This is a genomic window from Frondihabitans sucicola (genome assembly GCF_030296615.1).
Taxonomy (GTDB): Bacteria; Actinomycetota; Actinomycetes; order Actinomycetales; family Microbacteriaceae; genus Frondihabitans; species Frondihabitans sucicola.
Map to the genome: position 1 here is coordinate 450,585 of NZ_AP027732.1, position 55,204 is coordinate 505,788.

Annotated in this window: 58 protein-coding genes, 1 tRNA gene and 5 pseudogenes (2 of these 64 only partly in view); 28 read left to right on the forward strand and 36 right to left on the reverse strand. The window is 66.5% G+C overall.

The window, feature by feature from the left end; genetic code table 11:
- The 3 genes and pseudogenes from crtI to QUE79_RS02345 all read right to left on the reverse strand — a co-directional run.
- A pseudogene (gene crtI, locus QUE79_RS02335) lies at positions 1-180 on the reverse strand (phytoene desaturase family protein) (it extends 1,517 nt beyond the left edge of the window).
- On the reverse strand, positions 177-1,055 hold the full coding sequence (locus tag QUE79_RS02340) for a phytoene/squalene synthase family protein (protein WP_286345248.1): 879 nt from the start codon (positions 1,053-1,055) through the stop codon (positions 177-179). Before QUE79_RS02340 ends, crtI begins: the two are co-directional and overlap by 4 nt.
- On the reverse strand, positions 1,052-2,155 hold the full coding sequence (locus tag QUE79_RS02345; RefSeq protein ID WP_286345249.1) for a polyprenyl synthetase family protein: 1,104 nt from the start codon (positions 2,153-2,155) through the stop codon (positions 1,052-1,054). The genes QUE79_RS02340 and QUE79_RS02345 overlap by 4 nt, the downstream gene beginning before the upstream one ends.
- Before the next feature lie 19 nt (positions 2,156-2,174).
- Between QUE79_RS02345 and idi the strand changes: the two genes are divergently transcribed.
- Entirely contained in the window at positions 2,175-2,750 is a 576-nt protein-coding gene (gene idi / locus QUE79_RS02350) for an isopentenyl-diphosphate Delta-isomerase (protein WP_286345250.1), read from the forward strand.
- Between the two features lie 163 nt (positions 2,751-2,913).
- On the opposite strand, the gene dcd is transcribed toward idi, so the two are convergent.
- The gene (gene dcd, locus QUE79_RS02355; RefSeq protein WP_286345251.1) at positions 2,914-3,516 is read right to left on the reverse strand and encodes a dCTP deaminase; all 603 of its coding nucleotides are present in this window, start codon (positions 3,514-3,516) and stop codon (positions 2,914-2,916) included.
- A gap of 111 nt (positions 3,517-3,627) precedes the next feature.
- On the opposite strand from dcd, the gene QUE79_RS02360 reads away from it, so the two are divergent.
- Positions 3,628-4,701 (forward strand): NAD(P)H-quinone oxidoreductase, encoded by a 1,074-nt coding sequence (locus QUE79_RS02360; protein WP_286345252.1) that lies wholly within the window; start codon positions 3,628-3,630, stop codon positions 4,699-4,701.
- Here the strand turns inward: QUE79_RS02360 and QUE79_RS02365 are convergent.
- The 6 genes from QUE79_RS02365 to QUE79_RS02390 are packed head-to-tail and all read right to left on the reverse strand — an operon-like array spanning position 4,698 to position 7,095.
- The gene (locus QUE79_RS02365) at positions 4,698-4,922 is read right to left on the reverse strand and encodes a hypothetical protein (protein ID WP_286345253.1); all 225 of its coding nucleotides are present in this window, start codon (positions 4,920-4,922) and stop codon (positions 4,698-4,700) included. The two genes, QUE79_RS02360 and QUE79_RS02365, sit on opposite strands and share 4 nt — an antisense overlap.
- Positions 4,889-5,311, reverse strand: coding sequence for a hypothetical protein (locus QUE79_RS02370; RefSeq protein ID WP_286345254.1), 423 nt, complete (start codon positions 5,309-5,311; stop codon positions 4,889-4,891). The genes QUE79_RS02365 and QUE79_RS02370 overlap by 34 nt, the downstream gene beginning before the upstream one ends.
- On the reverse strand, positions 5,308-5,940 hold the full coding sequence (locus QUE79_RS02375) for a hypothetical protein (protein WP_286345255.1): 633 nt from the start codon (positions 5,938-5,940) through the stop codon (positions 5,308-5,310). Before QUE79_RS02375 ends, QUE79_RS02370 begins: the two co-directional genes overlap by 4 nt.
- Positions 5,937-6,419, reverse strand: coding sequence for a hypothetical protein (locus QUE79_RS02380; protein ID WP_286345256.1), 483 nt, complete (start codon positions 6,417-6,419; stop codon positions 5,937-5,939). The genes QUE79_RS02375 and QUE79_RS02380 overlap by 4 nt, the downstream gene beginning before the upstream one ends.
- The gene (locus QUE79_RS02385; RefSeq protein WP_286345257.1) at positions 6,416-6,607 is read right to left on the reverse strand and encodes a DUF2273 domain-containing protein; all 192 of its coding nucleotides are present in this window, start codon (positions 6,605-6,607) and stop codon (positions 6,416-6,418) included. The genes QUE79_RS02380 and QUE79_RS02385 overlap by 4 nt, the downstream gene beginning before the upstream one ends.
- Positions 6,604-7,095 (reverse strand): Asp23/Gls24 family envelope stress response protein, encoded by a 492-nt coding sequence (locus QUE79_RS02390; RefSeq protein ID WP_286345258.1) that lies wholly within the window; start codon positions 7,093-7,095, stop codon positions 6,604-6,606. Before QUE79_RS02390 ends, QUE79_RS02385 begins: the two co-directional genes overlap by 4 nt.
- A 161-nt stretch (positions 7,096-7,256) precedes the next feature.
- On the opposite strand from QUE79_RS02390, the gene QUE79_RS02395 reads away from it, so the two are divergent.
- From QUE79_RS02395 to QUE79_RS02405, 3 genes are read left to right on the forward strand one after another with little or no spacing between them, the layout of a single operon-like run.
- Positions 7,257-7,880, forward strand: a complete 624-nt coding sequence (locus QUE79_RS02395) for an RNA polymerase sigma factor (protein WP_286345259.1) — start codon at positions 7,257-7,259, stop codon at positions 7,878-7,880.
- Complete coding sequence (locus QUE79_RS02400; RefSeq protein ID WP_286345260.1) at positions 7,877-8,440, forward strand: Asp23/Gls24 family envelope stress response protein; 564 nt, start codon at positions 7,877-7,879, stop codon at positions 8,438-8,440. The genes QUE79_RS02395 and QUE79_RS02400 overlap by 4 nt, the downstream gene beginning before the upstream one ends.
- Entirely contained in the window at positions 8,437-8,793 is a 357-nt protein-coding gene (locus QUE79_RS02405; RefSeq protein WP_286345261.1) for a hypothetical protein, read from the forward strand. The genes QUE79_RS02400 and QUE79_RS02405 overlap by 4 nt, the downstream gene beginning before the upstream one ends.
- A gap of 628 nt (positions 8,794-9,421) precedes the next feature.
- On the opposite strand, the gene QUE79_RS02410 is transcribed toward QUE79_RS02405, so the two are convergent.
- On the reverse strand, positions 9,422-9,937 hold the full coding sequence (locus QUE79_RS02410) for an NADPH-dependent FMN reductase (protein WP_286345262.1): 516 nt from the start codon (positions 9,935-9,937) through the stop codon (positions 9,422-9,424).
- 294 nt (positions 9,938-10,231) lie between these two features.
- Here QUE79_RS02410 and QUE79_RS02415 point away from each other — a divergent pair.
- Positions 10,232-10,302, forward strand: a tRNA-Gly gene (locus tag QUE79_RS02415).
- 369 nt (positions 10,303-10,671) lie between these two features.
- On the opposite strand, the gene QUE79_RS02420 is transcribed toward QUE79_RS02415, so the two are convergent.
- On the reverse strand, positions 10,672-10,866 hold the full coding sequence (locus QUE79_RS02420) for a hypothetical protein (RefSeq protein ID WP_286345263.1): 195 nt from the start codon (positions 10,864-10,866) through the stop codon (positions 10,672-10,674).
- Between the two features lie 627 nt (positions 10,867-11,493).
- Between QUE79_RS02420 and QUE79_RS02425 the strand changes: the two genes are divergently transcribed.
- Both QUE79_RS02425 and QUE79_RS02430 read left to right on the forward strand, forming a co-directional pair.
- Positions 11,494-15,567 carry a DEAD/DEAH box helicase family protein gene (locus tag QUE79_RS02425; protein WP_286345264.1) on the forward strand — a complete coding sequence of 1,358 codons (4,074 nt, stop codon included), beginning with the start codon at positions 11,494-11,496 and terminating at the stop codon, positions 15,565-15,567.
- A 1-nt stretch (position 15,568) separates the two neighbouring features.
- Positions 15,569-16,624 carry an Eco57I restriction-modification methylase domain-containing protein gene (locus QUE79_RS02430; protein ID WP_286345265.1) on the forward strand — a complete coding sequence of 352 codons (1,056 nt, stop codon included), beginning with the start codon at positions 15,569-15,571 and terminating at the stop codon, positions 16,622-16,624.
- An 886-nt stretch (positions 16,625-17,510) separates the two neighbouring features.
- Here the strand turns inward: QUE79_RS02430 and QUE79_RS02435 are convergent.
- From QUE79_RS02435 to QUE79_RS02445, 3 genes are all read right to left on the reverse strand, one after another.
- A complete protein-coding gene (locus QUE79_RS02435; protein ID WP_286345266.1) occupies positions 17,511-20,021 on the reverse strand; it encodes an AAA family ATPase in 2,511 nt (836 codons plus the stop codon).
- Positions 20,018-20,182: a hypothetical protein gene (locus QUE79_RS02440; RefSeq protein ID WP_286345267.1), complete on the reverse strand. Its 165-nt coding sequence runs from the start codon at positions 20,180-20,182 to the stop codon at positions 20,018-20,020. The genes QUE79_RS02435 and QUE79_RS02440 overlap by 4 nt, the downstream gene beginning before the upstream one ends.
- Before the next feature lie 244 nt (positions 20,183-20,426).
- The gene (locus QUE79_RS02445) at positions 20,427-22,280 is read right to left on the reverse strand and encodes a DUF262 domain-containing protein (protein ID WP_286345268.1); all 1,854 of its coding nucleotides are present in this window, start codon (positions 22,278-22,280) and stop codon (positions 20,427-20,429) included.
- Positions 22,281-22,444: 164 nt separating this feature from the next.
- Here QUE79_RS02445 and QUE79_RS02450 point away from each other — a divergent pair, with 164 nt between their 5' ends.
- From QUE79_RS02450 to QUE79_RS02490, 11 genes and pseudogenes are all read left to right on the forward strand, one after another.
- Positions 22,445-23,389, forward strand: coding sequence for an EcsC family protein (locus QUE79_RS02450; protein ID WP_286345269.1), 945 nt, complete (start codon positions 22,445-22,447; stop codon positions 23,387-23,389).
- 101 nt (positions 23,390-23,490) lie between these two features.
- Positions 23,491-23,859: a hypothetical protein gene (locus QUE79_RS02455; RefSeq protein WP_286345270.1), complete on the forward strand. Its 369-nt coding sequence runs from the start codon at positions 23,491-23,493 to the stop codon at positions 23,857-23,859.
- 315 nt (positions 23,860-24,174) lie between these two features.
- Positions 24,175-25,269 carry a hypothetical protein gene (locus QUE79_RS02460; protein WP_286345271.1) on the forward strand — a complete coding sequence of 365 codons (1,095 nt, stop codon included), beginning with the start codon at positions 24,175-24,177 and terminating at the stop codon, positions 25,267-25,269.
- 306 nt (positions 25,270-25,575) lie between these two features.
- Positions 25,576-26,739, forward strand: a complete 1,164-nt coding sequence (locus QUE79_RS02465; RefSeq protein ID WP_286345272.1) for a TRAFAC clade GTPase domain-containing protein — start codon at positions 25,576-25,578, stop codon at positions 26,737-26,739.
- 2 nt (positions 26,740-26,741) lie between these two features.
- Positions 26,742-27,113 (forward strand): hypothetical protein, encoded by a 372-nt coding sequence (locus QUE79_RS02470; protein WP_286345273.1) that lies wholly within the window; start codon positions 26,742-26,744, stop codon positions 27,111-27,113.
- A gap of 8 nt (positions 27,114-27,121) precedes the next feature.
- A complete protein-coding gene (locus QUE79_RS02475) occupies positions 27,122-27,424 on the forward strand; it encodes a hypothetical protein (RefSeq protein WP_286345274.1) in 303 nt (100 codons plus the stop codon).
- Between the two features lie 125 nt (positions 27,425-27,549).
- Positions 27,550-27,966 carry a helix-turn-helix transcriptional regulator gene (locus QUE79_RS02480; RefSeq protein ID WP_286345275.1) on the forward strand — a complete coding sequence of 139 codons (417 nt, stop codon included), beginning with the start codon at positions 27,550-27,552 and terminating at the stop codon, positions 27,964-27,966.
- Between the two features lie 48 nt (positions 27,967-28,014).
- Positions 28,015-28,158 (forward strand): annotated as a pseudogene (locus tag QUE79_RS25080) (VOC family protein); the annotation flags it as partial.
- Positions 28,137-28,454 carry a VOC family protein gene (locus QUE79_RS02485; RefSeq protein ID WP_286345276.1) on the forward strand — a complete coding sequence of 106 codons (318 nt, stop codon included), beginning with the start codon at positions 28,137-28,139 and terminating at the stop codon, positions 28,452-28,454. The pseudogene QUE79_RS25080 and the gene QUE79_RS02485, both read left to right, overlap by 22 nt.
- Positions 28,451-28,561: pseudogene (locus QUE79_RS25085) on the forward strand (VOC family protein); the annotation flags it as partial. The gene QUE79_RS02485 and the pseudogene QUE79_RS25085, both read left to right, overlap by 4 nt.
- A 74-nt stretch (positions 28,562-28,635) precedes the next feature.
- A complete protein-coding gene (locus QUE79_RS02490; protein WP_286345277.1) occupies positions 28,636-28,827 on the forward strand; it encodes a VOC family protein in 192 nt (63 codons plus the stop codon).
- Positions 28,828-28,923: 96 nt separating this feature from the next.
- Here QUE79_RS02490 and QUE79_RS02495 read toward each other — a convergent pair whose 3' ends face one another.
- Positions 28,924-29,526, reverse strand: coding sequence for a hypothetical protein (locus tag QUE79_RS02495; protein ID WP_286345278.1), 603 nt, complete (start codon positions 29,524-29,526; stop codon positions 28,924-28,926).
- 224 nt (positions 29,527-29,750) lie between these two features.
- A complete protein-coding gene (locus QUE79_RS02500; RefSeq protein ID WP_286345279.1) occupies positions 29,751-30,329 on the reverse strand; it encodes a helix-turn-helix domain-containing protein in 579 nt (192 codons plus the stop codon).
- Positions 30,330-30,690: 361 nt separating this feature from the next.
- Here QUE79_RS02500 and QUE79_RS02505 point away from each other — a divergent pair, with 361 nt between their 5' ends.
- Positions 30,691-30,984, forward strand: a complete 294-nt coding sequence (locus QUE79_RS02505) for a dienelactone hydrolase family protein (protein ID WP_286345280.1) — start codon at positions 30,691-30,693, stop codon at positions 30,982-30,984.
- 80 nt (positions 30,985-31,064) lie between these two features.
- On the opposite strand, the gene QUE79_RS02510 is transcribed toward QUE79_RS02505, so the two are convergent.
- Positions 31,065-31,910: an aminoglycoside adenylyltransferase domain-containing protein gene (locus QUE79_RS02510; RefSeq protein ID WP_286345281.1), complete on the reverse strand. Its 846-nt coding sequence runs from the start codon at positions 31,908-31,910 to the stop codon at positions 31,065-31,067.
- A 78-nt stretch (positions 31,911-31,988) separates the two neighbouring features.
- On the opposite strand from QUE79_RS02510, the gene QUE79_RS02515 reads away from it, so the two are divergent.
- From QUE79_RS02515 to QUE79_RS02525, 3 genes are all read left to right on the forward strand, one after another.
- Positions 31,989-33,671, forward strand: a complete 1,683-nt coding sequence (locus QUE79_RS02515) for an APC family permease (RefSeq protein WP_286345282.1) — start codon at positions 31,989-31,991, stop codon at positions 33,669-33,671.
- A 94-nt stretch (positions 33,672-33,765) separates the two neighbouring features.
- Positions 33,766-34,503: a phosphotransferase gene (locus QUE79_RS02520; RefSeq protein ID WP_286345283.1), complete on the forward strand. Its 738-nt coding sequence runs from the start codon at positions 33,766-33,768 to the stop codon at positions 34,501-34,503.
- Between the two features lie 125 nt (positions 34,504-34,628).
- Positions 34,629-35,972 (forward strand): M23 family metallopeptidase, encoded by a 1,344-nt coding sequence (locus QUE79_RS02525; protein WP_286345284.1) that lies wholly within the window; start codon positions 34,629-34,631, stop codon positions 35,970-35,972.
- Positions 35,973-36,007: 35 nt separating this feature from the next.
- On the opposite strand, the gene QUE79_RS02530 is transcribed toward QUE79_RS02525, so the two are convergent.
- The 6 genes from QUE79_RS02530 to QUE79_RS02555 all read right to left on the reverse strand — a co-directional run bounded on the left by QUE79_RS02530 (position 36,008) and on the right by QUE79_RS02555 (position 39,561).
- Positions 36,008-36,718: an ASCH domain-containing protein gene (locus QUE79_RS02530; protein ID WP_286345285.1), complete on the reverse strand. Its 711-nt coding sequence runs from the start codon at positions 36,716-36,718 to the stop codon at positions 36,008-36,010.
- Between the two features lie 63 nt (positions 36,719-36,781).
- Complete coding sequence (locus tag QUE79_RS02535) at positions 36,782-37,555, reverse strand: GH25 family lysozyme (protein WP_286345286.1); 774 nt, start codon at positions 37,553-37,555, stop codon at positions 36,782-36,784.
- A 260-nt stretch (positions 37,556-37,815) separates the two neighbouring features.
- The gene (locus QUE79_RS02540) at positions 37,816-38,412 is read right to left on the reverse strand and encodes a dihydrofolate reductase family protein (protein ID WP_286345287.1); all 597 of its coding nucleotides are present in this window, start codon (positions 38,410-38,412) and stop codon (positions 37,816-37,818) included.
- 94 nt (positions 38,413-38,506) lie between these two features.
- Positions 38,507-38,929, reverse strand: a complete 423-nt coding sequence (gene arfB, locus QUE79_RS02545; protein WP_286345288.1) for an alternative ribosome rescue aminoacyl-tRNA hydrolase ArfB — start codon at positions 38,927-38,929, stop codon at positions 38,507-38,509.
- A gap of 46 nt (positions 38,930-38,975) precedes the next feature.
- Positions 38,976-39,380, reverse strand: coding sequence for a hypothetical protein (locus QUE79_RS02550; protein ID WP_286345289.1), 405 nt, complete (start codon positions 39,378-39,380; stop codon positions 38,976-38,978).
- Entirely contained in the window at positions 39,364-39,561 is a 198-nt protein-coding gene (locus QUE79_RS02555) for a helix-turn-helix transcriptional regulator (RefSeq protein ID WP_286345290.1), read from the reverse strand. Before QUE79_RS02555 ends, QUE79_RS02550 begins: the two co-directional genes overlap by 17 nt.
- 254 nt (positions 39,562-39,815) lie before the next feature.
- Between QUE79_RS02555 and QUE79_RS02560 the strand changes: the two genes are divergently transcribed.
- Complete coding sequence (locus QUE79_RS02560) at positions 39,816-40,988, forward strand: fatty acid desaturase family protein (protein WP_286345291.1); 1,173 nt, start codon at positions 39,816-39,818, stop codon at positions 40,986-40,988.
- Between the two features lie 21 nt (positions 40,989-41,009).
- On the opposite strand, the gene QUE79_RS02565 is transcribed toward QUE79_RS02560, so the two are convergent.
- The 3 genes from QUE79_RS02565 to QUE79_RS02575 form a co-directional block, all read right to left on the reverse strand.
- Positions 41,010-41,987, reverse strand: coding sequence for a zinc-binding dehydrogenase (locus QUE79_RS02565; RefSeq protein WP_286345292.1), 978 nt, complete (start codon positions 41,985-41,987; stop codon positions 41,010-41,012).
- A gap of 139 nt (positions 41,988-42,126) precedes the next feature.
- On the reverse strand, positions 42,127-42,855 hold the full coding sequence (locus QUE79_RS02570; protein ID WP_286345293.1) for a helix-turn-helix transcriptional regulator: 729 nt from the start codon (positions 42,853-42,855) through the stop codon (positions 42,127-42,129).
- A 297-nt stretch (positions 42,856-43,152) separates the two neighbouring features.
- Positions 43,153-43,509 (reverse strand): hypothetical protein, encoded by a 357-nt coding sequence (locus tag QUE79_RS02575; RefSeq protein WP_286345294.1) that lies wholly within the window; start codon positions 43,507-43,509, stop codon positions 43,153-43,155.
- A gap of 304 nt (positions 43,510-43,813) precedes the next feature.
- Here QUE79_RS02575 and QUE79_RS02580 point away from each other — a divergent pair, with 304 nt between their 5' ends.
- The gene (locus tag QUE79_RS02580; protein ID WP_286345295.1) at positions 43,814-44,092 is read left to right on the forward strand and encodes a hypothetical protein; all 279 of its coding nucleotides are present in this window, start codon (positions 43,814-43,816) and stop codon (positions 44,090-44,092) included.
- A gap of 87 nt (positions 44,093-44,179) precedes the next feature.
- Here the strand turns inward: QUE79_RS02580 and QUE79_RS02585 are convergent, their stop codons facing one another.
- The gene (locus QUE79_RS02585; protein ID WP_286345296.1) at positions 44,180-44,398 is read right to left on the reverse strand and encodes a hypervirulence associated TUDOR domain-containing protein; all 219 of its coding nucleotides are present in this window, start codon (positions 44,396-44,398) and stop codon (positions 44,180-44,182) included.
- 1 nt (position 44,399) lies between these two features.
- On the reverse strand, positions 44,400-44,738 hold the full coding sequence (locus QUE79_RS02590; protein WP_286345297.1) for a hypothetical protein: 339 nt from the start codon (positions 44,736-44,738) through the stop codon (positions 44,400-44,402).
- A 39-nt stretch (positions 44,739-44,777) separates the two neighbouring features.
- On the opposite strand from QUE79_RS02590, the pseudogene QUE79_RS02595 reads away from it, so the two are divergent.
- Together QUE79_RS02595 and QUE79_RS02600 are read left to right on the forward strand one after the other, a co-directional pair.
- Positions 44,778-47,224, forward strand: a pseudogene (locus QUE79_RS02595) (phosphoketolase family protein).
- A gap of 224 nt (positions 47,225-47,448) precedes the next feature.
- Positions 47,449-47,676, forward strand: coding sequence for a hypothetical protein (locus tag QUE79_RS02600; RefSeq protein WP_286345298.1), 228 nt, complete (start codon positions 47,449-47,451; stop codon positions 47,674-47,676).
- A gap of 9 nt (positions 47,677-47,685) precedes the next feature.
- Here QUE79_RS02600 and QUE79_RS02605 read toward each other — a convergent pair whose 3' ends face one another.
- The gene (locus QUE79_RS02605) at positions 47,686-47,841 is read right to left on the reverse strand and encodes a hypothetical protein (protein ID WP_286345299.1); all 156 of its coding nucleotides are present in this window, start codon (positions 47,839-47,841) and stop codon (positions 47,686-47,688) included.
- A 628-nt stretch (positions 47,842-48,469) separates the two neighbouring features.
- Positions 48,470-49,899: pseudogene (locus QUE79_RS02610) on the reverse strand (MFS transporter).
- 80 nt (positions 49,900-49,979) lie between these two features.
- Between QUE79_RS02610 and QUE79_RS02620 the strand changes: the two are divergent.
- The gene (locus QUE79_RS02620; protein WP_286345302.1) at positions 49,980-50,861 is read left to right on the forward strand and encodes a LysR family transcriptional regulator; all 882 of its coding nucleotides are present in this window, start codon (positions 49,980-49,982) and stop codon (positions 50,859-50,861) included.
- Between the two features lie 201 nt (positions 50,862-51,062).
- Here the strand turns inward: QUE79_RS02620 and QUE79_RS02625 are convergent, their stop codons facing one another.
- The 5 genes in view from QUE79_RS02625 to QUE79_RS02645 are tightly spaced (at most 57 nt apart) and all read right to left on the reverse strand, a layout consistent with a single transcriptional unit that may run on beyond the window.
- Entirely contained in the window at positions 51,063-51,797 is a 735-nt protein-coding gene (locus QUE79_RS02625) for a ThuA domain-containing protein (RefSeq protein WP_286345303.1), read from the reverse strand.
- Positions 51,794-52,471, reverse strand: coding sequence for a Gfo/Idh/MocA family protein (locus QUE79_RS02630; protein WP_286346820.1), 678 nt, complete (start codon positions 52,469-52,471; stop codon positions 51,794-51,796). The genes QUE79_RS02625 and QUE79_RS02630 overlap by 4 nt, the downstream gene beginning before the upstream one ends.
- On the reverse strand, positions 52,366-52,914 hold the full coding sequence (locus QUE79_RS02635) for a Gfo/Idh/MocA family protein (RefSeq protein WP_286345304.1): 549 nt from the start codon (positions 52,912-52,914) through the stop codon (positions 52,366-52,368). Before QUE79_RS02635 ends, QUE79_RS02630 begins: the two co-directional genes overlap by 106 nt.
- Positions 52,911-54,566 (reverse strand): glycoside hydrolase family 13 protein, encoded by a 1,656-nt coding sequence (locus QUE79_RS02640; RefSeq protein ID WP_286345305.1) that lies wholly within the window; start codon positions 54,564-54,566, stop codon positions 52,911-52,913. The genes QUE79_RS02635 and QUE79_RS02640 overlap by 4 nt, the downstream gene beginning before the upstream one ends.
- A 57-nt stretch (positions 54,567-54,623) precedes the next feature.
- A protein-coding gene (locus tag QUE79_RS02645) for a carbohydrate ABC transporter permease (protein WP_286345306.1) crosses the window boundary here: on the reverse strand, positions 54,624-55,204 show its 3' portion. Its footprint extends 334 nt past the window's final position; the window shows 581 of its 915 coding nt (coding positions 335-915); its start codon lies off the right edge, out of view; its stop codon occupies positions 54,624-54,626.

Genomic DNA, 55,204 nt, shown 5'->3' on the forward strand with positions numbered 1-55,204 from the left:
GTCGAAGCGGAAGCCGTCGGACTCCCACGACGAGGCGCGGCCGCCGACCTCCGAGCTCTTCTCGAGGAGGGTCACCTCGTGCCCCTCCTTGGCCAGGAGCGCGGCGGACGCGAGCCCGGAGATGCCGCCGCCGATGACGACGACCCGCCGCCCGTTGCGGGTCACGGAGGGCGAGGTCACGAGCCGCCACCGACCGACGAGACACGGCCGGCTGCGGAGGCGGCGGCGATCCGGACCTTGACGGGGTTGGGCACCCGGATGCGCGTGTGCATCAGCTCGGTCGCGGGAGTCGCGGCAAGGCGACGGTTGAGCTCCGCGAAGAGGCCGTGCGCCAGAGCCACCGCCCGGCGGGACGACGACGGCAGCGACGGGATGATCTCGCCGGAGACACGCAGGTCGTCGTCGATGTCGGCCACGAGGCGGTCGCGCTCGGCGTCGCTGAACGACGACGGATCGACGCCCGGGAAGTAGCTGCGGCCCAGCGTCTCGAAGTCGTCGTGCAGGTCGCGGAGGAAGTTGACCTTCTGGAAAGCGGCACCGAGGGCCCGCGCGCCCGTCTCGAACCTCGCGACGGACGACGGGTCGTACGAGCCGCCCTCGAGGAACGCGCGCAGGCACATGAGCCCGACCACCTCCGCCGAGCCGTAGACGTAGCGGTCGAACGACTCCTGGTCGTGCTCCGTCTGGCTGAGGTCGCGGCGCATCGACTCGAAGAACGGCGCGGTGAGATCGCTGTCGAAGCCCGCGCGCCGAGCCGTGATGGCGAAGGCGTGCACGACGAGGTTGGCGCTGAAGCCGAGCTCGATGGCGCGCAGGGTCTCTCGTTCGAAGTCGTCGAGCAGGCGAGCACACCCGGCGGTGTCGGCCCCGGCCTCGCCGGCCGGCCCGTCGACGATCTCGTCGGCCACCCGCACGAGGGCGTAGATGTTCTCGACGTCCTGACGCACGCCCGAGCCCAGCAGGCGCGACGCCAGCCCGAACGACGTCGAATACCGCCGGATCACGCCGCTCGACGTCTCTTGGGCCACGCGGTCGTAGAGCGCGAGCCGGGTCATCGGTCGCGCTCGAGCACGGTGTCGACGACGGGGCGCAGGATCACGCGCAGATCGGCAGGCACGATGTCGCCGTCGAGCACGGCCAGCGCCCGGGCGGCGTGCTCGTCGACGAGGCGCTCCGCCTGGGCTCGCGCCCCGCAGCTCACCAATCGCCCGCGGACGTGCTCGGCCTCGGCCTCCGTCAGGTCGGACTTGCCGATGAACGGGCGGATCGCGAACCACTCCCCCGTCGTGGCGGCCTCGGCGATGAGGACGGTGCGCTTGCCCTCGCGGAGGTCGCCGAGGGTGGTCTTGCCGGTATCGGCCTCACTGCCGAAGACCCCGAGGAGATCGTCGACGATCTGGTAGGCGATCCCGACCTCGCGGCCGAACGACTCGAGGGCGTCGATGAGCGGGCGCTCGGCCCCGGCGAGCAGCGCGCCGGCCATCAGCGGAGCCTCGAACGAGTAGACGGCGGTCTTCGCGCGCTCCATGTCGAGCACCTCTTGCACGGAAGGCACCTCGCGCGCCAGGGCGAGTTCGACGTCGAGCAGCTCGCCGCCGGCGCTGGCGAAGATCGCCTCGTCGAGCAACTCGAGCAGACCGAAGCGGACGTCTTCGGCGCAGGTGACGCCGAGCAGGAGCCGGCTCGCCCCGGCGAGCGCGAGGTCGCCGGCGATCAGCGCCGCAGACATCCCGCGGTGCTCGGCGGCCGGCGACGCGATGCCGGCCGTGGTCGCGGTGTCGCGGTAGCTGCCGGAGACGTTGGGGATGCCGCGCCGGGAGAAGTCGCGGTCGATCACGTCGTCGTGCACGATGAGCGCCGTGTGGAGGAGCTCGAAGGCGGCGCCCACCAGGGCGCAGGCCTCGTCGTCGGTGCCGCCCAGCGCCTCGTACGCGGCGACGACCATCCGCGGCCGGAAGCGCTTGCCGCCGACCGAGTTGCGCTCGAGGACGTCCCACAGGTCGACGTACCGCGGGCCGAGGGCTGTTGCGCGCCGTTTGGCGGCGGCGAAGAAGTCTGCGAGAACCCGGTCGACCAGCACAGTAGTGTCGAGCGTGGCACCCGCGGTCGACGCGGCTCCGGCCCGCGACCTTGCGAGCAGGTGATCACCGTCCATTCTGTGAGACTACAGCGCGATGAAATCCGAACCTCAGGCACTTCCACAGCAGGAGACGGCTCCCTCCCGAGACGTGCACGACGAGCTCGTGGTATTGGTCGACGAGGCCGGGAATTCGATCGGAACGTACCCCAAAGCTCGGGTCCACACGAAAGAAACCCCGCTTCACCTGGCTTTTTCCTGCCACGTCACCCACCCGGAAACGGGGGACATCCTGGTCACCCGACGCGCGCTCGCCAAGGCGACATGGCCCGGAGTGTGGACCAACTCGTTCTGCGGACACCCCGCACCCGGCGAGACACCGCGCGAAGCGGTCGCCAGGCGGGCGTTCCAGGAGCTGGGGATGCAGGTGGCGGAGGTGACCTCGATCCTGCCCGATTTCCGCTACCGCGCCGTCGACGCCTCCGGCATCGTCGAGAACGAGATCTGCCCGGTCTTCACGGCCGTGGCCGTGGGCGAACCCCACCCGTCGCGGGACGAGGTCGCCGAGTGGGTGTGGATCGCTCCGGCCGAGCTCCGCGCCGCCGTCGCGGCCGCGCCGTTCGCGTGGAGCCCGTGGCTCGGGTGGCAGCTCGCTGCCTGGCCGGGCGCCTGAGGCGCGCGCTCGCTCCTTTGCCCTCGCCCTCGCCTCGCCCTCGCTCTCGCCGTCGCCCTCTCCCGAAATCGAAGGGGATGTTCTCCCGCGCCCGAAAGTGAGGCGGATCGGAGCCCGTTGCGCGAAAATCCCCTTCGATTTCGGGAGGGGCGGGCGGGCGGGGCTACTGCTGCGCGGAGGACGGGGCCGCGCGGGTATCGGTGCGCGTGAAGTTCTGGAACGAACGGCTGGCCGTCGGGCCGCGCTGGCCCTGGTAGCGCGAACCGTAGATCGACGAACCGTACGGGTTCTCTGCCGGGCTCGACAGGCGGAAGTAGCAGATCTGCCCGATCTTCATGCCCGGCCAGAGCTTGATCGGCAGGGTCGCGACGTTGCTGAGCTCGAGCGTGACGTGACCGGAGAAGCCCGGGTCGACGAAGCCGGCCGTGGAGTGCGTCAGCAGGCCGAGGCGTCCGAGTGACGACTTGCCCTCGAGACGGGCCGCGATGTCGTCGGGCAACGTGACGAGCTCGTAGGTCGAGCCGAGCACGAACTCGCCCGGGTGGAGGATGAACGGCTCGTCGGGGTCGACCTCGACCAGGTGCGTCAGCTCGGGCTGGTCGGCGGCCGGGTCGATGAACGGGTACTTGTGGTTGTCGAACAGCCGGAAGAACCGGTCGAGCCGCACGTCGATGCTCGACGGCTGGATGAGGGTCGGGTCGTACGGGTCGAGCCCGATGCGTCCGAGGTCGAGTTCAGCCTTGATGTCGCGATCCGAGAGCAGCACGCGGCCAGCCTACTGATCGGTGCGGCGTCGTCGAAGCGGGACGACTTCTCAGGAGGCAAGCCGCGCCCTCGACGACAGCCTCGTGCAGCGACAGGGTGCAGGATCGGACGCATGCGCGTAATCCTGATTTCCCAGCCGGGCGGCCCCGAGGTGCTCGTCCCCGGCGAAGCGCCTGAGCCCGTGGCCGGGCCGGGCGAGGTCGTCATCGAGGTGGCGGCCGCCGGCCTGAACCGAGCCGACATCGGCCAGCGGCAGGGCAGCTATCCGCCGCCGGCCGGCACGGTCGAATGGCCCGGCATGGAGGTGTCGGGGACGATCGCGGCGGTCGGGCCGGAGGCAGGCGCCGGCGGGGCCGGCGGCAGCAGGGCCGGCGGCAGCGGTGGCGGTGGCGGTGGCGGCAGCGCAGCCAGCGGTGGCGGTGAGGTCGGCGCCGGTAACTCAGGTTGGAAGCCGGGCGACCGCGTCTGCGCCCTCCTGCCCGGCGGCGGCTACGCCGAGCGCGTGGCGATCGACGCGGGCCTGGTGCTGCCGGTTCCGGACGGCGTCGACCTCGTCGACGCGGCCGGCCTGCCCGAGGTCGCGGCCACCGTGTGGTCGAACGTCTACGTCAACGCCGGGCTGAAACCGGGCGAGACGCTGCTCGTCCACGGCGGGACGAGCGGAATCGGCACGTTCGCCATCCAGCTCGCGGTGGCCCTCGGTTCGCGGGTGATCGCGACCGCCGGCACGGACGACAAGGTCGCCTTCTGCGAGAGCCTCGGTGCTTCGAGCCTGAATTACCATCAGGACGATTTCGTCGAGACGGTTCACGACCTCACCGACGGGCACGGAGCCGACGTGATCCTCGACCTCGTCGGCGGCGACTACCTCGCGCGCAACGTCCGGGCCCTGGCCGTCGACGGCCGCATCATGGTCATCGCGAACCAGTCGGGTCAGGCGTCGAGCTTCGAGCTCGGGGCGCTCATGCAGAAGAGGGGCAGGATCTGGGGAACCACGCTTCGCCCCCGGCCGCTGCCCGAGAAGCGCGCCATCATCGCCGGGGTTCGCGAGCACGTCTGGCCGCTGCTCGAGGCGGGCACGGTGCGGCCGGTGATCGACCGGGTGTTCCCGCTCGACGAAGCCGCCGCCGCCCACCGGTGGATGGAGGACGGCGGCCACATCGGCAAGATCCTGCTGAGGGTCTAGCGCACCCGGGAGTCGGCGCCGGGCCGCGCGGGCGAGGCCCCGGTGACCTCCAGCAGCACGGGCAACGGTCGCCCCGTGCCGAGCACGAGATCGAGCCCACGGACCGCGACGGATGCGGCCTCGACCGCGGCGCTGGGCGACGAGCCGGCCGTGAGGCGGAGGCGCAGTTTGAGGGCCGGCTCGCCCTTCAGCTGGTAGGCGGCGACGGAGACGCCCGACACGTCGCGGCGTGCCGAGAGCACGTCGACGAGCGCCGTCTCGGCGAACCGGGACGACACCACGATGCTGCCGGCCGCGTCGTCCGACTCCACGATGCGATCGATCCGGCCGCGCCCCGAGTCGACGCGGCGATGATGCCGATGACGACCACGATCAGGCACAGGACGGCGAGGAGCCAGGGCAGATAGCTGCCCGAACCGGAGAGCCGCGCGTCGGAGAGCGATGTGCCGGCGAGTGCGGATGACTGGGCGTCGCGCGCCGAGCGGACGGCGTCGCGGGCGAAGCCGCCGCCGGGCAGAGCGACCAGGATCAGCGCGGCACCCACCAGGAGGGTGACGAGCCCCGCGACGACGAGGAAGAGACGGTTGGCGAACCGGTTGGAGGTGGTCATGCGCCGAGCCTTCCCGTGCTGGTGGTGCGGACCTCCGGAGTGACCGGAGGCTGATAGGCGGTGGCCCCGAGTTCGTCTCGAGCGGCCGCGAGCACGGCCTCCTCGTCGACGCGGACGCCGCTGGCCGGGGTGACCGTGAGACGAGCGCTTCGCCGCGAGACCCAGGTGGTGACCTGGCCGGGCGCGAGCGCGGCTGCCGTGCGAGCGCTCCTCGAGAGAGCCGCCGCGATGACCTGGTCGTCGACCACGACCGCGACGCGCGAGTCGTCGATGGTGTGGCGGCCTCGACGGCCGGAGGTGACGCCGACCACGATCAGGATGATCCCGACGACGGCGGCGACGATTCCGGCGGCGATCACCAGACCGCCCTGCGTCGTCGAGGCGGACAACAGCGTTGCGAGGACATCGATCGGGGAGAACAGGAGGGCGCGCATGCCGAGTGCGGCATACACCGATTCGAGGCCGACGTAGGCAGCGACGATGACGAGGGCGATCAGGACGACGATGGCTGCGCCCGAGCGAGAGGAATGGGTCTCGCGGCGCAGGATCCTGCGGTACAGGCTTGCTGGGACGCTCGGCATGATGGCGCCGTCGGCCTGGGTGGGTACGGCGGAGGCGGTGGTGGTCATCGGAGCCCAGCTGTCTTCTCGAGGTGGCTGCCCGTGACGGTGACGTCGACGCGCGAGACGGCACGGCCGGTGATCTCGAAGAGACGCCGGGTCACCGTCTCTTGGAGGGATCGCACCGTGCCCAGGACACCGCCGGGCTGGACGACGAGGCCGGGCGTGAGCGCCGGGACGTTCAGGGGCGTCGAGACGCGGAGGGCGAGGTTGCCCTCGTCGTCGCGCGCATCGACCCGGACATCGCGTCGGTCGACGACGAGCGTGTCGGCCACGACGGCGCCGCCGACCTTCTGGAGGACGCGCGGCGCGATGCTGACGTGACCCGGGATCACCGGTCCGCGGCCGGGCACGTCGGCCGCAGTCACGGAGTGGTCGAGGGTGGCCGCCGAGGAATCAGGAATCGACGACCACCCGCTCGAAGCCGCGTCGGCACCGTTGTCGGCGGCGGCGGTCTGTGCGCCGGGGGCGGCGTGAGGTTCGGTCATGACGAGGAGCGCCGTCCGCGGATGACATCGACGAGGCTGGAGACGTCGAGCTTTCCGGTGACGATGCGTCCGACGAGGGCTCCGACGGCCATGAAGACCGCCACCAGGATGAAGGCCCAGAAGCCGAAGGCCACCGCGACGATGCCGAGGACGGCGCCGATCGCGATGCCGGTGGTGGTGGCGGTCACTGGACGCGGCTCTCAGCGGGAACGGAGTCGCTGCCGTTGTCGTCGTCGTCGCCCGGGATGTGCACGTCGTTGATCGCGACGTTGACCTCGGCGACCTCCATGCCGACGAGCTCGACGATGGCGCGGGCGACGGCCGCGCGGACCTGCTCGGCGACGGCGTTCATCGGGGTCGGGTACTCGACGACGATCGTGACGTCGGCCGCGACCTGGGTCTCGCCGACCTCGACCCGGACGCCCTGCGACAGGTCGCTCGAGCCGATCACGTCGCGGATGGCGCCGAACGCGCGGGCGGCGCCGCTTCCGAGGGCGAAGACCCCGGGAACCTCGCGGGCGGCGATGCCCGCGACCTTCGAGATGACGCCGTCGGCGATGACGGTCTTGCCCGCAGCCACACCCGACGGGATCGTGGTGGTCGTGGTGACCGGGGTCGCGACCTTGTCGACGCGGCTCGTGGTCGCGGCGGGTGTCGGAGTGATCTTGTCGGCCATGGTGGTGCTCCTTAGATACGTGGTGCTCGATGGAAGTGGACGGGCGGATCGACCTCTCGAACCGCTCTGGAGATGAGACGCACGCCGCCGGCGAAACGTCACGCGAAACGTCGAACTTTTTCGGAGGCCCGCTTCGCAGCTTGTGGGAGTTTGCTGGGGGAGTGAATCTCGCCGAACGCCCGCGAGGCCTGGCCGCCGAACGCGAGGCGCCGCCCGGGCCGGATCCGTCGCTGCTCGACACGGCCACCGACGGACTCCTGGCGCGTCGCGCGTCCGACGGCGACGAGCACGCGTTCGAGACGCTCCTGCGCCGGCACCTTTCGCTCATGACCGCCTACGCGACGCGATTGACCGCTTCGCGCGCCGACGCCTCGGACGCGGTCCAAGAAGCGTCGATCGCCATCTGGCGCGAGCTGCCCACCCTCACGGCGCCGGACGCCGTGCGCGGCTGGATGATGAAGATCGTCTCGCGCAAAGCCTTCGACCTCATCCGCTCGCGGAAGCCGACGGCCGACGTCGACGACGACGCCGTGGTCGCGCAGTTGCCGGTGACCGACGCCGGTGATCCTGCTCGCCTCGCCGTCTCGGCCGATGCCATGTCGGGGCTACGCCGCGCGCTCGACGCGCTGCCCGCGCTGCAGCGGCAGGCCTGGATCCTGCGCGAGGTCGGTGGCGAATCGTACGGCGAGATCGCTGAACACCTCGGCATCACGACCACCGCGGCCCGCGGCCAGCTCGCCCGGGCCCGCGAGAACCTGACCAGAGAGATGGAGGCGTGGCGATGAACGACGACACCGTGACACTCGAGCGCCTGGCCCACTACCTCGACTCCGGGCGGGTCCCCTACGACCCGTCGATCGAGGACGTCCCTGAGAACGCCAGTCAGCTCGCGACGCTTGAACGGCTGCGCGTCCTCTCGGGAGAACTCCTCGCCGAAGACGCTGCAGCCGACCCCGACCCCGACCCCCGCTGGATCAGCGGCGTGATGGAGCGCGTGCGGCAGGAGGCGCGCTCCGGCCGCGACATCCCACTCGACTCGGACGGCGCGGCCACGCTGCACATGACCGAGGGCGCGGTGCGCGGGTTGATCCGCGAGGCCGGTGACTCGGTACCAGGTGCCGTCGTGATCTCGTGCTCGCTGGGCGGCGACGTCTCCGCGGCCGACGCCCCGGTGCGCGTCGAGGTCGTCATCAGCGCGCTTCGCGGGCAGTACGTCCCCGTGATGGCCGACGAGGTCCGCGAGGCGGTCACGCTGCAGTTGCTCCGCCAGACCGAGCTCGACATCGAGGCCGTCGACATCGTCGTGGGCGACGTGCACCTCCTCGAAACGGGGGTCGCGTCGTGAGCGACCTCGAAGCCGTCCGGCTCCGCGCGCTGGCCGACGAACTCGAAGCCCTCGTCACCGAAGTGCCCGGGGTGCTGCGGGTGCAACCCCGATTGGGCGTCGCGCGGTTCGCGAAGCGGGTGGTCGAAGGCCTCGTCGCGGCGCGGCAGGGCGCAGGATCGCAGGGGCTCCTGCCCCGAATCGGGGTGACCGTCACCGCAGACGCGACTCTCGTGTCGCTCGACGTCGCGGTCGCGCGCGATCACTCGGGGCCGGTCGTGGTGCGGGCGGTGGCCGCCGCCATTTTGCAGCGGCTGGCCGGTGAGGCGTTGCCGCCGGCGAAGGTGGACGTGCGGATCGTGTCGGTCGGGTAGCGGCTCGGCGGGGTTGCGCCTGCGGGCGCGGTGCGGGGTGGTTGGCGTTTCGGGGTGGCGGTGGCGGTGGCGGGCGCGGCGGAGCCGGCGGAGCCGGTCGCGGCGCGGTGCGGCGCGGCGCGGCGCGGCGCGGCGGTAACTCAGGCTGCAAGCGGCGGCACGCGCGTGCAGGCACGAAATTGCGGCGGCTCGGCGCTTGCAACCTGAGTTGCCAGCCGCCGGGGTTGGGGGCAGGGGCACGCGCACGGGCGGCGCCTGCGGGCAGCAGGACGAGTCGCCGTGCGGCGGTAACTCAGGCTGCAAGCCGCGGCACGGGCGCGCAGGCACGAAATTGCGGCGGCTCGACGCTTGCAACCTGAGTTGCCAGCCGCCGGGGCAGGGGCACGGGCGGAGGGACGCCTACCCGCGCCCGCCTACGACACGACACGAATCGCTCGGAAGAGGTTGCCGCGATACACCAGCGGCTCCTGCTCCTGGCGACGTGACCATCCCGACCTCGACGCCGCCGGTCTCGGCGCAGAGAGTTCCAACTCCAGTGGGGATGGCGCCTAAGGCCGACTTCACGGAGGCGGCGGCACAGCGGTGGCGTCCGAATCGAGAACGCTGACGAGAGCGGTGGAGCGCGGGGTCAGCTGCCCCCGGTCGAGCGGGTGGTGGTCGCGCAGGCGAGGACGACGTCCTTCCACTGTCCGACCCAGCCGGCGTACGCCTCTGGTTCGGCGTACAACTTCTCGTTGAGGTAGAGGCCCTGGGTCGGTGCGGTCGCTCCCAGCTCGACGAGGACGGGCTTCAGCAGGAGTTCGGGAGCGAGCGCATGAGTCGGCCCGGCGCCGAGCATCAGGGGGACGACGGTGACTCCGGCGAGGCCCGTGGCTCCGGCGAACTGGTCGAGGAAGCACTTGAGCACCCCCGTGTAACTCGCCTTGTAGGTCGGCGAGGCGACCACGACGAGGTCACTGCCGGCGACGAGGTCGACCGCGGCCTTCACCGTCTCGTCTCCCCAGCCGAGCAGCGACGGTCCGAGCGTGACGACGTCGACTTCGCGGTCGGGCGCGCGCCCAGCGAGCGCTTCGGCCACGTGCCGCGCGGCGTCGAGGGTGCGGGAGGCAGGCTTGGGGTTGCCTGCGACGACGGTGACGATCATTCGATCTCTCTCCTGAATTCGGTAGTACCGGTAGAGACCGGGCGTATTTCCCCCGCGTGCCCTGCACATTAAACGTCGATTGCGGCGGTGAAGACCAGCCCCTGACCACCCTGTCGCCCACAATTCGGCTGGTCACACGTGCATTCGGCTGCGGCCGCTTCGCTCACGCCGGAGCCGCGCGGCCCTGGGCGCGATCCGAAGGGACGCGGCGGGAAGGATGCTCGTGATCGACCTCGAATCGCGCTCCCGCCGACCTTCGGTATGCTGGTGGTACTGCTCTTCCGAGTGCGGTGCGCGAATGTAGTTCAATGGTAGAACTCCAGCTTCCCAAGCTGGTAGCGCGGGTTCGATTCCCGTCATTCGCTCTGCGAGTCACACATCAGAGTGTCGTTTCTCAAGCTAAGTGAGACTTCGCTCAAGGTAGTTGAGACTTTCAGCCCGAAACGAGCCGATTCTCGGTAAGTCTTCGAGATGGGTAACGAATGGGCCTTGGACCACAATGACTATTGCCGACCTAGTTGTAGCTGGTGGAGCCACCCCCATGTCGGCGTCGGCACACGAACTGCGGGCATGGAAAAGCCCCCGGGTTGGTCAGGAACTGGGGGAGTCTTGACGCCCGGAGGCTGTACGACTAGTGGGGGAACCAGTCGCCCACAACGGTACGCAGCACCAACGATGTCCGCCACGCTAGCGGCCGAGTTTTCACTATGCGTTTCACCTGACGGCGGGGGTATTCAGGCCGGCCATTGCTCGGGCTCGGGGTGGTGACGGTCGATATACGCTTGGATCTGGTCCTCGTGCTGGATGATCCATGCGACCGCCGAGTTCAAGGTGTCAAAAGTGCGCAGCCAAGGGCGGCCGCCGTTGTCGTCGCGGCAGTGGGCGTAAGCGTCGTAGACGTGCCGGCCGTTCAGAGAGCGCATGTTCACGTACCCGATTGGCGCCGACCGGTGTCGTCGCACCTGCCAAGTTCCATAGGTCCCCGGGACTGGTGGGACGGCGAGCGGGTGCGAGGGAATCGGGCGGCGCAGAATCTTCGCAATCGCCTCACCGGAACCCTGCACACCCATGCTCGGAACCGTACGGGCGACCCCCGACACGGAAGCGCCCCCGCCAACGGTGTTGGCGGGGGCACCCCGTTTTCCTGCTAGCCCTTCCGCCACAGGTCAAGCAGCAACCGGGCCACGGTCACGAGCAAGCTCGCGATCCCTAGCCAGGGCACTGCCTTCCTGGGCGGACGGTCACCGGTGTCATCAGACATCGGGCCACCTCCTGGTGTACGCGCCGGCGAACACAAGAAGCGGAGCCAGAGGTGCGTAATCGAGCGGACCCGATTACACTGGACTCGAGCGATGAACTCAGGGATCGTATGCATCCCCTGGCTTTACACTCGGAAGCCAAACCAAAGCTCACGACCCGGCGAGGTCGTGGGCTTTACTTTTGGCTTAGAACCGCAACCCGGCGGTGTGACGGCTCCGGCAGCTGGCGTGATGTCGCTGACTTCTGCGTCGCTACGAACGGGTGAAGGACGACCGCTGTTAGTTCGAACCGCTGACATGCGCCGCACCCGCACCAGCATCTTCGGCACCCGCCGGCCCTGTAGCCTGAATGAACCGGCGGAGGGGCGTCCGGACGAGGTACTGGAGATTCAAGTGACGCAGACTATCGGCGAGGAGATGCTGGTGAAGTCTCGAGCTCGAGTCAAGGCGCACGGCGAAGTGTTCACGCCGCGACTGATGGTCGACCAAATGCTCGACCTCGTCAGTAATGACCTGGATTTGGTCGACACGACATTTTTCGAACCGGCAGCAGGCGACGGAAATTTTCTCATTGCAATCCTACAGAGGAAGCTCACGGCGATCGAGCAGCGAATGGAACGGGAGCTCTGGCCTCGCGAGTCCTTGTTTGCCGTTGCCTCGATCTATGGCGTCGAGTTATTGGAAGACAATCACCAGGATGCCAAGGCCGCGATGCTTAAGGAGTTCCGGAGCTTTCATGCGAGGCACGACGTGCCCTGCGACCCTGATACCAACTTGATGCGTGCTGCGGCTTTTCTCATCGACGCGAACGTGATCTGCGGCAACACGCTAACCGGTCTGGACTGGCTGGGCGAGGAAATCACTTTCTCGTGGTGGGTTCGGGAGGAACGGGCCCCAAGCATCGTCGTTCGCGAGCGGTTCACTTTAAGTCTCTGCGTTCTGGCGCTCCCGCTCCAGACTTGTTCGACTTGCTCGTCGAACCCGACCTCTACGCCCCCTGTCCTATCGACCATGTCCATGAAGAAGCGAGAACCGGTGGCTAGCCCTAAGATCAGCACTTTCCGTGAAGTGACCCCGCTCATTTATTCGTGGCGTACTCCCGACATCCCAAAATACGAAGGTTGGGAGAAGATCGGGTATACCGAGCAGGAGACTGCCGACAAACGCATCGCCCAGCAGGCCAGCCAGCTCGGCATCACCAAAGAAAAACTCTGGGCGTACCAAGCGGTGTTTGTCACCGAGGATGGGGGCAGGTTCCGTGACAGCGATTTTCACGCATTTCTGCGCCAGCGGGGCGTGCAACGGGAGCTGAGTCCACGCACCGAGTGGCACAAATTCGCGGGAGCCCCCAAAACGTCCGACGAGTTCTTCAGCGACTTCAGCAAGAAGAAATTCTTTGCGGAAGAGACTGCGGCCGCTCCGGAGGACTACGAGCTGAGGCCAGAGCAGCATGAAGCCGTTGCGCAGGCGATCAAGGCGTTCGGTCCAACCGTCGGTGCGAGTGAGGCGTTATGGAATGCGAAGCCGCGATTCGGCAAGACGCTGACGACCTACGATCTGATGCGGAAGATGGACGTGAAGCGCGTCTTGATAGTGACCAACCGCCCAGCCGTCGCAAATGCGTGGTTTGACGACTATCAGCGGTTCTTGGCCCACCAAACAACTTTCAAGTTTGTCTCCGAGTCACCGTCGCTTGCGGGGCGGACGCAGATGACACGCGAACAATGGCGTTCATACGCACGCGAGCACCTCGATGAAGATCCGCGAATCATTGAATTCGTTTCCCTGCAGGACCTCAAGGGATCTCAGTACTTCGGCGGCAACCATCCGAAACTGAAGCATATTGCCGAGTTTGATTGGGATCTTCTGGTCATCGATGAGGCCCACGAGGGCATCGACACCACGAAGACCGACGTCGCCTTCAATCAGATCAAGCGCGCTCACACGCTCCATCTTTCCGGCACGCCGTTCAAGGCATTGGCATCGGGAAAATTTGACCAGGACCAGATTTTTAACTGGACCTACGAGGACGAACAGACAGCGAAAGCATCCTGGCGGGACGCACCCGACCACCTCGCTCAGGACAGTCCCTACGCCCAACTCCCAACCCTCAACCTGCTTACTTACCAGGTCTCTCGCATGGTGACCGATCGGCTCGCCGAAGGCGTTGCGCTCGACGAAGAGGACGAGAACGTTGACTACACGTTCGACCTAGCGGAGTTCTTTTCCACCAAGGCCAACGGCTTCTTCACCTATGAAGCTGACGTCGTTAGGTTCCTTGATGCTCTGGCGACAAACGATAAGTACCCGTTCTCCACCCCGGAACTGCGCAATGAGATAAGACACTCATTCTGGTTGCTCAACCGCGTCGCGTCAGCTAAGGCGCTCGAGAAACTCCTCAAAAGGCACGACGTGTTCAGCGAGTACACCGTCATCCTCGCTGCCGGTGATGGTCGTCCTCACGCCTCTGACGATAACGGGCTAGAGGAAGACGCTGACGATTTGTCAGCCGTCGGCAAATCGCTCGACAAGGTCCGTACTGCCATCGCCAAGGCGGAGGGCCAGGGCGGCAGGACAATAACGCTGTCGGTTGGACAGCTCACCACTGGTGTCACGGTGCCAGAGTGGACGGCGGTCATAATGCTGTCTAATCTCGCGAGTCCGGCACTCTACATGCAGGCAGCTTTTCGATCCCAGAATCCATTCACGTTCGTGCGCGGCAACAGAGTGCTCCAGAAGAAGAACGCATACATCTTCGACTTCGCACCAGAACGCACTCTGGCGATCTTCGACGCGTTCGCTAACAACCTTGCCCCAACTCCGGCCGTCGACGTCGACCAGCGCAAAGAAAACATCAAACGGCTGCTCAACTTCTTCCCCATCCTCGGCGAGGACGCTGAGGGGCGGATGGTGGAGCTAGACGCGGAGCAGGTGCTCTCTTTCCCACGGGTATTTAGGGCGCGCGAGGTCGTGCGGCGGGGCTTCCTGTCAAACCTCCTGTTCGCAAACGTCGCCGGCATATTCCGGGCCGTTGAGCACTTCAAAGACATCCTCGACCAGCTTCCGGTCGTCAAAGAGAAGCAGGTCGTTAAGGCGACGCCGATCGATATGTCGGAGCCACTGCCAACCACCGATCGTGATGGCAAGGTGCTGCTGGACACGGAGACCGTCATCAACCCGAAGGTGGCTCAGCTCGGAAAGCCGGTCTACTCAACGGGAGATATGCCCGATATCGATCCAATTACGGTGAAAGAATCTGAGGCAGCCAGACGTATCGCGGCTGTCGTAACAGAAAAGGCGCGCCCGACGCGCGACGCAGTTGCGGCGGAATACGGCATGACGGCCAAGCAAGTAGAGGCAGACGAGAAGGCCACCGAAGGACTGGTCAAGGCGAGGGTGGAGCGCGCTTACGTTGAGCATCAAATCGCTGTCCATCACATCCACGATGAAGCTGAAGGCGCGGCAACTGAAGCCGACTCCGATAAGGCCCAGGCGAAAATCGGAGACGCGAAACTTGAGTTCGACGCCAAAGTGCTCGACATTCTTCACGGCACCCTCGACACGCTGACCGAAACAGTCGTCAGGCGCGAGGAGACAAAAAAGTTGCAGAAACAAGTCGATAAGACCCTCGGTGATGCCCGCGATCATCTGCGCGGGTTTGCCCGCACGATTCCCATGTTCCTCATGGCCTACGGTGACCGCAACATCACCCTCTCGAACTTCGACGACTACACACCCGACGACGTGTTCGCCGAGATCGCCGGCATCAGCGAAGACGAGTTCCGCAAGCTCCGCGACGGTCGTGACATCATCGACCCCGAGACTGGCGAAACTGCCCACGTCCCTGGCTTGTTCGACGCCGCGGTCTTTGATCAGTCAATCCAGGAATTTCTGAACAAAAAGGCTCATCTTGCGGACTATTCCGACCCGACTCTGACGGAGGACATCTTCGCGTACATCCCTCAGCAGAAAACGTCGTTGGTATTCACGCCCAAGCCGGTCGTGCAAATGATGTGCGACGCGTTGGAGGCCGAGAATGAGGGCATTTTTTCTGACCCCGATAAGACGTTCGCCGACTTGTTCTCCACCGCTGGCCTCTTCTGCATGGAAATTGTTCGCCGGCTGGACGCTGGGCTGGTCGACACCCTGCCTGACAGGGAAGAGCGGCTACGACATATCCTCACCTGTCAGGTGTTCGAGATGAGCCACAACGAAATACTGCACAGCATCACAGTGGAGGCCGTCAGTGGCGGTGTTCCCGAGCGACGGGCATGGATAGAGGAATCGGGACACTTCCGCGTCGGCGACCTGGCTCGCATGTCCGGCACGGATCGCCAGAACGTTGTAGACGAGATGCTCGGAGATAACTGACATGCCTAAAAAGTTCGACGTTGTGATCGGCAATCCGCCCTATCAGGAGGAAGCGCAAGGCCTAGGCACTCGCGATACCCCTATCTATCACCTCTTCATGAATGCGGCTTACGAAGTGGGCGAGAAGGTTGTGCTCATCACGCCAGCCCGATTCTTGTTCAACGCTGGTTTCACCCCGAAGGCTTGGAACGAGAAGATGTTGGCGGACGAACACATCATGGTGGCGTATTTCGAGTCCGACTCAAACCACCTGTTCCCTAGTCTCACGGACCCCATCAAGGGTGGCATCGCTGTGACTTATCGGGATGCGAATCGTGAGCTCGGACCCATCGGCTTTTTTGCCAGACACCCCGAGCTGAACACGATTCTCGGCAACGTCGCCAAGAGCGGGGGCGGGTCTCTCGAGGAACTCGGAATCACAAGCTCGCGCTCGTACCGCTACACCAACAAGTTGTATGCAGACCACCCGGAGGCCATGGCGCTTCGGCCGGAAGGAAACTCAGCCTTAATAAACACCAACACTTTCGAGCAATTCTCCTCTATCTACCACGTAGAAAAGCCCGCTGATGCCGATGAGTACGTCCGAATTCTCGGTGTCATCAAGAACCGTCGCGTCTTTCGTTGGATTCGCAGCGACTACGTTTCGGGCCCCGGCAGTTTTGACAAGTTTAAAGTTGCGGTCCCGGCTGCGAACGGTTCGGGGTCGACTACCGATTTCTTTGGCGTACCCCTGAACAAGCCAACTGTGCTCGGGCCCGGAGTCGCGGTCACTCAAACATTTATGACCATCGGCTCATTCGAGACCGAAGCCGAGGCCGAGGCCTGCCAGAAATACGTCAAGTCTAAATTCGCACGAGCGATGCTCGGCGTCTTGAAGATTACACAGCACAACCCGCGCAGCACTTGGAAATATGTCCCAGCGCAGGACTTCTCAGACACATCCGACATTGATTGGACTAAGACGGTCGCCGAGATCGACCAGCAACTCTGCGCCAAGTATCGGCTCGACAGCGATCAGGTCGCATTCCTAAACACGGAGATAGTGTCCATGTCTTGACGATGAGCTTGCGAGCCACTCCATTGTGGCGACCATCGCGCGCTCCCATAAGTCGCGGATTAGAACCATGCTGAGGGGATCCATGCCCGCCGCTACACGACCGGGAAAGGCTGGTGGAACCGGACTTGGCGGCCGCCCTGGGGCCGACTATTGCTGACATGGCCAGCGAAATGCCCTCGAACGCGCGAAGCTCACAATCTAGTCGATCTACGAAGGACAGGCATTGGTTCCGCGGACAAGCCAGAGCGAACAGGTACCGGCCACTCGATCATCTGTCTTGAACCACCGAAGGCAATAATCGTCTGCTCCATCAGATCGCAGGCGGCCTGCAAGAAGCCCTCCACGCCCATCAGGCGCATGGACCACCCGTCCTTTACTTTCCACAATGAGCCGGAAGTATTCGTTGCAGAGCAAGGATCGCCGCCGTGGCTCAAGTGATCACGCAGAGATTTCATGTCGCCTAAATAACGGCGAATCTGAGTAGTGGACTCGTACAAAACCCATCTTGAACGTCCCCAACCTTGTGGAGAGGGCACTCGAGTCCGCAGCGACCATTTCGAGTTGAACAGATGAACCTGGTGTAGCTCTAGCGCTCGGTCGCGTAGCTTATCCGGGTTGAGGGGCAGCGTACGGGTAGATTCTTTGGACTCCAGCACCTCGTTATAGAACCGTTCAAGCGGCCCATAAATAAGTAGAAAGGCTCCCCAACGCAGTGCTTGTTGGCGGCGTGAAGGAGCCACTTCCCTGTGTAGGTCTATCATCCGTACTGGAATAGTCAGGCTGGCCGAGGCCCTAGACGCAGCTGCTAGAACCGCTTCTAGCGGTTCTGGCTGCCCTTGAATTTCTTCACCAACATTCATCCGAAGTTTTCGTCCTTACTCATCCGTCAGCTCGCGAGGCTGCCGCCCCATTTCGCCTTATGGCCTTTCGCGAAGGTGCGCAGATTGCCACGTATTTGCTTCAGATCCATCGTGCTAGGCACGTCATCGTCGTGATTGCCCGGGTTCAAGATTTTTGGCATCACCCGCCACTTTCCTTTTTCGTCGGCTGACAGCACGAAAGGCGCAGCGAGGACGACGAGATCCTTAAGTAGCGTGGCTTCTTTTTCGACGTCGAGGACGCTCGTCGCGACCCCAACGCTCGTTCGATTCGTGGCAATGATCTGCTTTGCGAGTCGTTCAGCAGCGCTACGGTATGCCGCGCAAGCTCCGCGCCTCCCCGCCGCGGTCGGTGCCGACAGACCGTCTTCACCCTGAAGCATGTAGCGGCTAAACGCGTCGGATGTCTGAATAGGTTCCGTCCCTTCTCGTACGTCAATGAGGTTCAGATCGTAGGAAATAGGGTCCCTAAAATCGTGCAGCGTTTGAGCGTATTCAGCGAGCTTGGGGTCATAGGTCGTCAGAACGATCTGCCGGCCCGCGTCCAACAATGCTCCGAGAGTGTTCTCCACGAAAGTAAGTCGATGGTCGCCATCACTACCGGGTATCGGGTCGTCGAGAAAGAGGAAGGGAGAGGCGACCAGTTCAGCGCGGGCCAGGAATGTCGAAAGCCCTAATGCGTTCAATTGCGAGTCGCTATAAACCCCTAAGGCGTCGCGTTCGACGGCCTCCTCGCTCTCTTGGGGCTGCAACGCGGCAACGAGGTTCACGAAGATGGCCCCGGCCGCGCGCCGTTTTACCCCTGCGAACCCCACGAGCTCCTCTGGTCGAATCGTTGACCACCAGCGTTCGATCGATTCGCTCATACTCCCGAATCGCTTGTCAAGGACAGCGCTACTCGCCTGCTTGAGAACGCGTTCGGCCCGCGCCAGCCGTTTGATCACCTCCGTTCGGCTGAACTGCGCCCGCCGTTCATCCGCCCATTCCGGAAGCTGGCGCGCGACGCTGAGCAGTTCGCGAAGCCCGTCGGCCTCAAGGTGATCCCGAAGCAAGGGTTCGATGGTTGAGCGGAGGTCGTCGAGGGCGCTTGCCTCGCCCACCAGATCGTCAATGGCTTTGGCTTGGATGTTTAGGGCCTCCACCAATCCCGCAGGCGAGGCGTTTGGAAGTGATCTCTGGGCGAGAACACCGAGGAGCACGTCTAACTCGCTGTCTGCAACACCAAGAGCAGCCAAGAGGAGGTCGGCCTGTGTTGCCAGTGACCTGCTGAACGTGAGCGCCAGGGCAAATTGGGGAGCCTCTGTGCCGAGGAGCACCTCCGCAGCCGCTCGGAATTTATCCTCCTGCTCATTGGTCCACCGCCCCGCCTTGGGTACAGCGTCCTCGTACGCCTTCACCCAGGCTCGAAGTGCCCTTTGATAGGAGCGAACATCACCGATGGCTGCTTCGGCAGCCTGGGTGAGATGGGCGTTGGACAGGACTTGCGTCCTCAATTCGTCCATACGAGCCGGAGTTAGAGCATTAGGCGTGGAACAGACCGGGCAGTCCACGTCCGTGTCGAGATGTTCGAACTCCGGTACTGCCATGACCGCTGAAAGAACGGGAAGAATCGAAGCCAGAAGGCCTTCAGCGTCGTGAATTGCAGCACCGTATATCGTCAAATCCGGCGGCTCTGGTCGGTCTCCACTAGAGCTGACCAAAAAGTCAGACAAGGGAAAGACTCGATCGCCCCGCGCGCGGATGGCCTCCTCAATCGCAGCTACAAGTTCCGCGAGCGATGTGCAGTCTGTGGAAAGGCTGCCATTACCAAAGGACAGCAGGACTCCCGTCCCTGCGGCGAGAATGTCAGGCTTAGATCCGTCAATGATTTCGAGCTGGGCGGCGGCGCCACTCAGGCTTGATTTTGCGAGTTGAGCCACGGCAAGCTGTCCAGGATCCGGGTTGACCTGTTGAAGAATGACTGCCTGCTGATGCACCCGTTCACGCAGCACATCGAGATCAGTCAAGGTCAGAAGGGCCTTGAAGTACAAGGCACGCTGTTTTGGTTCCGTGGACAGCACATATCTCAGCGTGTGCTGAAGAAGGACCGGAGCGGCTATCGCCCCGTCTCTAGCGTCGAGGCCGAAGAGACTCAAGTCCGCGTGTTCGGCCCCATCGATCGTGAGTTCTGAGACGCAGTCTGCTGCACCGGTGAAATCTGATACCAGATCACGCCGAACGGTGTGCTGGTTCCCTTGCTTGTCTCGAATGCCCGCGGCCACCCACACGTCGGCATCCGGCGCAAGGTGAGCGTTACGAAGGCTGGCGTTGTACTCGGCTTTTGCCCCGCCAAACAAATCGCGACGGCTACTACGCCCAGCCACTAGAAACTCGATCGCTTCGGCCAAGCTCGTCTTGCCCTGGCTATTACCAGCGTGGATGACTACCAAGTCGGCGCTCAGATCTAGGCGGCGGGGTTCGGACCCGAAAGAACGGAATCCGCGTACTTCGATCCAATCCAGCCTCACGGCGCCGGTCACTCTTTCAGCCATCCGTCGACAACACCTGCAAGGGCAGCATCAAGCCCCTGCATCGTCTCTGCGGTCTTAGCAGCGTCAGCGAGCTCTCTCGCCTCGGCAGCAGCTTTGCTGTCAGGTAACGCCGCGATGAGATCTTGAATGTTGGGAAGTAGATGACTCATAGGTGACTCATCCTCGCAGCAGGTACTAGCTCCGAGCACTCCTTCGAAGCTGAGTCGCAGTCTGGGGCGAGATAGTTTCTGACCATGCAAGTAGATGATTAGACGGGCAGAGTCTTGCTAGAAGCGGAAGAGACTCAGGAATGGGTCGAGGTCGCGTTGAATGCCCGAGTTATGTGCTTCGAGCGTCATCGGCACCCCCTTGCAGCCCGTCGGATAAACCGGACTCATGGCACGCAGAGCTGACTCAGCCCTGGAGTTTGTTCGCGGGTAGCCAGATTCTTGTGGCAACGAGAGCCAGCTCTTCTGCCCGGGTCCGAATGCGACCTTCGTCCCATAGCTCGCTGTTGGCAATCGAAAAATTGACGACCAGCGTGTTCTGCTTGGCGAACTCAGATCGCTTAGCTTCCCACGAGCCGTTGGACAAGTGACCGTTGAACGACCCGGTGACGAGAGTGAGGTTACCGAGCTGGTTGATTGCTCGATTGCGATCGTCGCTGGCACTAAGCCAAACGGGGTTGTTGTCGTCTTGTTCTAAGGGCAGGCCAGCTTCGAAGACGGGCCAGTTGGCTTGCCACGACTGAGGCATGACGTGCTCAATTTGCAGATTCGAGTAGTCGATGTTCGCGTCGGGCTGGTGAGGGTCTTCGGCGCGCAATTGTGCGTCAATGGCTGACAACAAGAGCGCGATGCGGGCACGCCCTAGGTTGCCGTAGAAGCGGGTGGTTCTGAAACCTTCCGTCACATCGCGGTCGGTGGGCCAGGCCAGTGCTCCGCGCTGCAATGACTCGATGATCGCGTTTGCGATGTCAGTGTCGCCTTCTCGGGCACGTTTGGCATCATTCAGTGCGCGGGTGAGGTGGGCGCCGTAGCCGCGCGTTTGAAGTCCGAGGAATGCGCGCCGCAGGGCCCAGGACTCGATGGCGCGAACAGCCCGGACATGATCCGCGGTCGGGAGTGCGTTGGCCGGCAGGGTCCGCAACCACGCCAGGAGGGGCACTGCCGTGGCGATGTCGAGGCGTCGGATTCGTTCATAGGCGACCCTGAGCTGCGCTTCGGGCACGGCCGAGTGGTCGTAAATGGCCTCGTACGCGACCGAATAGTTAGAGAGGCTCTCGAGTACTTCTTCGGTGCTGGGTCCGTCGTTGAGGTAGGCGCGTGCTTCCGAGTAGAGGTGGCTGACGCTTGCTTCTTTGCCGGTCTCGGCTGTGAGCCACACCGATAGCAGGACGTCTCGCCGGCCTCGCTGTGCGTGGCCTCGGCCTACCTCTTCTTTCCACCACGCGTCATCGAAGTGCGCCCAGTATCTGTCATAAAGCGTCTCAACGTCGGCGGCCGCGAGTTCTCCCCGAAGGAACAGCAGGTTCTTGACGAGGTCGATCGCAGACAAAGGCGTCTGGCGACCGTTCAAGACTTCAAAAATGACTTGGGCGTCGTCGTTGTCCTCGAGGTCGATGACAACGAGCTTGAACAGGGTTGAGAGCGCATCTGCCAGGGCATTCATCCGGAGTGGCTCAACTGCCCCGTTCTCAACGACGTACTCGTGAGCCTTCTCGGCGAAGAACGCACGCGCCTGCAAGTAAAGGTGGTCGTTAGACTCCGCAGTCGGCATGGCGTCTCTGATGGCTGTCGGCCATACCAGGCGATCGTTGCGACGCGGCCAGAGCTTGTAGGTCTCGTCTTTAGTGGTGACAAGGTAGTCCTTGTTGAACAGCATCTCCCGAAGTTGATGTTGCTTCAAGGATCCCTCCGCGGCGAGGACGTCGAGTACTCCTCGGACCAGCAGCTGACTGGTCGTGAGTCGTTGTTGCCCATCAATTACTGACCGAAGGGTGATTCCACCTGCTGGTGAGGGAACCGATGCGACCACTATTGCGCCGAGAAAGTGAGGCGACACGGCGGCCTCTTTGCTGAGCAATGCAGCATCTGATGCGCCGGTGGTGCGCACCTCAAGCAGGCGATCGGCCGTTGCCTCAAGGTCTTCGAAGAGGAGTTCCCATTGCCCTTCGCGCGTCCATTCGTAATCGCGCTGAAAGGTGGGGATCAGATACCGACGGTCGGGAAGCAAGATTTGACTCAGCGGGTACGTATTGGCTTGCACGGTCTGACCCTAACCTGGTTCCTCACTATTGGAGGGCAGCCAATAGAGCGCAGGTCCTCCATGATGGAGCCATCGGTCACAGTCAGCGTGGGGGAACGAGTGAGTACAGACAACGATCAAAAAGCAGCCGTTGTGGAATCCATGGATGCCTACGAGGCACAGGTGTGGAAAAACTGAACGAGCACTGGCAGCACCGCAGCAACCGTCGGGGGCTCCCAAACTGGGTCGCAACCGCCGGAGAGCGCACCGGCGAGGTGGCGAGCCGCGTTGCCGGCGGTGCCGCACGAGTCGTGCCGGAGGGGGTCAAGGAACCACTCCGCAATGCGGGTGAAGTGGTGGCCAACCAAGCAATCCGGCCAGTTCTTCAAGCCGCGACGCACATGGTTGAACTCGTCAATGACTGGGCTCTCGAACTCAATGACCCCAAGAGCGTCGAGAAGCTCGCTCGGAAACGGGGCCTTGCCATCGACACCTTCACCGAACTGCGCGAGCAAGACCTCAAGATTTGCGATCGGCTGCTGACCCACAACACGCTCACATGGCGCACAGCCGGAGCCATCGAAGGGGGTGCCATGGGGCTTCTTGCCATGGTCCCCGTGGCTGGCATCCCCGTCGCGATAACGGCCGACATTCTCGTCATTCAAGTCCTGAGTACCTCAATCGCTGCCCGGATTGCCTACTCCTACGGCTACGACGCCAAGGACCCTTGCGAGCAGGCTTTCATTGAACGTCTCGTACGCCGTTCCTTCATGGCGCAAGCAGTGAAAGCGAAGCCGCTGAACGATGCTGCAAGGGCAGCAGCAGCGGTCAAGGACCGCGTCAAGTGGTCTCCCAAGCTTCGGGCTGACCACCCGCTCCTGGTCGGACTCGAGAAGCTGATGAAGCAACTCGGCCCGGCAGGCGGAAGGGTCTCTGTCGAGTCAGTCGCAAAGGTCGTGCCGTTCGTCGGCATCGTCATTGGTGCCGGCACGAACTCCACAATTCTCGGCAACGTGGCGGCCGACGCACAGCGGTACTGCCAAACCCGCTTCCTCTGCGAGAAGTATGGCCTCCCCTTGCCGGCCGCCCTGGCTACAGACGCTGATGACGAGAACGCCGCCCCCGCGTGACATCGAGTTTCGAGAGCCAGCCCATTCGTCACCTCCTGTTGGTACGGATTCAAATTGACGCTGAACTCGTCCGACGAGGAATTACCCGAACCTCTGGCCCCGTGGTCGGCGAGCTAGCGGAACGCCTGGCACTAAGCGTCTACGGGGGTGACCTCTCTGCGCCGGGATTGGCAGCAATTGACTTGGTCAGCGCAGATGGAAGGACCTTCCAGATCAAAGCTCGCGCGCTTCCACGCGGGGAGCAACGATTCTTTTCCTTCAACTCGCTGGAGTTCGACGTGGCCGTGTGCCTTCGATTCGATCAAGAAACCTATGACATTGATTGGGCGCGCGAATACACAAGAAGGGAGGTAGAGCTCCTCGCCAGCCGTCAAAAGACTGATTGGCGTCTCAGGACAGGGGCTGCCTCCACCTCAGGTCGCGACATGACGCTGCCGTTCCGGGCGGCCATGCAGGCGCTCGACGAGTGAGCTGAGACTCGACGAAGCGTCGACGAGAGTGCAGTGGTTAGCGCCTTCAAACTGCGAAAGCTGGCTCGCACCTGCCGCGTCGAGTAACCGGAGCCACCAGTACGCCACCAGACCGTCCCCCAAAATGTCGGTGGTTAGGAGGACATTTGAAGGACTAGCACCGCAGCTGGTTCTCGCATTGGGGGATGGATGTCATCAATCAGTAAAAAACGACAGGAACAACGACGGCATGCTCCGGCGGCGTCGGGCTCGTACGTGGCCGACGCTCTACGCCAGCTGCCGGCGCGAACGAGAGCTCGTCTAGGCATATCGGAGTTGCTCATCTCCCTCGCGGAGCTTGCCCTGGTCGCAATGCGGACGCTTCTTGACGACGAAGACAGCAGAAGCTTCGAGGACAAATTTGCCGACCTCCAACCTCGACTCGAGGCTCTCGATGTCGTAAAAGTCGAGGAATGGATGGCTGGCTTAGGAAGCCTCAACGAGGAGTCTCTTCAGCTTCAAATCAAGCCCTGGATAACGCGACTGACCACAAAAGGCGGCGCAAACTTCATTCGTCGCCTTCTGGGAGCCGGACACTACGACCGTCTACTCGTCGCTGCAAAACTGGACGGAGCGATCGTAGGAGTTGCGCTGCGACGAAGCGCGCGGACATTTCTCCCCATGGCGGGCGCGCTGGACGAGGTTGCCATGATGCTCACCAGGGACGAGCTCGAGAAGATTGACGGCTTCTCGGCAGCCGAACACGGAGGGCTGATGCTCCTGACTCAATTGGATGGCTTGATCGGGAAGCTCTTGGCCTTTGACGACGGGATACCCCTTAGTGATCTACCGATCCGAGCTGATGAGGCCGTCTCCCTCGACCTTGACCTATCGAGGCTGGCCGCCAGACTGAGGCCCCTCATTTCCGAAGCGTCTCTAGAGAAGGTGGAAGGTGTGAGTGACGCCCTTAGTCGCAAGATTCGGGGCGCCACATATGCCCTCGACCACTCGCCGGATGGAGTCTCTCAAGCCGCGAACTCCTTGGTCGAATTCATTGATCGGCTTGTCCGCGAAGCCTTCACAGACAGCGAGATTCTTTCCTGGGCGGACGGTCGTTATCCAGACAAGGAGAACAAACAAGAGAACCGAGAACGGTCATCAAAACGAGCCCAAGTGCGATGCTTCGTATACGGAGGACAGACCGGACCGATATCGCCCTACCAGGAGGTCGCCGCGGCCGGCCTACTTCGAGCCCGCGACCGACTTCAGAAAATCAAGCACGCCGATCAAAATACTGAGGCAGAAAAAGAAGAGCTTCGGATAATCATCCGTGCGATCGAAAGCTTTTTCCTCTTCTCGTTCCGACTCGGCTGGTCTCTTCAGGACGATGAAAAAATCGACCTTCTCCGAACGCGCCTCCAATCGAAGTAGCGTCACATCGAAATCGCGCGTCTCAAAAAACTAATCGATGGTGAGACGTCGCACTCGATTCGGAAGAACGCAAGCAGAGTCGCTTCGCCCTGAGGCAGCGGCTGTCTCGCAATGTCGTTCGGCGCCCCGACCGCCAAGATCACCGTGCCCCGAGATTTCGAGACAGGCAATCCGCGCCGATAACGCCCTATTACGTCACGAGTCCGTCCTGGCGCACCATGACCGCGATCGAGAGCGCGCATTCTGACCCGAATCTCGACTCCATGGGATGCGCCGCTCCTTCAGGGCGTGCCGTAGGTTCGATGCATGGCGTCAAACGGGGTGGGTAAGCAGCAGCAGATCGCGGTCTTCGGGGAAATGGGCAGCGGCAAGACTGTCTTGTTGTCGTCCTTCTACGGGATGGCGCAGGAGGCGGCATTCAAGGAGGTGAGCCAGTTCGAGATCTTGGCCGATGACACCGGGCAGGGCACGAGGCTGCATCAGAACTTTTTGAAGATGAAGAAAGCGAACGAGCGACCGCCGACCACGCGGTTTGCTTCGACGTCGTATACGTTCTCAATCAAGCGTCGGCGCACCTCGAACCCAACGTCGAAGCCGGCCGAGGATCTCCGGCTGATCTGGCACGACTACCCCGGCGAGTGGTTTTCCGAGGATCCCGGCACCGACGACGAGAACCAGCGGCGGATCTCAACCTTCCGGGCTCTCGTGGGATCCGATGTCGCCCTTCTGCTCATCGATGGCGAAAAGCTGGCGGCCAACGCTGGCGAAGAGGATCGCTATCTGAAGGCGCTCTTCACCATGTTCCGCAACGGACTCGTGAAACTTCGCGACGACCTCCTCGACGCGGGCAAGCCGCTGACTCGCTTTCCGCGCATCTGGATCCTTGGTTTGTCAAAGGCCGACGTGCTGCCCGATCTCGACGTCGCCGGACTGAAGGAGATCGTCGTCGAGAAGGCGGGCGCGGAGATGAACGAGCTGCGTGACGCCCTCGCGAGCCTGGTCGAGATGCCGGAGGCCCTGTCCGTGGGCGAGGATTTCGTCCTGCTGTCGTCCGCGAAGTTCGAGCCGGGCCGGATCGACGTGACCGAGCGCACAGGCGTAAATCTCATCCTTCCGATGGCGGCAGTGCTGCCGTTCGACCGCTTCGTGAAGTGGGCGAATCGCGCCCGTCGAGGTAGCAAGCTCGCAAACGACCTCGCCCGCGCCGCCCTGCCCGTGGCCGTCGTCCTAACACCGGGGATCAGAGCTTTCTCCCGCCTCGGACGATTCGCCGGCCCCGTCGGCGCCGTCGCGAGCTTCGCGGCGACCGCGCTGGCCAAGACCCTCGACGAGGCAGACGGCGGTGTATTCCAGCACCTCGAGGACAAGGCCACGAAGAACCATGAGTTCCTCGCAGCCGTGCTCGCGGGATTCGGTGTTGATCTGCAACGCGCTGAAGAGGCAGGGGTGCTCCTCCGGAGCCGCGCATGAGAGTGATCTGGGCTACCCGCGGGCGGACCTGGGGCACCAGGTTCCTCCTGGACGGCGGTGTTGCCCGTCCCCTGGCCATCTACGAGTCGGCTTTTGCCGGGACCGATGACTCGTCGGACGTGTTCCGGCACATCGACGATATGGTCGCGCTGCGCCTGCGAGACCCGGAGGGCCGGCGCGACGAGGCCGGCCGGATCATCCTGCACGAGTTCGTGATCCTCGCGCCCGACTCGACCGCGATTACCACTGCGGACGAAGCCGTGGCCCGTGTCTGGCCTCAGGTCGACGCGGAGTTTGCCCGGATCTGGGACGCCTCCAGCGCCACCTTGCCCGAAGGGGCCACCTCGAGCGACGAATCGGAGACGACCGCATAAGCCGCAAGATGAAACGGTCGCAGCGCGCCTCCGACGAAGGGCCCCTCGACCAGATCCGCGCCACCCTCGCCAGGATCGGGCAGCGGCTCGGCAGACAACGGAGGTCGGATCGCGCCGTCGACGCGGCCCTCAGCCCCGTCTTCTTCATCGCGGACATGCCCTACATCGTCCAGAACGTGATCTACCTCGTGATACTGATCGGGCTGTTCACTATCACGCTCCCGATTCACATCGCCTACTACGCCTGGCTGTGGTTCTCGAGTTGGCATCAGGACCGGGTCACTCTCGGGGAAAAGGCCCAGACAGGCTAGCTCACGGCCATGGCGAATGATGAAATCGAGGCATGAGCGAGGAGCTTGACAGCAAACTACCCGACGACCTACATGTCGGCGGCGCACTCCCCAGGCTGTGAGTGAAAAGGGTGTTAGCTGAACGAGTGAGCAGGAAGGTGGATCCCGAGACGGCGCTGCGACGAGCTCGTGATGTGATGGACCGCGATTTCGCTGATTCCTCCCTCGATCTCGATCGAATCGCGTCCGTCGCGTTCCTTTCGAAGTGGTCTTTCGTCCGGAGGTTCTCGAAGCAGTTCGGGCTCACGCCGGGTGCCTACCTGACGAGGCGGCGAATCGAAAGGGCGCAGGATCTTCTCCGTTTTGCGAACCTGACGGTAACCGAGGTCTGCGTTGCCGTCGGCTACCTCTCGATAGGTTCGTTCTCGTCAGCGTTCCGGACGGCCACGAGCGAGAGTCCCTCCGCGTTCCAGCAGCGGTGGCGTGGGATCGGTCACCCGCGCATCCCCGGCTGCGAGATCCTCATGCACACGCCAGCGTCGAGACCTCTGCCGCTCGATTGAGCAACGCAGGAGAAGCGGCTCGCCGACTTCGACGTTTACTGTGGCGACATGATCACCAACGTCGCCATCGTCAACGTCTTCGTGCAAGAGCAGCAGTCGGCCCTCGAGTTCTACACCGGCATCCTCGGCTTCGAGGTTCGTGATGATGTCACTCTCGAGGGTGGTTTCCGATGGTGCACGATCGGCCACCCCAACCAGCCCGAGTTGCTCCTCAGCCTGATCGAGTTCGGCCCACCGCTCCCCCGGACCTCGTCGAGTCACTCCGCAGTGCGCAACGGGCCGGCGGTTGGCGCGGACTCGGCTTCAACGTCGACGACTGCCAGAAAACGTATGAGGAACTCCGTGCCAAGGGCGTCGAGTTCGTGCAGGCACCATTGGCCCGACCGTACGGGTCGGAGGCGGTCTGCCGCGACGACTCCGGCAACTGGATCGTCCTCATCGAGACCGTCGACCCCACGATGCCCGCCGCGACGGCGACTCGGTCATGATCGACGGAATCACCAGTGTCGTTGTCCCCGTGACCGACCACGACGACTCGATTCGCTTCTACGGAGGAGTTCTCGGCTTCGAGGTTCGGGCCGACTTCACTCCAGCCCCGGAATGCGGTGGGTGGAGCTCGCTCTCGCGGAGACGCCCACAGTCATCGCATTGGCCGTACCCCGAGGGGGCATGTGGCGCTCGGCCGGTGGCGACACCAACATCAGCCTTGGATGCTCCGACATCATCGGCGAGCACGCCCGGTTGCGGGACGCCGGCGTGGATGTCGATGACGAGGTGCTGGTCCTCGGCGAGAACGTCCCTCGCATGTTTCGGCTCCGGGACCCGGACGGCAACGTCGTGCAGATCATCGAACATCGCTGAAAATGTCAGCTCGGCTCGTCTGCGACGGGGCCAGTGACCGATCGTCAATCGGTTTCTTTCCAGCCCCCGGTCCGTTTCTGGTCTTCCGAGTCCGTTCTAGCCGCCCCAGAGGTGCCTCACGTGCGGCACGACGGTGAGAATGAGATCGGCGTCAATCTGCACGCGACTCTCTTCGATGCCCGCGAATGGCCATTGTGTAACGAGCTCAATCGGACCCGCTGGCGGAAGCGGATGCAGCCAGAGACCATCGCGGTGCGCGTAGCGTGAATCCGATCCACCATCGCTTCCGCCTATCGTCACCAGGCTGTGCTGATCCGTGGACAAGGCTGCGTCTTCGACTTCCTGAAACCGTGGCCGGTTGCCCGTCAGGCGCTGACCGTCAGCGAGGAGAACTCCGTACCGCAGCCGGGAGGCACGTGCTTCATCGTCGGACATGATCCGGCGTTCTTCGGTGAGGCGCCGAAAGTCCGCTCGACTCATGCCGTGTCGGCGCATTCTGCGCTCCAACGAAAATTCCACCCCATCGCTGAAGACCCGCACGGCCGCGAGCGCGATTGCAACGTGCTCGTTGGCTGCCAGCAGAGCGTTGATCGGTGCTATTGCAGCTAATTCGTCGAAGGCGGGCTCCGACCTCGGGTCGCGCTCTGGCTCGTCTGCCTCAACGTCGGGTATCGCCGGATCCGGCTCGAAGAAAGTCACGCTCTAAGGAGACCACTTCGCGTCGAGAGAGACAATGGCCGCACCCACCACGTGCACCTGGGGCTCCACCAGCCCTCCCACACGCCCAAGACGACGTGACATGACAATGCACATTCAGATTCTCGTTCTCCCGCACGCTGGCTCATTACCGGGGCACCGACGTGGTGAAGGTGCTCGCGAACCGATGCTGAGGGGCGCAGTATCGCGCCCCGAGGTCCGTCGGCTCAGGCCTCTTCGGCGACGGGCGCGAGTGTCGGAACCTCCGTCGGGTACAGGCCGGCCGCGAAGCCGTAGACGCGGCCTCCGCCTCGGGGGATCTGGCCGAACTGACGCGCGAGGGCCTGAACCTCGAGCCAGAACTCGCGCACGTACTCGGCGGGGACGCGCGCGCGTACGAGGAGGCAACGCCGTTCGTCGTTGGCGTGAGCGTGTTCCGCCTCGGCCGCAGCCTCGGAGAGCCCGTTGATGGGCAGAACGGCGCGCTTGTCGGATGAAGTGGTCAGCGCCCCGATGGAAATGGTGCGGGCGACACGGCCGTAGCAGCGCTCCTCGATCGCGCGCACGCGGCGAGTCCACACGACCCGGAGCAGCCGCGCAGCGACAATCACCTGCACGTGATGAGCCACGGTTTTTTTCGGTCGGCCGACGGCGGCAGCCATCTCGGTCACGGCGGCCGCCCGTTCGAGTACGAGTTCGATCAGTCGGCTTCTCAGCGGGTTCGCCGGCGCCTCGTGAGCCGCCGCGTTGGTGACGACCTTCTGCTCCCCGAGGTCGTAATCAGGGATTCGGCTGTTGAACGACACACATGGACCGTTTTAGAGTCTCGGTACGCTCAATCATCGTCCGACGAATGGAGCCCTGTCCCATGGCCGAAGTCGTCCTCTTCCACCACGTGCAAGGTCTGACGCCCGGCGTGACCGCCCTCGCCGGCCGCCTCGCGGACGCGGGGCACACGGTGCACACCCCAGACCTCTTCGGCGGCCAGACGTTCGCCGAGCTGGAGGAGGGGTTCGCGTTCCTGCAGTCGCTCGACGCCGATGCGGTGCGGCGGCAGGCGGACGAGGCCGTGGCCGATCTCCCCGGTGCGCTGGTCTACGCGGGCGTCTCGTGGGGCGTCTCGCAGGCGCAGCGCCTTGCGCAGACCCGCCCGGGGCGCGCGGCGCCGTGTTCTTCGAGGCGTGCTTCCCGATCACCGGCGAGTGGGCCTTCGGCCCGTGGCCCGAGTCGCTGCCCGTCCAGGTGCACGGAATGGACCACGACGAGTTCTTCGCCCTCGAGGGAGACCTCGAGGCGGCCCGCGAGCTCGTCGCGGCTGCCGGCACTCCGCTCGCCGAGGTGTTCACCTACCCCGGCGACGCGCACCTCTTCACCGACAGCTCGCTGCCCTCGTACGACGAGGGCGCTACGGATCTCGCCGTCGACCGCGTCCAGCGGTTCCTGGCTGAGCTTCAGGCCTGACCGCCGCGACGGCTGAGCTCCGCCAGGCCCGAGCGCGCCGACGACTACCTCGACACCGTGCTCGGGGGCATCGCCGTCCGCTAGGCGGCCACCGACGCCCTCCGTCGCACCTCCCGGGTGGCCCACCGGACGAAAGCGGCGGTCAGGTCGGCGAGGGCCGGATCCGCACGGTTCGTCGCAGGATCGAAGGGCGAGCGCCGATGCAGGATCGCGACGGTGACGAGATCCTGGAATTCCGACGGAGCCACCTGGTCGCGAACCCAGGCCGCCGCTTCGCCCTTGCTCGCGACGGTGCCGAAGGTCGCCGCCCAGAGCAGCCGGCAGTGAGTCAGCACGACGTAAGGCTGGGCCCAGCCGTCGTGGAGCGCCTCGGGCTCCCCGCGGATCCAGGCCGCTCTGACGCCGGCCTGCTCGGCGGCCTCGGCCCGGAGCGCCGCCGGATCCACGGGCGGGACGAGGCGATGCGCGGGAGGGCCGGTCAGCGGGACGGCGGCCTCGCGCAGCAGCCATCTCGAATTCCACGTGTCGTCGTGGCGCGAGCGTTCCATCGCGGAGCTCCCATTGTCGACGTACAGCCACGCGTCGTGCGCGCCGACGGCGTCGCCCAGCGCGTGCGCCGAGACCCAACTGCCTTCGAGGTGGCGCGCCCAGTGCTCGCTCCGATCGGGCAGGATCGCGTGCACCTCGCGCGCCGACGCCTCTTCCGTTCCGGTCAGGTCGTGATCCGACACCACCAGGAAGTCGACGTCGCTCGCCTCGTCGCCGGCGTCGATGGCGAACGAGCCGGTGAGGTAGACGCCGACGAGGCCGTCGCCCAGCACACGGCGCGCCCCCTCGGTGAGGGCAGCCAGAACGGCCGCCAGGGAGGCAGCCTCGGCATCGCCGACCTGCGGCTGCAGAACAGCGGTGATCGACGACGGCGCCATGGCATCCGACGATAGTCGTCTCGGGGATAGAGCCTTCCGCTCCGGGCGGGGATCCCGCGGATGTAGTAGACGGGGCGGATGAGTTCAACCAATGAGGGTTCGAAATCCGGTGGCACCGTGAAGTTGAAGCGGCACGTCGGCGTGGTCGGGCTGCTGTTCGCGGCGATCGGGTCGATCATCGGATCGGGCTGGCTGTTCGGCGCGTTCAACGCGTCTGCGATCGCGGGGCCGGCAGCGCTGTTCTCCTGGCTGATCGCGGGTGTCATGATCCTGCTGATCGCCCTGACCTACGCGGAGCTCGGGCCGATGTTCCCGATCTCCGGCGGCGTCGTGCGGTATCCACATCTCGTCTGGGGATCCTTCACGAGCTATTCGCTCGGCTTCATCACGTGGATCTCGACCGTCGCGGTGCCGGCGATCGAAGTCGAGGGTGCGCTCACCTACGCGACGAAGTTCGCCGGGTTCACGTCGGCCAAGACGGTCAACGGCGACACGGTGCACGTCCTGACACCGCTCGGCTTCGTCGTGGCGGCCCTGCTCCTGGCCCTCTTCGTCGTCGTCAACTACTTCGGAGTCCGCCTGTTCACCCAGATCAACAACGTGCTGGTGTGGTGGAAGCTCGGCGTGATCCTGCTGGTCATCGTGGTGTTCCTCTTCACGGCCCTGAGCACCACCCGGATGGGAAGCCCCTCCAACTTCACGTCGCACGGGTTCGCGCCCGGTGGTTTCCAGGGCATCTTCGTCGCCATCTCGACCGCGGGGATCACCTTCTCGTTCCTCGGCTTCCGACAGGGGATCGAGCTGGCCGGCGAGAGCAAGAACCCGTCGCGAAACATTCCGATCGCGGTCATCGGCTCGGTGCTCATCACGTCGGTGATCTACGCGCTCCTGCAGGTGGCCTTCACGCTCGGCGTTCCCGCCGCGCTGCTCGGCAAATCAGGCGGCTGGGAGAAGCTGACCTTCACGAACGACTTCGGACCCCTGGCGGCCATCTCGACGATCGCCGGCCTCGGCTGGCTCGCCGCGCTGCTGTATCTCGACGCGATCATCTCGCCCGCGGACACCGGGCTGGTCTACACGACCATCGCCTCTCGGGTGTCCTACGCGCTCGGCAAGAACGGCAACGCTCCCGCGTGGCTCTCGACGAACAACAAGTTCGGAGTTCCGTACTGGGGCCTGGTCGTCACGTTCGTGGCGGGACTCTTCCTGCTCCTGCCGTTCCCGAGCTGGCAGCAGCTCGTCGGGTTCATCACGAGTGCGACCGTCATCTCGTTCGGCGTGGGGCCGCTCGTGCTCGGGGCGCTGCGGCGCGAGATGCCCGAACGCGAGCGCCCGTTCCGGCTGCCCGGCGGCGACGCGATCCCGCTGCTGGCCTTCTACGCGGCGAACATGATCATCTACTGGGGCGGCTGGTCCACGAACTCGAAGCTCTTCGTCACGATCCTGATCGGCTACGTCCTCCTCGTCGTCTTCCAGCTCTCGGGACGACGGAAGGCCAACCGGCCGCTGCTCGAGTTCAAGGCGGGAGCCGTGTGGGTCCTTCCGTGGTTCGCGGCGATGGCGCTGATCAGCTACTTCTTCGATCCTGCGACTCACCCGAGCCTGTTCAACTGGGTGTTCCTGATCAACATCGTCGTCACGGTCGCCGTCTACTACCTCGCGATGCGCATGCGGCTGCCCCGCGACCGGGTCGACGAGCACATCCGCGACGCCGAGAACGAGTCGCTCGAAGAGGAGGAGGAGACGGCCGTCGGTGCGTAGGGCCTGTCGGCCTCTAGCGTCGCAATCCTGCTCGAGGGCGGCGCGACGTCCGAGCGCGTCGCGATCTCACGACGGGTGTTCCTAAGCTGTCAGGATGGACGGACTCCTTCCCGGCGGGAACATGAACGCGGTCGAGCGGAGCGGCGACACCGTCCTCCGCACCGCCGGCCCGTGGACGCCGACGGTCCACCGCTACCTCGACCACCTCGCCCTCGCGGGGATCGACTGGGCGCCGCGCCCCGTCGGCATCGAAGCCGGTCGTGAACGGCTCACCTTCGTCGACGGCGACGTGCCTCTCTACCCTCTTCCGGCGTGGGTCTGGGCCGACTCGGTCCTCGTGGAAGCTGCGCGCCGACTTCGGGCGCTCCACGACGCGAGCGTCGGGTTCGCCCTCGACGGGGCCGTCTGGCAGTCCCCGGCCAAGATCCCGGCGGAAGTCATCTGCCACAACGATTTCGCACCCCACAATCTCGCTTTCGCCGACGCCGTGTTCGTCGGAGCCATCGACTTCGACCAGTGCTCTCCCGGCCCCCGCCTCTGGGACATCGCCTACCTCGCGACCAGGATCGCCCCGCTCACGGAGGCGACGCCCGATGGCGCTCCGAGCATGGACGACGCCCGCCGCCGGGTCGACCTGCTACTTACGTCCTACGGATCCGACGCGAGCTGGAACGACGTCCTGCGAGTCGCGATCATCCGGCTCGTCGACCTGGCCGAGCTGTCGGTTCGAAAGTCCGTGGAGCTCGGCAAGCCGCACCTTCGCGACGACGCTGCGGCGTACGAGCGCGACGCGGAGTTCCTCCGGGGTTTCCGAGATGCCGACGCTCTCTGAGGCGACCGCCCTCCGCCGTGCTCGAGGTGGCCGGGCCGCCCCCGTTCGGGTGCATCCGGGCGTTTCGGCCGACGAGTTTCGTGAAACCACTGTGAAAGATGTGACGGATGTGACAGTCTCGATCGATGCCTCCGATCGAACCGACGACCGAACCGCTGCGCGCACGGAAGCGATTCGCGACGATCGCGCTGGCCCTCGCCATCGCTCTTCCCGCTCTCATCGCCGTTCCCGCCGAGGCCGACGGGTTCCCCACCTGGGATGAGGTCGAGGCCGCGCGCAGCAGCGAATCGGCCAAGCAGGGGCAGATCTCACGGCTGACCGGCGCGATCTCGCAGCTTCAGCAGGCCACCTCGGCTGCCGCCGCCCGCGCCGAGAAGAGCGGCGCCGACTATCAGAAGGCGCAGGATGCCCTGGACGACGCCAGCGGCGCCTACGACAAGCTCGCCCGAGAGCTCGACGACGCCCGGACCGAGGCCAAGCGCTCGGCCGAGACCGTGGGTCAGGTAGCAGCTTCTCTCGCCAAGCCGGGTGCCGGAAGCCCCACCGTGACCCTGCTCTCCGGAGAGGGCGACCCGGGCGAGATCCTGCGAGGCCTCGGCCTGTCGAACCAGGTCGGCCGGAAGGTGGCCCGCCTCCAGGACGACGCCGTGCAGGCCGCCCGTGTCGTCACGTCCACGTCGAACCAGGCCAAGGTCGCGAAGGAAGCCCGCCAGAAGCAGTCGAAAGCGGCAGCCGCCGCCCTCGAAGAGGCGACCTCGGCGAGCCGGGCCGCTGCTGCCGCCGAGGACGCCGAGCGCAGCAACCTCGGCGTGATGCAGGCGCAGCTCGCGACCCTGCGAAACGACGCCCTGTCGATCGAAGAGGGGTACCAGGAGGGTGTCGCCGCCCGAGCCGCGGCCGCGGCCGCCGAGGCGGCGCGCGTCGAGAAGATCCGGCAGGCAGCCGCCGCCGCGGAAGCCGAGCGTCGACGTGCCGCCGCGGCCAATCCCGTGACTCCGGCGCGCCCCTCGCCGCCAGTCCCCTCCACCGGCGGAGGCTCGGGAGGCGGCTCCTCCTCGGCCAACGGCTGGACCCGGCCGATCACGTCGTACAGCTTCTACCAGGCCTACGGCTACCGCATGCACCCCGTGTACCACACGTACAAATTGCACGCCGGCGCCGACTTCAGCGCCGGCTGCGGCACCCCGATCTACGCGACATCGGCCGGGACGGTGACCTACGCCGGCGCCTACGGCGGCTACGGCAACCTGATCATCATCGATCACGGAAACGGCGTCACGAGCGCCTACGGCCACGTGTTCCCCAGCGGCATCTACGTGCGCGCCGGCCAGCGCGTGTCCGAGGGGCAGAACATCGCCGGTGTCGGAAACGCCGGCGTCTCGACGGGCTGCCACCTGCACTTCGAGGTCCGGCGCGGCGGCATCGCCACCGATCCGATGGCCTTCCTCCGCACCAAGGGCGTCGGCTGATCCGGTGGGTCCGAGCCGGGTCTTCTCGGGGCAGGTCACTGCTCCAGACGGAACGCGACCTGCTGCACGAGCGCGTCGTCCGGGAGGCCGGGGTAGTGCCGCCGTAGGCCTGCCCGGAGGAGGTCCGGCGACGGGGCGTTCTCGAGAACGGCGTCCGCCTGCGTGAGCTCGTCGACGCGGCGGTCCTCGACCCGATCGACACGTGCCGGGAGGGTGCGGAACCCGTCGGCGTCTTCGAAGACGAGCAGGACGGGGCCGACGTCGATCGGATCGCGGTAGCGGAGCGTGGCCGTCTTCCGGCCGGCCACGATGTCGTCGTAGTAGCGGCTGTCGAATCGGACCAGCCGGGCGACGCTGCTGTCGGGATACCGGTATTCGTGCGGCAGGAGTTCGCGGATCGGCACGCTGTCGGGACCATCGGCCGTCGGCACGATGACGAACACGTCGGGATGCAGATCGAGCAGCACCTGGCGGCAGCGACCGCACGGAGGGATGACGCCTCGACCTCGATCCCCCACTGCCACGATGGTGACCAGGCGTTCCGGGCCGGCGGCGGCGGCAGCGCCGAGCGTCACCAGCTCGGCACAGGGGCCCCCGTTGAAGTGGGAGACGTTGACGCCGGTGTGGATCCTGCCCAGGGTGTCCATGGCGGCGGACGCCACGGTGTGCGTCGGATCTCCGTGCAACGACGTCGCGGCGACCTCGACGGCGGCGTCGAGCACCCTCTTCTCGTTTTCGACAAGCATGTGCTCCATCCTCGCCCTTCGGGACACCGACGCAGAATCGCGCGACCCCGGCGAGCGCCCTCCTCAGCCCAGCAGGCGGCGGAACTCGCTGACGTCGCCGCCGAAGACGTCCGCGTCGACACGCGCCGTCCCGTGCCCGTCGAGGTGGACCCCCTCGCGATCGGACCACTGCCACAGCGTCCATCGCCCCGAGGCGGTCAGGAACGGCGGGGACAAAATCGACCGGATCCACAGCGGGTTGCGCGGAAACGCCGCCTGGAGATACCGCTTGTTCCAGCCTGCGGTCGCATAGAGCACGGGTGCGGTGCCGTAGTGCGCTGCCACCGCGACGACCAGTTCGCGAACCATCTTTCTCACCTTCGCGACCGGCGGCGGATGTGCGCAGTAGCGCCCGTAGCACTCGACGTCGATCGCGATGGGGAGGTCGCCTGGGCGCAGCGCGACGGTGTCGAAGAGGTGGTCGGCCTGCTGCGCCGCCGGACTGTCGAGGCTGAGGAAGTGGTACGCCCCCGCGGTGATGCCCGTCTCGTGGACGCTTTTCCAGTTGCGCGCGAATCGGGCGTCCGTGTACGAGGAACCCTCCGTCGCCTTGATGTACGCGAACGAGACCTCCTGCCGGGCCACCAGCGGCCAGTCGATCCTGCCCTGGTAGGCCGACACATCGATACCGCGGACCGGGTACCTGTGCGCGAACCACCGATTGGGCCACAGGGTCCCGTTCACGGTCAGCGCCACGAGGACGACGCCGACGATCAGCAGGATCCCGCCGCGAAGCAGCACGCCGACCCGGCGCCGCAGTCGTCCTGATCGTGGGGCACTGCCCGTGAGGTTCGTCATCGCGACGAGTCCAGCAGCGGTCGGGAACGGGCCGCATCGATCATTCGGATGACGTTCGCGCGCCGCGTGGAGGATGCGGCGCGGCTTGTGCCTCTCCCCCGCCACCTCCCTGCACCCCTCCCTCCCCTCCCGAAATCGAAGGGGATTTTCGCCGGGCGGCCCCTGCGGGCCCATGAACCGCGGGCAGGATCGAGAATCCCCTTCGATTTCGGGAGGAGGGAGGCGGTGGAGGGGAGACAGCAGCGCGTCGGCGCGAGCGATCAGACAGCACCCCGCACCGCATAGCGGTGGAGCGTCACGCCCTGGCTGAACGTCTGCTGCTCGAGGAGGTCGAGCTGGAGGGGCTCGGCCAGCTCGTCGAAGAGCGGACGGCCCGCGCCGAGGACGACCGGGTGCGTGAAGAGCAGGAGTTCGTCGAGCAGGTGCGCCCCGAGCAGCTGGGTCGCAAGGGTGGCACCCCCGACGCCGATGTCTCCTGCGCTGTCTCGGCGCAGCGCGGCGAGCTGCTCGATGGCGTCGTCGTCCCCGCCGATGATCCGGGTGTTGTGTTCCGCCGCCGACCGGGTTCGGGACACCAGCACCTTGGGCATGTCCGTCCAGATCTCGCCGTACTCGCGGGCGAAGCCGGGCAGCGACTGATCGGTCCGGGCGTCGGGCCAGAACGGGTCCATCATGTCGAACACGACGCGGCCCTGGACCATCATCGACAGGGCGCGCGCCCGGGAATTGAATTCGAGGTGAAGGGGCTCATCGAGGCGGATCCAGTCGGGGCCGCTGAGATCGTCGTGTTCGCCCTTTTCACGTTCGATGAAGAGATCGAGCGAGACGTTCATCCAGTACACGAACCGGCCGGGCATGAGCACTCCTTCGTCGGACTCCCACCGCACCACGGAGGATCCGTCGTGCGTCTTCGCCCGAGATGCTAGTCGCGCCGCGACGACGACGACGGCGCTATTCGGCGGGCGGCCGCCGGCGCTGCCGTTTGGTCTCCGACCGCTCTCCCTTGGCGGCGAGGCGTCGGCGGTCCGAGCCTCGCGTGCGCTTGGTCGCGCGACGCCCGGGGGCCTCCGGAGCGAGGCCCGCGGCCACCAGCCCGGCGAGCTTCGTCAGGGCGATTTCGCGGTTGCGGAGCTGCGACCGCTGCTCGGACGCCGAGACGGTGAGCACCCCGTCGACGAGGCGGCGGGCGAGGCGCGCGAGCAGGATCATCCGCTGGTCGTCGGAGAGTGCCGGCGACTCGGCGACGTCCCAGGAGAGCTGAACCCGGCTGTCCGAGGTGTTGACGTGCTGGCCGCCCGGCCCGGAGGACCGCGAGAACCGCCAGCCGAGTTCGGATGCGGGAATCGTCAGCGCGGGCGACACCTCCAGATCCATGCCCCTAGCGTTGCACGCGCGGCGGCCGAGCGAGCATGCCGATGTGTCAGCCCCGGCGCGCGGACACGGAATTGGCGACACCCCAGACGATGCAGAGCGCCAGCAGCCACGCGGCAGCCAGCAGGACGATCTCGTGGACCCAGACGCTCGCGACGAGGATCTGCACCGCCGCGAGAGCCAGCGCCGCGGCCCCGACGACGGAGAATCCGTTGCGCGCAATCATGCGATCCCTTTCGTCTCGGTATTCGAGGGCGTTGACCCGCTGCACCTCGGACGAGTCGCCGCGCCGGGCGTAGAGCATCGCACCGTAGAGGTAGACCGTCGCGACCGCCAGGTAGAGGCCGGTGAAGAGCTGGCCGCCGATGAGCACGGTGACGGCCGAGACCCCGAAGACGGCGATCACGACGACGTTGATGGGCCGGATCGCGAAACGACTATGAATCCTGGACATGGAAGACCTCCTCGATTGCCTTGCCGAAGTGACGTGCCAAGCGGGCCGCCAGGGTCAGAGACGGGTCGTATCGCCCCGTCTCGATTGCGTTGATGGTTTGACGCGAGACGCCGACGAGCCGGGCAAGGTCTGCCTGCGACAGGTCGTGTTCGGCTCGGAGCCGCCTGATCTCGCTGTCCATATGACAAGCCTGCTTGACATCGCTCCTCGTGTCAAGGGCGCTTTACATTCGCGCCGGCGGACGGCCGAACGTTGGCTGAGCGAGAGCCGTCCGAAACGCGAGCCCGGGCTGCCAATGCGTCGAGATCGGCGCCCGAAGTGGCGCGAGGGCTCTACGGTGAGGTAGTTGCCCTAGTCCCCGGCTGCTCCCGGCCCCGGCACACAGCGACTCGTACTCGTTCCACCGCGGCACCCATCCGACGGAACAAGGTCACGATGTCTTCTCTTCTCTCCCCGAGGCCCCTGGTCTCGCCGGAACCTGCGCCCGCACCCGCGCCGATCCCGGTCCGGGTTCGCAACAGCGCCGAACTGCCCGCCGGTTTCCGGTCGACCACGCCGGGATCCACCGCCAAGCCGACGAGCACCTACAACCTGCTCCTCGGCACCGTCCGCGATGCCGGGCTCCTCCGCCGACGCACGGGCTTCTACATCGCCGTCTTCGCCGTCATCACGGCGTGCCTCGCTGCCGCGGTCACCGGCTCGGCGCTCCTGGGCGACTCCTGGTTCCAGTTGCTCATAGCCGCCGGACTCGGCGTCATCTTCACCCAGTACGCGTTCCTCGCTCACGAGACGGCGCACCGCCAGGTGTTCGAGTCGGGCCCCCGCAGCGAGCGCTTCGGACGCGTCCTCGCGTCCGCCGTGGTCGGCATGAGCTACGCGTGGTGGATGAGCAAGCACACCCGCCACCACGGCAACCCGAACACGATCGGCAAGGACCCCGACATCGCACCCGGGCCGGTGTCGTTCACCGAGCAGGATGCCGCGAACAAGACCGGCTTCCTGAGCTGGTTCGCGAGACGACAGGGTTACGCGTTCTTCCCGATTCTTCTTCTCGAAGGTCTCAACCTGCACTACACCTCGTACAAGACGGTGTTCGGACGCGGCAAGGTCGACAAGCGGTCCTCGGAGATCACCATGATCACGATCCGGTTCGCCATCTACCTCGGCGTGATCTTCTGGTTCTTGCCGTTCGGTATGGCCTGGGCCTTCATCGGCGTGCAGTTCGCCGTCTTCGGTCTCTACATGGGCGCGTCGTTCGCGCCGAACCACAAGGGCATGCCGATCATCCCCGAGGGGTCGCGGGTCGACTTCCTGTCGAAGCAGGTGCTGACCTCGCGCAACGTGACCGGCGGTCCGGTCATGAACATGGCCATGGGCGGGCTGAACTACCAGGTCGAGCACCACCTGTTCCCGAACATGGCGCGGCCGAACCTGCGGCACGCGCGGCTCCTGGTGCGAGAGCACTGCGCCGCGGAGCAGATCCCCTACGTCGAGACGAACATCATCGATTCGTGGCGGATCATCGTGCGGTACCTGAACCGGGTCGGTCTCGCGGCCGGCGGCGATCCGTTCGACTGCCCCGCGGCCGCGACGTACCGACCTCGCTGACCAGCCCGGACCCGGCAGTGATCACGGGCGGAGCAGGATCTTGCCGGAGCGGCCGGGCTCGAAGTTCGCGGCACTCGCGGCCCGCGCCTCGTCGAAGGTGTAGGTGGCCTCGACCGGCAGGGTGAGCGAGCCGTCCTGGATCCTGCTCACGAGTTCTCCGAACAGGGCGCGACGCTGCTCTCGGGGCATGGCGGCGTTGACCGGGCTTCCCCAGAAACCCTTGACGGTCGCCTGCTTGAAGATGACGTCGCCCGAGGCGAGCTCCATGACCGGCGACTGCATCGCCCCGAACACCACGAGCGTGCCGCCCTCCGCCAGGAGCGACAGGACCTCGCCGCTCGCGCGCCCACCGACGGAGTCGACGCCGACGCGGATCGGGGCGTCACCGACGATCGACCGCACCTGCGCGACCCAGCCGTCGGCGTCGGTCGCGACGACGTTGCCGATGCCGAGCGCGGCGAGTTCGTCGATGCCGGCGGCGCGACGGACCAGCCCCACGACGTTGACGCCGCGCGCGGCGGCGAGCTGCGCCACGAGTCGACCGACGGCTCCGTTGGCCGCGTTCTGCACGAGCCAGTCGCCCTCCGAGAGCGCGAGGGTCTCGAGCAGGCTGATCGCACTGAACGGCATCGAGACGAGCTGCGCGGCGACCTCGTCGGGGATGTCGTCACTCACCGGGATGAGTCCGGCCGCCTTGGCGACGAAGAACTCGGCCCAGGCTCCGAAGCTGCCGCCCGACGCCACTCGCTGTCCGACCTGGAAACGTTCGACTCCCTCGCCCAGCGCATCGATGACGCCGACGGCTTCGGTGCCGGCGCGGGCCGGGAGCTCCGGCTTGAAGCCGTAGGTGCCGCGGATGGTCCAGAGGTCGTGATTGTGGATCGGCGACAGGAGGGTGCGGATCCGCACCTCGCCCTCGCCGGGCTCGGGAAGGGCAACGTCTTCGACGGTCAGGACCTCGGAGGGCTCACCGAACTCGTGGTGGATGACGGCGCGCATGGCGGCCTCGACTTTCTCAGGCGGGTGGGGAGGAGCCTGGTGAGCCCAGCCTGCCAGGCGCAAGACACCCGCGGCCCGCAGTGACGTGAGAGACACGCTCCAGGGCGTGTCTCCCCCGTGGCGACGGGGGAGACACGCCCTAGCTGCGCAGCGTCTCCGACGGCAGCTCGCCGAAGCGCTGGCCGTAGGCCGCGGAGAATCGGCCCGAGTGAGCGAACCCCCAGCGCTCGGCGACCGCGGCGACCGACGCTTCGGCAGGCCCGAGGTGCACGAGGTCGGCGTGCGCGCGGTCGAGACGGACGTCGCGGAGATAGGCCGTCGGCGTCATCCCGAGCTGCGTCGCGAAGGCGCTCTGCAGGCCGCGGAGGCTGAGATCGGCGGCTCGCGCGATGTCGGTGCTGGTGATCGGGAGGTGGGCCGAGACGTGGATGAATTCGACGGCGGCCCGGATCCTGCTGTTCCTCGGGTTGGTCAGGAGGGGCGGCAGGGGCGCCGTCCGGTGCGGGAACGTCCGGAGCAGCGTCTCGGCCGCGAGCCGCTTGATGTCGGCGAGCACGAGGGGCGAGGGTTCCTGCCCGATCACGGTCTTCGCCACCGTCGTGATGGTGGACTTCCAGCGCCGGAGGGCATCGGCATCGGGCACGGCGGTGTGGTCGAAGTGGATCGGCCCGGGCAGGGCGCCCTCGGACTCGGCGGCGACGCGCTCGAGGAACCCGGCGCCGAAGTGGACCAGGTTCTGCCGATAGTCGGTGAAGTCGAACGCGAAGCGCTTTCCGGTGGGGAACATCGCCGGGCGTCCGATCGCGAGCGGGGTCTCGTCGGCTCCCACGTCGTAGATGCCGGCTCCCGCCGTGATCCAGGAGACCACGTACTCGTTCTCGGGCTGGATCGTCCCCGGATCGAACCCAGGAACATCGACGACCTCAGCGTCATGTCGGCGTCGCCCGTGATCGTGTAGCGGTAGGCGAACTCGGCTTCGGTGAGCTCGGTCGTGAAGTCGTCGCCGTTGTAGCCGTCCTCGAACAGGGCGCGCGCCTGCTCGAGGTCGCGGCCGCCCACGTCGGAACGCGACATCGGCTCGGGCTGCGTGGTCATCAGGGGCATGCTGACACAGGAGACCGGCGCGGATAAGCCCTTGGCCGCAGAACGCACTTCTGCTAAGCGGTCAGGCCGACTCCGGCCCCAGGACGTCGTGCAGAGCGACCCGCAGAGCGCGGGCGAACGCCGCCGGCACGTGCCCGACGTGCTCGCGGCCGGCCCGGATCGCCACCCGCGCGGCGCCACCCTCGAGGTCGACCCGCCAGGCGCTGACGCGCGCGACCGGGATCTCGGCAGTGTCGTTTCCCGCCGCCGCGTCCCCGGACTCGATCACGATCAGCCGCCGGTAGACGCAGACGGAGTCGAAGCGACCGGAGACGGTGCTGGTGCATTCGAAGACGAGCTCACGATCGAGAGGCCCGAAGAACGCGTCCCAGTCGAGGTCGTCGCCCCGCGGCACGGTCGGCGCGGATGACGGGTGCATCGCAGCCCTCCGTCCCGAACGGATCGACCGGCGGGGTTCGCCGACGTCGCCCGTCACGCGCCCAGCCAACCGCGTTTCGCCGGCCCCGTCTGCCCGGTGTCGACATCGGTTCTGAAAGGGGTCGGCGAACGCACTCCGGGTGCACCGTCGGGAAACGATCGGACCTCACCCGCCGAAAAACGCACTCCCGCGGCAGCGGAGCGGGCCGGAGCGTCCGATTAACGCGGATGCCGCCCGCCAAGGCCGTCGATGACGGCGGTGGGCGTGATGCTGGGAGAGGAATCACAGACCCAGAGGACACTCGATGCCCGACCAGCAACTCGACCACCTGACCCACGAAGAACTCGTCCGGGCGATCGCTGAGCGCCTCGGCGAGCCCAGTCGGCCGTCCGGCAGCGCCTATCTCCGGGCGCCTGGCGTGCCCGCCGTCACGATTCGGCCGTACCCGAAGCGCCGTCCGGCGACACCCGCCGCCACCCGTGCTGTCGAACCACTCCAGCCCATCGCCGTGCCGAGCCTGCCGAGCGACGTCACGTACGCCGACTTCCTCCGCGACCCGGAGAGTCTGCGGAGCGCCGGGTAGTCGAGGGCTGCGTCGCGCGCTGGAGTGCGCCGGGCGCGCGGGTGCGCCGGCCGCTGCGCGCGCGGGTGCGCCGGGCGCACGCGCGCCTCAGCGCGCCGCGAGCTTGCGGAGCGCCGACCCCTTGTGCGCAGCGCGGGCCCCGGTCTTCTCCGACTCGACCACGAACGCCGGCTCGTCGCGCGACGCCGTGAAGCTCTGGCCGTCGAACTCGAAATCCGAGGTCTTTCTCTCCTTCACCACGCCGTGCGTCCGGCCCTGCGAGGTGTTCCACGAGACGCGATCCCCGACCGCCAGCGACTCGGCCACGTCACTCGTTCCATTCGAGGTCGTCTGGCACGACGTCGGACGACTGTTCCTCGGGCCGGACAGCCGCCCCGCGCTGCTTCGCCGTCTCCGACTCGAGGAAGGCCACCAGCTCGGTGTCCTCGAGCTCCGCGAACTCGCTGGCGGTGTCGACGGCGACGATCTGGCTCGCCGGGCCGAGGAGGAACGTCGCCCGGCCGACCGACCCGTCGTCCTGCCTGGTCGGAACCTGCACGGCCGCGGCCGACCCGTTGGAGGCCAGGATCTGCGCGTAGTCGACCAGGGCGAGAGCGATCGTCGATCCGGTGAGCACGGATCCGTCGGCGTAGTGGATGAGTTGCATGCCTCCTGCCTAGGCCTCCGAAGCTGAGGATGCACCGGGATGACTCCGCGCACGGGTACAGAGCGTAGAAGGGAGGCTGCTCGTTCCCCGCACCGGGTGACGAGGGAAAGGGCTCCCGTGCCGACCGAACTCGAGACCGTGGACACCTGGTGGCGCGCCGCCAACTACCTCACCGTGGGCCAGATCTACCTGCTCGACGACCCTCTGCTCGAGCAACCGCTGACCCCCGACCACATCAAGCCGCGCCTGCTCGGCCACTGGGGCACCTCTCCGGGCCTCAACTTCGTCTACGCCCACCTCAACCGGGTGATCGTGCGCGACGAGCGACAGCTCATCTTCGTCTGCGGCCCGGGACACGGAGGCCCGGCGATGGTCGCCAACGCCTGGCTCGACGGCACCTACTCCGAGCTCTACCCGTCCGTCACGCGCGACAAGGCCGGGATGCAGCGGCTGTTCCGCCAGTTCTCCTTCCCCGGCGGGATCCCCTCCCACGATGCGCCCAACGTGCCCGGCTCCATCAACGAGGGCGGCGAGCTCGGCTACTCGCTGTCGCACGCCTACGGCGCCGTCCTGGACAACCCCGACCTGGTGGCAGTCTGCGTCGTCGGCGACGGTGAGGCCGAGACGGGCCCCTGGCCACGAGCTGGCACGCGAACAAACTGATCGATGCGGCGCACGACGGGGCCGTCCTGCCGATCCTGCATCTCAACGGCTACAAGATCGCCAATCCGACCATCCTGGCGCGCATCGACGAGGACGAACTGCTCCAGCTGTTCCGCGGCTACGGGTACGACCCCGTCGTGGTGGCGGGCGGGTTGGACGGCGAGGACCCGATGAAGGTGCACCGCCGGATGGCCACGGCCCTGGACGACGCGCTGGCAGCGATCGATGCGGCACAGGCGGCGGCGCGCTCCGGTGCCGGCGATGCCCGCCCGGCCTGGCCCCTGATCATCCTGCGCACCCCCAAGGGCTGGACGGGCCCGAAGGTCGTCGACGGCGAACCCGTGGAGAACACCTGGCGCGCCCACCAGGTGCCGCTCGACTCCGTCCGCGAGAACCCCGAGCACCTGCGCCAGCTCGAGCAGTGGCTGGCCTCCTACGACCCGGTGGCGCTCTTCGGCGAGAGCGGCGAACCGGCCGCCTCGCTCGCAGCCTTGAAGCCGCACGGCGACGCCCGGATGAGCGCCACCCCCTTCGCGAACGGCGGCAGGATCCGCACCGACCTCCGCCTCTCCGATTTCCGCGCGCACGCGGTCGACACCGCAGGATCGCGGACGGTCACCGCCTCCGCCACGCACGGCTTCGGCGAGTGGCTGGCCGATGTCATCCGCGACAATCCCGACACGTTCCGGCTGTTCGGACCCGACGAGACCGTGTCGAACAAGCTCGACGCCGTCTTCGAGGTGACCGATCGCGTGTGGGCGGCGCGCCTGCTCGACACCGACCTGAACCTCGCCCGCTCGGGGCGGGTGACCGAGGTCCTCAGCGAACACCTGCTGCAGGGACTCCTCGAGGGCTACCTCCTGACCGGCCGCCACGGGATCCTGAACACCTACGAGGCGTTCGTCCACATCGTCGACTCGATGTTCAATCAGCACGCGAAGTGGCTCGAAGCGACGCGCGACATCGAGTGGCGCCGACCGATCTCGTCGTTCGTCTACCTGCTCTCGTCGCACGTCTGGCGGCAGGATCACAACGGCTTCTCGCACCAGGACCCCGGCTTTCTCGACGTCGTGGTCAACAAGCAGGCCCACCTGGTGCGGATCTCCCTCGCGCCCGACGCCAACACCCTCCTCGCCGTCATGGACAAGGCGCTCCGCGACGTCGACACGGTGCAGGTCGTCATCGCGGGCAAGCAGGATCAACCCGCCTGGCTGTCGATGGACGAGGCGGAAGCCCACGTGCAGCGCGGTGCCGGGGCGTGGGACTGGGCCGGAACGCCCGGCTCACCGGATCGCGACGACCCCCTCCCCGACGTGGTCCTGGCCTGCGCCGGCGACGTCCCGACGCTCGAGACCGTGGCCGCCGCCGACATCATCCGGCACGAGCTGCCCGAGGTCAACGTGCGTGTGGTCAACGTCGTCGACCTGATGAAGCTGCAGGATCAGCGCGAACACCCGCACGGATTCACCGACGACCAGTTCGACGAGCTGTTCACGACGGACCGGCCCGTGGTGTTCGACTTCCACGGCTACCCGTCCCTCGTGCACCAGCTGACCTACCGTCGGCACAACCACGACAACATCCACGTCCGCGGGTTCCAGGAGAAAGGGACCACGACGACGCCGTTCGACATGGCGATGCTCAACGACATCGACCGCTTCAAACTGGTGCTGGACGTCCTGGAGTACGTGCCGGGTCTGTCCGCCCGGCACCCCGACGCCAAGGCGTCCCTGCAGGAGCGACGGGACGCCGCCCGCGAGTACGCGTACACGCGCGGGGAGGACCACCCGGACATCACGGGATGGGAGTTCGGGCAGGGGTGATCGCGTTGTCGCCGGTGGGGCCGACCGGGGTGCCGGTGAGCTGACCGGACGGGGTGACGGCCGGGTTGACGCGGGTTGACGGCCGAGTTGACCGACAGGGTGCCGGCCGGAATGCCTGCGGGGCGCTAGCCGTGCGTTTGCACAGGACCGGCACAAAGCGCAACCCGTAGCGGCGATTCACGCCGGGCCGTACATTTGGGGCCGAACCGGCGAAGACCCCGCCGGTGACGGTGCTGAAGAACGGAACACAGGTGCCCAGCCAATACGAGAGCAACGACAGCGTCCCCGCCGCGAAGATCGGACACTACCCGGCGAGAAGCCCCCAGCCTCACCTCGGCGTGCCCGCCGTGCCGGAGGCACCCAAGCCCGAACTCGAAGTCAGCTACGACGAGCTGATGATCACGGCCGCGATCGACCTCCAGGACGTCGAGCAGGACTCCGAAGCGAGCTGACCCGGAGGCTTACGGCAGCGGACCATCGCCCTCGGCGGGCCCGGGTACCGGGATCCACTCCGAACCGTCGTCGTTCTCGGTCTTCTTCGGGATCTCCGTCGACGGCTTTTCAGGCTCGGGCACGTCGTCCGTCGGCCCGCTCAGCGGGTCGGAGTCATGAGTCATGGTGAGGCCTTTCGTCCGTGGTGCACCGGTCGGCTGCGCCGCACCGGATGAGTCGACCGTACGCCGCCGCGGAACCTGCGCGCCGTTCTTTCCGCGTGGCCCCGCTGGTCGGTAACTCAGGTTGCAGGCCGCGCCCGCGGCGTGCCCGCGGCCGGTCGGGCGCGGCGGCCGACGCATGGGCGGGTCCGCGCGGCAGTGGGCGCGTGCGCGCGCACCCGCCCACGCTCTCGAAGCAGCCGCCGGCAACTCAGGTTGCAAGCCGCGTGTGCGGCGTGCCTGCGGCCGGGCGCGCGGCGCCCCGCAGCCTGCAACCTGAGTTACCGCCGCAGCGCCCGACCTGCGGCCGGTCGGGCGCGGCGGCCGACGCATGGGCGGGTCCGCGCGGCAGTGGGCGCGTGTGCGCGCACCCGCCCACAGCAACGGCAACCCGCCCACACCGAGCAGCCACCCGCGCGCCCGCAGCAGCCGGCGGCGGCAACCCGGGCAGCGGGCGGCAACTCAGGTTGCAAGCCGCGACGCCGCCGCGCAAGCGGCGGCCACGCGCGCGACCGCGCGGCGCCGCGCAGCCTGCAACCTGAGTTACCGCCGCAAGGCAGCACGCGCCGCCGCGGCAGCACCACCGCCGCGGCTACACGTGCACGGGCACCGGCGCCCGCAGCTTGGCGATGCTCATCACGGCGGCGACCGCAGCCCCCGCGACCGCCACGAACAGCACGGCGTTGGCGGCCGACGCCTGTGAGGCGAGCGACGCCGTCGACGCGCCGCTGAGGACCAGCGCCATGCTGACCGCGCCGGCGCCCGCCGACTGCGACAGCGTGCGGTTGATGTTGAGCATGCCGGCGGCCGGGCCGGAGAGCCGGGCGGGGGCGGACGACATGATGTCGCGGTTGTTCGGCGACTGGAAGATCGCGAAGCCGAGGCCGGTGAACGCGGTGCTTGCGAGCACCTGCCAGATCGGCGGGTGGGCTCCGAGCAGGGCCAGCGAGAGGAGCCCGAGCGTGAAGAGGCACAGGCCGACGACCGCGAGGACGGCGGGTCGGTAGGTGTCGGCGAGCCGGCCGGAGATCGGCGCGACGACGACGATCACCAGGGGCCACGGGGTGAACAGCAGTGCCGATTCCAGCGGGCTCGCGTGGTAGGCGATCTGGAAGAGGAACGGCAGAGCCACGAATGCGACGCCCTGCCCGAAGAACGACCAGAAGGCCGCCAGGATCGCCAGGACGAAGCGGCCGTTGAACATGCTCAGCGGCAGGACGGCCTTGACCGCCTTCTTCTCGATGCGTACGAAGCCGTATCCGAAGATCGCGCAGAGCGCCAGCAGGATCGCGGCGACCCACAGCGTCGACACGTCGGCCAGCTCGTGCACTCCGAGGAGGAAGCACGCGATCGCGGCGCCGGCCGCCAGGGCGCCCGCGAGATCGAAGCGTCCCCGCGGCGGCTGGTAGCGCGGCAGGGCGAGGAGCACCAGGGCACTGGCGAGGATGCCGATCGGGATGTTGATCAGGAACAGCCACGGCCAGCTGAGGCTCGCGAGGATCACCCCGCCCAGGGTCGGCCCCGCACAGGTGCCGAGGGCGACGATCATGGCGTTCATCCCGAGGACGAAACCGAGCTTCGCCGGCGGGAACAGCTGCCGGTACGACGGGATCACGACGGCGAAGATGAGCGACGAGGCCGCCCCTGCAAGACCCGGCCGGCGACGAGCAGGTGCAGTGTCGGCGCCAGGGCGCAGAGCAGCGACGCGAGCGTGAAGATCGGGGTGCCGATGAGAAAGGAGACCTTGCGGCCCAGCTGGTCGGCGAGCCCGATGGCGAGCGGCAGGCAGCACGACAGCGCCAGCAGGAAGGCCGTCGCGACCCAGACGGTGTCGGCCGCCGTGACGTGCAGGTCGCGCGAGAGCTGCGGGAGGGCGACGTTGACGATCGACGAGTCGATGTTCGTCATCAGCATCGAGAGCAGGAGGCCGGCGACGGCGAACACTCGACGGACCGTTCCGACGTCGAAGGTCACGGGGATCGCGGCGGTTCGGCGAGGCAGGGTGATCTCGCTCGTCGACATGCTTCCATCCCACCGCACGCGAGCTGCGACGTCCAAGACCGATTCGGCATCGAAACATAGGCTCGGCCTATAGTCGTCGGGTGCAGACCCGCCAGTTGCAGTACTTCCTCGCGGTCGCCGACCACGGCGGCTTCGCCCGGGCGGCCGACGCCCTTCGCATCGCTCAGCCCTCGCTGTCGCAGGCCATCGCCGCCTTCGAGCGAGAACTCGGCACTCCGCTGTTCCACCGGGTCGGCCGAGGCGTGGTCCTCAGTTCGAGCGGGCAGGATCTCGTCGGCCCGGCCCGCGCGGTCCTCCGCAGTCTCGAGCACGCCGAGTCGTCCGTCGGGTCGAGGGCCCGCGCCGGGTGGGACCACCTCGACCTCATCTCGACTCCGACGCCGGGCGTCGAACCGCTCACGGCTCTGCTCGCGGAGTTCACTCGCGAGAGGCCCCGCACGAGGCTCAACATCGCCGTCGGCTTCACGCCGGCCGCGGTGATCGAGGCGATCCGCAGCGGGGAGCGCGAGATCGGCGTGCTCGGCTCCCCCACCGAGCGCGCCGTCCGCGGACTCCGGTCGATCGCTCTCGCGCCGCAGCCGTTCGTGATCATCTCGCCACCCGGCAGCGGAGCGCCGGTCGCCCCGACCATCGACCTGAGCGAGCTGCGTGGGGCACGCCTGATCGTGCCTCAGCGCGGCTCGCTGATCCGGGCCACCATCGACGGCCTGATCGAGAGCGGCTCCCTCGACGCCGAGATCGTCGCCGAGGTGTCGCTCCGCGCCTCGATCGTTCCGATGGTGCTGAGCGGCATCGGCCAGGCGGTGCTCGCCTCCGGCTGGACGGATCTCGCCCGGCAGGCGGGCGCGACCGTTCAAAGGCTCACGCCCACGGCAGCGATCCACATCTCGGTGGCGAGCCGCGAGCGCGACCTGACCCCGGCCGCCACGGCGTTCATGGACCTGGTGGCCCAGACGCCGTAGGGCGTGTCCCTCCCTTCACCGCGGCCACGTGGGAGACACGCCTAGGGTGTGTCTCCCACGTGGCCGGAGGTCGTGTGTGGTCTGGTCTCGTGAGCTGCAAGGCGGGTGACGCAGGAGGCCGCCCGCGGCCTTCAAGGAACCCGCCGCCGCAGATCGCGCGATCCAGGGCACACACGGCCCGCGGCGAATTGGGAGACACGCCTAGCTCTCGAACCAGCCCAACGGGTGCTGGTCCGCCGTCAGGGCCCGACGCGGCCCGCGCGGCGCAGCCCACTGCGCGGCGTTGGACAACACGCGGCGGATGTCGGGGTGGTGGTACACCGGGTACTCCTGGTCTCCGGGCGAGAAGTAGAACACCCGGCCGAGTCCGCGGTGGTAGGCCACTCCCGACCGGAACACCTCGCCGCCGGCGAAGGTCGACAGGAAGATCTCCTCGTCCGGCACCGGAATGTCGAAGAACTCCCCGTACATCTCCTGCTTCGCGATCTGGATCGGGTGAGGCACGCCCTCGGCGATCGGGTGGCCGGGCAGCACGGTCCAGACCAGCTCGCGCTCCCCGTCGTTGCGCCACTTCAGCGAGCAGGTCGTGCCCATCAGCTTCTTGAACGGCTTCGAGTAGTGCCCGGAGTGCAGCACCACCAGGCCCATACCGGCGTGCACGTGGTCGACGACGCGCTGCGCCACCTCGTCGGAGACCTGGTCGTGGGCGATGTGCCCCCACCAGAACAGCACGTCGGTGCCGTCGAGCTCCTCGTCGGAGAGGCCGTGCTCAGGATCCTGCAGGGTCGCCGTGGTCACGGACGCCCCGTCACCGAGATTCTCGCGCAGCCCCTCCGCCACGACGGCGTGGATGCCGTCCGGGTAGTTGGCCACGACCACGGCATCGCCGCGCGTCTCGTGGAGGTATTCGTTCCAGACCTTGATGTTGAGCGTCATGCTTCTCCTTCGATCTCGACTTCGTGACCGGCTGCGGCCGACGCGTAGATGGCGTCGACGACCCGGCTGCGGTGCAGGGCGTATTCACCGTAGTGGCCGGTGTACGCGGGGGCGCTGCCCTCGACGCCCGCCCGGATGGCGGCGAGGAACCCCTCGATCACCGTGCGGTGGTGCCCCGCGGGGACGTGCACGGTGGGGCGGGCCACCGTCGGTCGACCCTCGACGTCCGAGTAGAGCGTCAGCGTGCCGTCCGTCGAGTAGTTGTCGACGTGCAGGCGGGCTCCACCGCTCGACCCCAGCAGCTCGACCTCGATGTCTTCGTTGTTCTTCGAGTACGACGCCCAGGACGCCTGCAGCAGCAGGCTCGAGCCGGTGTCGAAGCGCAGCAGGGCGCTGGCGAAGTCCTCGACGTCGAACGGGTGCGTGCCGTCGCTGAGCGCCGGCACCTTGCTGCCGCCGCCCCGACCGCGGCGACCCAGCTCGTTGTAGGTGACGGCCGACGCCGTGACGACCCGCGGCTCGCCCATGAGGTGCAGGGCGATGTCGAGAACGTGCGATCCGAGGTCGATCAGGGGTCCGCCACCGGCGGTCGCCTGGCTCGTGAACCAGGAGCCGAGCCCCGGGATCCCGGAGCGCCGGAGCCAGCTGGCCCGCGCGTGGTAGATGTCACCGATCGGATCGTCGGCGAGGTACTCCCCAGGAACGACACGTCGGCGCGGCGACGGTGGTTGTACGCCACCTCGAGGACGCGGTCGGCGGCCTTCGCCGCAGCCACCATCTCGGCGGCCAGATCGCCGGTCGTGGCCAGCGGCTTCTCGCAGAAGACGTGCTTGCCCGACTGCAGAGCGGCCATGGCGATCGGGTGGTGCAGGTCGTTCGGCACGCCGATCGACACGATGTCGAGGTCGTCGCGGGCCACGAGGTCTTGCCAGTCGGCGTAGAGGTGGGGCACCCCGCGGCTCGTCCCGAGCTCGTCGAGCCGCGCGGGCTCCTGCCCGGCGAGCGCCACGACCGTGGCCCCCTCGAGCGACGTGAAGGCGTCGAGGTGAGTCGAACCGGCGAAGCCGAGTCCGATGACTCCGACCCGGAGGTCCTTGTGATCCTGCGCGGCGCTCATGCGCGGATCCAAGCGGTCGCCGCACCCGGGAGGATGCCGTTCGAGACCGGGGCGCTGGCGAGGAGGAGCTCCCCGTCGGGTAGCGGGACCGGATCGTCGCCGAAGGTGGTGACGGAGATCCAGCCGTTCGGCCGCCGGAAGGCCAGAACGTCGGCCCGTCCGGTCTCGATCCACTCGAGTCCGCCGGAGCGGAGACGGCTGCGCAGAGCGAGAGCGCTCCGGTAGAGGTTCAGGGTGGAGTCGGGGTCGGATTCCTCGGCCTCGACGCTCGACGCACCGAACCAGGCGGGCTGCGGAAGGTGGGGCGCCGCCGCGCCGAAGCCGAAGGACGGCCCGTCGGTGGCCCACGGGATCGGGACCCGGCACCCGTCGCGGCCGATGTCGCGGCCGGGGTTGCGGAAGAACGACGGATCCTGTCTCTCGGCGGCGGGGATGTCTGCGACCTCCTGGAGGCCGAGCTCCTCGCCCTGGTACAGGTAGGCGGACCCCGGCAGGGCGAGCTCGAGCAGGGTGGCGGCGCGAGCGCGACGCAGACCGAGCTCGCGGTCGAGCGCGGGCTCGGTGCCGCCGCTCAGCAGCCACTCGCCGCCCTGCTTGACGCGGCGCCCGGACAGCGGCGGAAGGCCGTAGCGAGTCGCGTGACGGACGACGTCGTGGTTGGAGAAGACCCAGGTCGACGAGGAGCCCGACTGCTCGCTCAGGGCGAGGTTGAACTCGATGACGGACCTGAACTGGGCCGCGTCGAAATCGGCCTCGAGCAGGTCGAAGTTGAACGCCTGGCCGAGCCCCGCAGCGCTGGCGTAGCGGGCCCGACGGTCGGCCGCGACCCAGGCCTCGGCGACGGCGGTCCGCGCGGGGGTGTACGAGTTGAAGACCGTCCGCCACTCGGCGTAGATCTCGTGGACGTCGTCGCGGTCCCACATCGGGTGCGTCCCGTCGAGGGGAAGGGCGTCGAGCTCGGCCTGGCTGGGGAGCACCTCGGGGAGGTCTTTCGCGAGGCCGTGGGCCACGTCGATCCGGAACCCCTGGACTCCGCGGTCGGACCAGAAGCGCAGCGTCTCGAGGAAGTCGTCACGGACGTCGCGGTTCTTCCAGTTGAGGTCGGGCTGCTCGGTGGCGAAGAAGTGGTGGTACCACTGGCCGTCGCCGACGGCCGTCCAGGCCGGTCCGCCGAAGGTGGAGGTCCAGTCGGCCGGCGGGAGTTCGCCGTTCTCGCCCAGGCCGTCGCGGAACAGGTAGCGGTCGCGCGCAGCGGAGCCCTTGGGCGACGCGAGCGCCTCCTGGAACCAGATGTGCCGGTCGGAGGTGTGGTTCGGCACGATGTCGACGATGCAGCGGATTCCGGCTTCGTCGAGCGCCTCGATCAGGTCGTCGAAGTCGTCGAGGGTGCCGAGCCTCGGGTCGACGGCACGGTAGTCGTCGACGTCGTAGCCGCCGTCGGCCAGCGCCGACGGGTAGAAGGGGCTCAGCCAGACGGCGTCGACGCCCAGCTCGCGGAGGTACGGGACGCGCGAGGTGATGCCGGGCAGATCGCCGATGCCGTCGCCGTTCGAGTCGGCGAACGAGCGCGGGTAGATCTGATAGACGGCGGCGTCGCGCCACCAGGTCTCGTCGAGGTGCGTCGCGGTGGTCGTGGGGAGGGTGTCGGTCATCGGGGGTGATGCTCCGTTTCTTGCGTAGGGATCGTGTGCGTGGTCGTTCTGTCGTCGCTACTTGATGGCGCCCTGCGTCACTCCGGCCATCACCCAGCGCTGCGTGAAGAGATACACCAGGATCGCAGGTGCCATCGCCATGAGGTAGGAAGCGAACGACACGTTGTAGTTGTTGCTGAACTGCGTCTGGAAGATCTGCTGCAGGACGGGCAGGGTCTGGAGCGCCGGGTTCGAGGTGATGAGCGACGGCATCACGAAGTCGTTCCACGACGCGAGGAAGGCGAAGATGCCCACCGTGGCGCTCATCGGAGCGAGCAGGGGGAAGATCAGCTGCCAGAAGACCTGGCCGGTCGTGGCCCCCTCGAGCCGGGCGCTCTCCTCGAGCTCGTCGGGGATCGAGCGGAGGAACGCCGTGAACAGCAGGACGCTGAACCCGAGCTGGAACATGATGTGCAGGATCGCGACACCCAGCGGGTTGTCGAGGTGCACGAGACCGGTCAGCTTGACCTGGGACAGCGCGACGACCGGGAAGGGCAGGAAGAGCGCGGCGAGCAGGTAGTAGAACGACCAGCGGAAGAAGCGCCGGTTCCAGTTGCGCGAGATCGCGAACGCGGCGAACGAGCTCAGGATGATCGTGC

Bases quoted from the DNA above. Each gene is read 5' to 3' on its own strand.
- QUE79_RS02340 (WP_286345248.1), bottom strand. From the start codon at position 1,055: ATGACCCGGCTCGCGCTCTACGACCGCGTGGCCCAAGAGACGTCGAGC.
- QUE79_RS02345 (WP_286345249.1), bottom strand. From the start codon at position 2,155: ATGGACGGTGATCACCTGCTCGCAAGGTCGCGGGCCGGAGCCGCGTCG.
- idi (WP_286345250.1), top strand. From the start codon at position 2,175: ATGAAATCCGAACCTCAGGCACTTCCACAGCAGGAGACGGCTCCCTCC.
- QUE79_RS02360 (WP_286345252.1), top strand. From the start codon at position 3,628: ATGCGCGTAATCCTGATTTCCCAGCCGGGCGGCCCCGAGGTGCTCGTC.
- QUE79_RS02370 (WP_286345254.1), bottom strand. From the start codon at position 5,311: ATGACCACCTCCAACCGGTTCGCCAACCGTCTCTTCCTCGTCGTCGCG.
- QUE79_RS02375 (WP_286345255.1), bottom strand. From the start codon at position 5,940: ATGACCACCACCGCCTCCGCCGTACCCACCCAGGCCGACGGCGCCATC.
- QUE79_RS02380 (WP_286345256.1), bottom strand. From the start codon at position 6,419: ATGACCGAACCTCACGCCGCCCCCGGCGCACAGACCGCCGCCGCCGAC.
- QUE79_RS02390 (WP_286345258.1), bottom strand. From the start codon at position 7,095: ATGGCCGACAAGATCACTCCGACACCCGCCGCGACCACGAGCCGCGTC.
- QUE79_RS02400 (WP_286345260.1), top strand. From the start codon at position 7,877: ATGAACGACGACACCGTGACACTCGAGCGCCTGGCCCACTACCTCGAC.
- QUE79_RS02410 (WP_286345262.1), bottom strand. From the start codon at position 9,937: ATGATCGTCACCGTCGTCGCAGGCAACCCCAAGCCTGCCTCCCGCACC.
- QUE79_RS02425 (WP_286345264.1), top strand. From the start codon at position 11,494: ATGCGCCGCACCCGCACCAGCATCTTCGGCACCCGCCGGCCCTGTAGC.
- QUE79_RS02430 (WP_286345265.1), top strand. From the start codon at position 15,569: ATGCCTAAAAAGTTCGACGTTGTGATCGGCAATCCGCCCTATCAGGAG.
- QUE79_RS02440 (WP_286345267.1), bottom strand. From the start codon at position 20,182: ATGAGTCATCTACTTCCCAACATTCAAGATCTCATCGCGGCGTTACCT.
- QUE79_RS02465 (WP_286345272.1), top strand. From the start codon at position 25,576: ATGGCGTCAAACGGGGTGGGTAAGCAGCAGCAGATCGCGGTCTTCGGG.
- QUE79_RS02475 (WP_286345274.1), top strand. From the start codon at position 27,122: ATGAAACGGTCGCAGCGCGCCTCCGACGAAGGGCCCCTCGACCAGATC.
- QUE79_RS02485 (WP_286345276.1), top strand. From the start codon at position 28,137: ATGGTGCACGATCGGCCACCCCAACCAGCCCGAGTTGCTCCTCAGCCT.
- QUE79_RS02490 (WP_286345277.1), top strand. From the start codon at position 28,636: ATGTGGCGCTCGGCCGGTGGCGACACCAACATCAGCCTTGGATGCTCC.
- QUE79_RS02510 (WP_286345281.1), bottom strand. From the start codon at position 31,910: ATGGCGCCGTCGTCGATCACCGCTGTTCTGCAGCCGCAGGTCGGCGAT.
- QUE79_RS02515 (WP_286345282.1), top strand. From the start codon at position 31,989: ATGAGTTCAACCAATGAGGGTTCGAAATCCGGTGGCACCGTGAAGTTG.
- QUE79_RS02520 (WP_286345283.1), top strand. From the start codon at position 33,766: ATGGACGGACTCCTTCCCGGCGGGAACATGAACGCGGTCGAGCGGAGC.
- QUE79_RS02525 (WP_286345284.1), top strand. From the start codon at position 34,629: ATGCCTCCGATCGAACCGACGACCGAACCGCTGCGCGCACGGAAGCGA.
- QUE79_RS02530 (WP_286345285.1), bottom strand. From the start codon at position 36,718: ATGCTTGTCGAAAACGAGAAGAGGGTGCTCGACGCCGCCGTCGAGGTC.
- QUE79_RS02535 (WP_286345286.1), bottom strand. From the start codon at position 37,555: ATGACGAACCTCACGGGCAGTGCCCCACGATCAGGACGACTGCGGCGC.
- QUE79_RS02540 (WP_286345287.1), bottom strand. From the start codon at position 38,412: ATGCCCGGCCGGTTCGTGTACTGGATGAACGTCTCGCTCGATCTCTTC.
- arfB (WP_286345288.1), bottom strand. From the start codon at position 38,929: ATGGATCTGGAGGTGTCGCCCGCGCTGACGATTCCCGCATCCGAACTC.
- QUE79_RS02550 (WP_286345289.1), bottom strand. From the start codon at position 39,380: ATGTCCAGGATTCATAGTCGTTTCGCGATCCGGCCCATCAACGTCGTC.
- QUE79_RS02555 (WP_286345290.1), bottom strand. From the start codon at position 39,561: ATGGACAGCGAGATCAGGCGGCTCCGAGCCGAACACGACCTGTCGCAG.
- QUE79_RS02560 (WP_286345291.1), top strand. From the start codon at position 39,816: ATGTCTTCTCTTCTCTCCCCGAGGCCCCTGGTCTCGCCGGAACCTGCG.
- QUE79_RS02565 (WP_286345292.1), bottom strand. From the start codon at position 41,987: ATGCGCGCCGTCATCCACCACGAGTTCGGTGAGCCCTCCGAGGTCCTG.
- QUE79_RS02575 (WP_286345294.1), bottom strand. From the start codon at position 43,509: ATGCACCCGTCATCCGCGCCGACCGTGCCGCGGGGCGACGACCTCGAC.
- QUE79_RS02580 (WP_286345295.1), top strand. From the start codon at position 43,814: ATGCCCGACCAGCAACTCGACCACCTGACCCACGAAGAACTCGTCCGG.
- QUE79_RS02590 (WP_286345297.1), bottom strand. From the start codon at position 44,738: ATGCAACTCATCCACTACGCCGACGGATCCGTGCTCACCGGATCGACG.
- QUE79_RS02605 (WP_286345299.1), bottom strand. From the start codon at position 47,841: ATGACTCATGACTCCGACCCGCTGAGCGGGCCGACGGACGACGTGCCC.
- QUE79_RS02625 (WP_286345303.1), bottom strand. From the start codon at position 51,797: ATGACGCTCAACATCAAGGTCTGGAACGAATACCTCCACGAGACGCGC.
- QUE79_RS02635 (WP_286345304.1), bottom strand. From the start codon at position 52,914: ATGAGCGCCGCGCAGGATCACAAGGACCTCCGGGTCGGAGTCATCGGA.
- QUE79_RS02640 (WP_286345305.1), bottom strand. From the start codon at position 54,566: ATGACCGACACCCTCCCCACGACCACCGCGACGCACCTCGACGAGACC.